The sequence below is a fragment of the Citrobacter koseri ATCC BAA-895 genome, assembly GCF_000018045.1.
GTDB lineage: Bacteria > Pseudomonadota > Gammaproteobacteria > Enterobacterales > Enterobacteriaceae > Citrobacter_B > Citrobacter_B koseri.
In genome coordinates this window covers 1,268,771-1,326,441 of record NC_009792.1, presented here as the reverse complement: position 1 = coordinate 1,326,441, position 57,671 = coordinate 1,268,771, and the positions used below count along the sequence as shown (strand labels likewise).

Here is a 57,671-nt window from a genome sequence, read left to right as displayed (position 1 = left end):
AGAAACACGGGCGCTGTTTTTGTCTGCGGCGGCACCTTTTTTCAGCAACGTCATGGCGCGATCCATATCATCGCAGCCCATCTGTTGCAGCGCCAGTTCACAATAGAAATGTGCGATCTCAATGCGCTGCTTATCTTTGCCGAGCTTCACCAGCCGCTCAGCCACATCAATCGCTTTCTGCCAGTCGCTGGTCGCCTGATAAATTTGCAACAGCTGTTGCAACGCCCCTACGCGGAAATCCGTTTCATCCGTGAGCTGGTTGAACATATCTTCCGCCCGGTCATACAACCCGGCCGCCATGTAATCACGCCCCAGTTGCTGCACAGCCAGCAGACGCTGCTCATAAGTCAGCGACGCGCTTTCCATTAAGGTCTGGTGGATGCGGATGGCGCGGTCTACTTCACCGCGAGAGCGAAACAGGTTTCCAAGAGTGAGATGAGCCTCAACGGTGCCGGTATCCTCTTTCAGCATATCGAGGAACAGATCCACCGCTTTATCCTGTTGGTTACTCAGGAGGAAGTTAACCCCCGCCACATAGTCGCGAGAAAGACGGTTAGCTTCGTCCTGTTTTGTTTGTTGCGCACTTCTGCGACCCATATACCAGCCATAGGCTGCCGCTACAGGTAAAAGCAGAAACAACAACTCCAGCATAAATGATTATTCCTTCACAACCGACGAATCGGCAGATACCGCAACGTCGGTCGCAGGCGGAAGCTGGTTTTCCAGTCGTTTGATTTTACGTTCGGCACGCACCAGGGAGACGCGAACACGCAGCCAGAACAGGCCGCAAATTAGCCAACCAATAGCAAAGCCTGCGGCAAATAAAACGGCAAGCAACGTAGAAATACGGTACTCCCCTTGAGCCAGCAGGTAATTAAACGTTACCTGTTGATCGTTCTGCGCACCCAATGTCACCGAAATAACAAAAATCGCCAACACCAGTAAGAAAATGAGTAAATATTTCACATTACTTCCCGTTATGTGGTTTGAGCGAATAAATCGTGTTCAACTTACCGCATTCAGCCCTTTAAATTACCATTTTCGCGACGCGCGCGAAACGGAAAAGCGTTCTGTCCACTCATGATTTAAGGGCAAATTACGGAAAATCAACCACCGTCAACGTTCTTGCTCCCGCTGCGCTATCTCGCGAGCCTCTTCAACGGGTGGAGTAAGCGGCCCGCAAATGCGCTGAGCAAGCCAGGTCGCCAGCGTCACCAGAAGCCAGGATATCAACGTCGCGACAACTAAATCACGCGGCCAATGCATACCCAACAACAGGCGACTACCCATAACACTTGTCGCCCAGACTAACAAAATCGCAATCGTAAGGGTACGCCTGCGCGGCCATAATAGTCCTACCGCCAACAACGCCCAACTTGCGGCAAACAAGGTATGCCCGGAAGGAAACGCGAATCCGGTTTCTTTTTGCCAGTGTTGACGCAGAAAAGCCGGAATATCCTGCTGCCCTGACAGCTGTTCTTTGACTAAGTGCCCGCGTTCTTTACGTTTTAAAGTGTAGAACTCATCAACGGGAATATGGTGCGTTTTTTCCAGCCAAATAACAAAGGGTCGGGGTTCCTGCACCCGCTCCTTCACCAGCGATTTTACCCCCTGCCCCAGCAGGATCGCACCGGCCAGAATAGCAAAAAGCATCATTGCGGCTTTCAGGCGAAATCTCAGGCACCAAAGAAACCAGGCGCACAGAAGCACATGCGTAATAATTCCCCACGGCTGCGTCACCGTTTCTGTCACCCAGTATAAGGATTTTAACCACCAGACCGAGTGTCCGGGTTGCCAGTTCCAGCCTGAAATCCATACGCTAACCGGCATCACAAGCAACAGAGCAGCGCCTACGGTTGTGCGCTTCGCAATCGAAAGCATGACCTCTCCTTTCGTCGATAAGTGCCACAATCATAACTGAAAACCTGGCGTGCCGGAAAATTGACAAATTTGTGCCATTCCAAAAGCGATCGCACGGCAGCGATTAGGTGAAGTCCGCCGCCTTATGGCAAAATAGAAACATACAGAAGCCAATTGGCGATGACACCAGCATTATCTGGAGAAATACATGCAGCTTAAACGAGTGGCAGAAGCCAAACTGCCAACCCCATGGGGCGATTTCCTGATGGTGGGATTTGAAGAACTGGCAACCGGACACGACCACGTCGCGCTGGTTTATGGCGATATCTCTGGTCAAACCCCTGTCCTGGCTCGCGTCCATTCAGAATGTCTGACCGGCGACGCATTGTTTAGTCTGCGCTGCGATTGTGGTTTTCAGTTAGAGGCGGCGCTGACGCATATCGCGGAAGAAGGTCGCGGTATTCTGCTCTACCACCGTCAGGAAGGACGTAATATTGGCCTGCTCAATAAGATTCGCGCCTACGCGTTGCAGGATCAGGGTTACGATACCGTGGAAGCCAACCATCAGCTGGGGTTTGCCGCCGATGAGCGTGATTTCACCCTGTGCGCCGATATGTTTAAACTGCTGGGCGTCGATGAAGTCCGTCTGCTGACCAATAACCCGAAGAAAGTCGAAATTCTGACGGAAGCAGGTATCAATATTGTTGAGCGCGTACCGCTGATTGTTGGCCGTAACCCAAATAACGAACACTATCTGGATACCAAAGCCGCTAAGATGGGGCATTTATTGGGTAAATAAATTTTTGCTATTAAAGGCCTGATGAGCACCGCGCTATCAGGCCTTTTTTATGTCTTAATGCAACATATTACGAATCACATAATGCAGAATGCCGTCATTCTGGTAGTAGGTTAATTCAGTTGCGGTATCGATACGGCACCGGCACGAAATCACCTCTGTGCTGCCATCCACTTTGGTTAACGTCACCGGAATGGCGGCGCCAGGCTTCAGGTTTTGCAAACTGGCAATATCAATTGTCTCCTCACCGGTTAACCCGAGCGTTTTACGCGTAACGCCCTGCGGGAACTCCAGCGGTAGAATCCCCATACCAATCAGGTTTGAACGGTGAATACGTTCAAACGACTCGGCAATCACGACGCGAATACCCAGCAAACGCGGGCCTTTGGCCGCCCAGTCACGGCTGGAACCGGAACCGTACTCTTTACCCGCAATCACCGCCAGCGGCGTTTTCTCCTGCTGATACAGCATCGCTGCATCATAGATGGAGATCACCTCCGTCCCCGGCAAATGTCGGGTCATTCCCCCTTCAACGCCGGGAACCATTTCGTTGCGGATACGAATATTCGCGAACGTACCGCGCATCATCACTTCGTGGTTTCCACGGCGCGAACCGTAGGAGTTGAAGTCCCGACGCTCAACGCCATGATTCTGCAAATAGCGCCCTGCCGGGCTGTCCGCCTTTATGCTGCCCGCCGGGGAGATATGGTCAGTGGTGACGGAATCCCCCAGCATGGCCAGAATACGGGCGCCATGAATATCCTCCACCGGATCGGGTTGAACCTGCATTTCGTCAAAGAACGGCGACAAGCGGATATAGGTGGAGTCATCCTGCCAGCCATAGGTGTCTGAGCGATCAACATTGATCGCTTTCCATTCCGGCGTCCCTTCAAAAACCTCGGCATACTCTTTGTGGAACATTTCTGACGACACCAGCTCAACGGCGCGGGCGATCTCCCGCGCGGAAGGCCAGATATCCTTCAGATAAACCGGGTCGCCTTTACGATCGTGGCCCAGCGGCTCTTTCGCCAGGTTAATATTCATATTGCCCGCCAGCGCATAGGCGACAACCAGCGGCGGCGACGCCAGCCAGTTGGTTTTCACCAGCGGATGGATTCGGCCTTCAAAGTTACGGTTGCCGGAAAGTACCGCGCCCACCGTCAAGTCGCCCTTTTTGATTGCCGTTTCGATAGGCTCCGGCAGTGGGCCGGAGTTACCAATACAGGTGGTGCACCCATACCCCACCAGATTAAAGCCAAGCTCATCAAGATAAGGCGTGAGTTTCGCCTGCGCCAGGTAATCCGAGACCACTTTCGATCCCGGCGCCAGCGAGGCTTTCACCCACGGCTGCCGTTTCAGTCCCAACGTTACCGCTTTTTTCGCCAGCAAACCGGCGGCCATCAGCACGCTGGGGTTTGAAGTATTGGTACAGGAGGTGATAGCCGCAATCACGACAGCGCCGTCCGGGAGCTGGTATTGATGGCCGTTCATAACATAATCGATTGGCTGCCGGTCTTTTTGCGCGGTGTTCAGTTCCAGCTCCGTGCTTGCGGCGAAGGCTTTCGGCACATCCGCCAGCGCAACCCGATCCTGCGGGCGCTTCGGCCCGGCAAGGCTCGCCTCGACATCCCCCATATCCAGTTCCAGCGAACTGGTGAAAACAGGTTCATCGCCAGGGTTTCGCCACACCCCCTGCGCTTTGGCATAGGTTTCGACCAGCTCAACCTGCTCCTCGCTACGGCCGCTTAAACGCATATATTCGAGGGTGATGCCGTCAATCGGGAAGAAGCCGCAGGTCGCGCCATATTCCGGCGACATGTTTGCTATCGTCGCGCGATCGGCCAGTGGCAAGGAGTCCAGACCGTCGCCGTAGAATTCAACGAATTTACCAACGACGCCGTGTTTACGCAGCATCTGGGTCACGGTCAGCACCAGGTCGGTCGCGGTGATACCTTCACGCAGCTTACCGGTCAACTTGAAGCCAACAACATCGGGAATGAGCATTGAAACCGGCTGGCCCAGCATCGCGGCTTCCGCTTCAATCCCCCCGACGCCCCATCCCAGCACGCCAAGGCCGTTGATCATCGTGGTGTGGGAGTCGGTACCGACCAGCGTGTCCGGGTATGCGACCCACTCTCCCGCCTGCAATTCGCTCCAGACGGCCTTACCAAGGTATTCCAGGTTCACCTGGTGGCAGATCCCGGTTCCTGGCGGCACCACGCTGAAGCGACTAAAAGCCTGTTGCCCCCATTTCAGGAACACATAGCGCTCGTGGTTGCGTTCCATTTCCAGACGCACGTTCTCTTCGAAAGCGTCATCATCGCCAAAGCGATCGACCGTTACCGAGTGGTCAATAACAAGGTCTACCGGGGATAGCGGATTCACTTTCGCAGTATCCCCGCCGAGGCGTTTGACCGCTTCGCGCATGGCGGCCAGATCCACCACCGCCGGGACACCGGTAAAATCCTGCATTAATACACGGGCGGGTCGATAGGCAATTTCGCGGTCGGCATGGGCTTTTTTCAGCCACCCGGCTAACGCCTGAATATCTTCTTCGGTAACAGAGTCACCGTCCTGCCAGCGCAGCAGGTTTTCAAGCAGAACTTTTAGCGACTTGGGCAAGCGGGTAATATCGCCCAGTTTTTTGGCAGCCAGGGGCAGACTGTAGTAATGATAGGTTTTGTCTTTGGCCTGCAACGTGTCCTTACTGGCTTCTCGTAGGGTTGACGACATAGCTCCTCCTTAATAACAGGGTTGGATACCCTGACTCTCCTCAGGGTTAGTATTAAAGATAACACAAACAGAATGTAACGTTTTGATAACAACCCGAATTGATAAAAGAGGAGAAACCTTACGGACGGGAATCGGCATGCGCAGGCCCGATGACGTTGCGCCATCGGGCATTTACCGGCATACGATCAGAAAGAGACAATCCAGATAAGTTGAGCCCAGAACAAGAGCGATACTGAGAACGCCCCAATCCATGACCAATATTTAAGATTCACAGTTTGCATAGGCTACACCGACATTTGTTTAATACTTTATGCTGAGATGTACTCAGCGCTTATTGCTGTGGTGTATAAGGAAATACAGTACGGGATGTTAATGACCTGTACTGGAAATGATGATTAAAAAAATCGCCAATTATTGTTTCTGTTGCTCATCTTCAGCGAATGAATCAATAAATGCCTGTTGCTGTTGTGTGAGTTTCCAGGATTCTGGAATATTCGTCACACATTCGCTCCGCGCTTCCTTCACGCTATCACGAGGCTGACGTGCTGGCGTTGAGGGTTGCTGATGTTCCTGCGAAACCATGACTTACCCCCACACTTGCCAGATAACCAGCGCAATCACAACCCAGAACAGCGCAGAGCCGAGGAATACCGCCAGCCATGCTTTGCGTTTAAGCTCGGGGTCCCTGCGGGGTTCCTGGTTTCCAGAAGGCATTGCTAACCTCATACAATCGGCATCACTTATCATTTCAGCACCAAACAATCGGTACAATTAATCATCAGATGAGACAAATCCTAAAGAAACTTTAGTCAAAAATCCAGTGAATTTACGAATCGTTTCCCATGAATAAATCAATCTTTTGACCGGAAATAAATATTTGAAAGGCGGAATTTGCGAGGCGGGTAATTCGAAACTACTTTACTGGCGCTTTTCCATGAATACCATGCAGGTAATATGATCGCAGAAAAAGCGAAAACCATAATCCATAAATTTAGTGGTTATTCAGGTATCTCCTCATGTCTGGAGATACCTGAAAACTCACGCGCGTGATTACTTTTCCGGTAATTTAATATCGTTAAACATGGCTTCAATTTCTTCGTTAGAACGCAAGGCCACGGCGGTATCCACAACATCGCGCGTCAGATGCGGCGCAAAGCGTTGAATAAAGTCGTACATATAGCTTCGTAAAAACGTGCTGCGGCGAAAACCAATTTTCGTGGTGCTATGGCTGAAAATATCATGCGCATCGACACGCACCAGGTCCGGGTCGGAAATTGGATCGACGGCCATGCTGGCAATCACCCCTACCCCCAGGCCAAGCCGGACGTATGTTTTTATCACGTCCGCATCGGTTGCCGTAAAGACAATACGCGGCGTCAGCCCGGCGCGATTAAACGCGGTATCCAGCTCCGAGCGCCCGGTAAAGCCAAAGGTGTAGGTCACCAGCGGATACTGTGCCAGTTCCTCAATCGTCACCGATGATTTAGCGGCCAGCGGGTGCTCTGGCGTGACGACGATAGAGCGATTCCAGTGGTAGCATGGCAGCATCACCAGATCGTCATACAGGTGCAGCGCTTCAGTGGCGATAGCGAAGTCGGCATTCCCTTTCGAAACCGCTTCCGCGATTTGCGTGGGCGACCCCTGATGCATATGCAATGAAACGCGAGGATAGCGCTCAATAAAGCCCTTGATCACATTTGGCAGCGCATAGCGCGCCTGAGTGTGCGTGGTGGCAATATACAGAGAACCTTTATCCGGCCAGGTGTGTTCGCCCGCCACGGACTTGATGGCATCGACTTTGGACAACACTTCGCGCGCAATGCGAATAATTTCCTGCCCGGCTGGCGTCACTTGCGTCAGGTGTTTACCGCTACGCGCAAAAATCTGGATGCCAAGCTCATCTTCCAGCATACGAACTTGCTTACTGATGCCCGGCTGGGAGGTGTAAAGCCCTTCGGCGGTGGAAGAGACATTAAGGTTGTGATTAACCACCTCAACAATGTAGCGAAGCTGCTGTAATTTCATGTTAAACCATCCAGATTAGCGCCGTCATGTCATCGTTTGATAAGCAGCACGTCACGCGCTGCTAATACGATTTAATAATAAAAAAGCCGTTAACTATAACCACTATATCATTTATATCAGAGCTGTATAGATGCGAAGAAAAAATAATAAGCCCGGAATAAAAAAGGGCCGCTTGCGCGACCCTCTTAAGTGAAATTCAGCCAGGTGACTGTTATTTCTTACCTTCTACCCACTTGCCATCAACGAAGAATGCGGACCATCCCGTCGCTTTCCCGTCTTTTTCAGCGGCAACATACTGCTGTTTCGTCTTACGGCTAAAACGCACCAGCGTCTTATTGCCTTCCGGGTCCTGCTGCGGCGCATCGGCCAGATAACGCAGTTTTTCCGGCAGACGGTCGCGGAAGCGGTACAACTCTTCCACTAACGGCGCACGCGTTTCACGCGATTTCGGGAAGGTATTCGCCGCGAGGAAGATCCCTGCGGCGCCGTCACGCAGCACGAAATACGCGTCCGATTTCTCGCACGGCAGTTCCGGCAACGGCACCGGATCTTCTTTCGGCGGCGCGACTTCACCGTTACGCAGAATCTTACGGGTATTTTTACATTCGTCGTTAGTACAGGCCATGTACTTACCAAAACGCCCCATTTTCAGGTGCATTTCAGAGCCACATTTTTCGCACTCAACGATCGGGCCGTCATAACCTTTAATGCGGAACTCGCCCTCTTCGATTTCGTAACCGTCGCAGGTCGGGTTATTACCGCAGACATGCAGCTTGCGTTTCGGATCGATCAGGTAGCTGTCCATTGCGGTGCCGCACTTCTGGCAACGACGTTTTGCACGCAAGGCGTTGGTTTCCGCATCATCGCCTTCCAGTACGTTCAGCACTTCATTTTCCGGCACCAGGTTGATGGTGGTTTTGCAGCGCTCTTTCGGCGGTAGCGCATAGCCGGAACATCCCAGGAACACGCCGGTGCTGGCGGTGCGAATCCCCATTTTGCGCCCGCATGTCGGGCAGTCAATGCTGGTCAGCACCATCTGGTTAGGACGCATGCCGCCCTCTTCAGGATCTTTCTCCGCTTTATCAAGCTGCTGAGTAAAATCGCTGAAGAAGTTATCAAGCACGTTTTTCCACTCGGCTTCGTGGCTGGCCACCTTGTCGAGGCTGTCTTCCATCTGGGCGGTGAAATCGTAGTTCATCAGCTCGCGGAAGTTTTCTTCCAGTCGATCGGTGACAATCTCACCCATTTTTTCAGCATAGAAGCGACGGTTTTCCACGCGGACATAACCGCGATCCTGAATGGTCGAGATGATCGACGCATAGGTGGATGGACGACCAATACCGCGTTTTTCCAGCTCTTTAACCAGCGATGCTTCACTGAAGCGCGCCGGTGGTTTGGTGAAGTGCTGCGCCGGAGTCAGTTCAACCAGCGTCAACACATCGCCTTTATTCACCGCAGGCAACGTCCGGTCCTCATCGCCTTTACGCAGCGCAGGCATGACTTTCGTCCAGCCGTCGAAACGCAGAATGCGGCCACGCGCTTTCAGGCGGAAATCACCCGCACCGACCGTCAGCGTGGTGGAATCGTACTGGGCTGGCGTCATCTGACAGGCGACAAACTGACGCCAGATCAGCTGATACAGTTTCTGCGCGTCCGCTTCCATATCCTTCAGCGCTTCGGCCATCACCGCGACATCAGAAGGACGGATCGCTTCGTGCGCTTCCTGTGAATTTTCTTTGCTGGCGTACTGGTTCGGGTTCTCCGGCAGGTATTTCTTGCCGAAGCTATCGCTGATATAACCGCGAACCATGTTTACCGCATCCTGGCTCAGGTTGGTGGAGTCAGTACGCATGTAGGTGATGTAGCCTGCTTCGTACAAGCGCTGCGCCATCATCATGGTTTTTTTCACGCCAAAGCCCAGACGCGTGCTCGCCGCCTGTTGCAGCGTCGACGTGATAAACGGCGCGCCAGGCTTGCTGCTGGTCGGTTTATCTTCACGCTCCAGTACGCTGTAACGCGCTTTTTCCAGCAGGCTGACCGCCGCCAGCGTTTGCTCGCGGTTAACCGGACGGAACGGTTTATCATTCTGGTGCGTAACGTCGAGCGGCAAGGCATCGCCAGAAGGCGTTGTCGTGCTGGCGCTCACTTCCCAGAACTCTTCCGGTACGAACGCTTTGATGTCACGTTCGCGCTCAACAACCAGACGCACGGCAACGGACTGTACGCGGCCTGCCGACAGGCCTCGCGCAATTTTTTTCCACAGCAATGGCGACACCATATAGCCCACAACGCGGTCCATAAAGCGGCGCGCCTGCTGCGCGTTAACACGGTCGATATTCAGTTCGCCTGGCTTATCAAACGCCTGGCGAATCGCGTTTTTGGTTATTTCGTTAAACACCACGCGGCTATAGCGCGTGTCATCACCCCCGATCACTTCCCGCAGGTGCCAGGCAATGGCTTCCCCTTCGCGGTCAAGGTCGGTTGCGAGATAGATGTGGTCGGCTTTTTCAGCCAATTGTTTCAGTTCAGAGACGACCTTCTCTTTACCGGGCAGCACTTCATACTGCGCATCCCAGTTATGCCAAGGGTCAACCCCCATTCGGTTGACGAGAGCGCCACGTTCATCCTTTTTGGGCTTTTTAGCCGTTTTGGTGGAGGTAGAGTCGGCGCTCTTTTTAGCTGCTGAGCCACTGGTCGGCAAATCACGGATATGACCGACGCTGGACTTAACCACGTAATCATTACCCAGATACTTGTTGATCGTTTTGGCTTTTGCCGGGGACTCAACGATGACAAGAGCTTTACCCATATTCACCTTTACCTAAATTGATTCTTCCTGGAATGCGTCGCACGTTGATTCACCTTCCACTGGCGACGAGACACCGATATGGTCTCTGTGTCGGCGGATATCAACCCCTTGTACTGACTCAGTGCGCGAAACGTGATCCTCAGGTGACTGAGTTAACAGGCTTTTTAGCACACAAGCGCTATAGCACGACGGAATTTTGGTCGAATGTCAAGCAAATCTGTTGCCAGATTGACGAAAGCGTCACACTGTACCTGATAAAATTCGTTACGCAACTTTATTAGCATGCAAAAACAAATCTCGCCAGTAACAGCACCTTTACAAGACCTTCGTGTTTATCAGGGAATATTTGCCCATAAGCAGCGCCCGGCGTAGACTAATGTCCTTGTTTAAGGAGTAAATAATGCATAAAGACACCCAACCTATCGATCGTGAAACACTGCTGATTGAAGCTAACAAAATCATTCGTGAGCATGAGGACACGCTGGCGGGGATTGTCGCCACCGGTGTGACGCAGCGAAACGGCGTGCTGGTCTTCAGCGGCGATTACTTTTTAGACGAGCAAGGTTTACCGACGCCAAAAAGCACCGCCGTGTTTAATATGTTTAAACATCTGGCACATGTGCTTTCTGAGAAGTATCACCTGATCGATTAACGCAGGAAAGGTTTTGCCGGATGGCGGCTACGCCTTATCCGGCCTACAAAACAGTCCGCAGGCCCGGTAAGCATTAGCGCCACCGGGCTCCTTATCCGGCCTACAAAACAGTCCGTAGGCCCGGTAAGCGTTAGCGCCACCGGGCAATGACAATTTTACATCAGCGGTTTTTGTCCGCGCTGCCACCAGCGTAGCAACAAACGATCGGCGCTTTCTGCGGCGCTACCCGTAAACCGATCCATCAATTTCTTGCGCTGCATAAAGCGAACGTTGAACACCTCATAACCGTCCATCAAGCGAAGAATGACGTCATCACTGGTGTTGATTTCGTCCACCAGACCTTTCTCCAGCGCCTGTTGGCCATACCAGTGCTCGCCTGTGGCCACCTGTTCGATATCCAGCACAGGACGCATCTGCTGCACAAAATGCTTAAACAGGTGATGGGTTTCATTCAGATCTTCACGGAATTTCTGGCGCCCTTCCTCCGTGTTCTCACCAAGCAGCGTCAGCGTGCGCTTATACTGGCCCGCCGTGTGCAGCTCAATATCGATATCCTTCCCTTTCAAAAAGCGATTAAAGTTAGGGATTTGCGCCACAACGCCAATAGAGCCGACAATCGCAAACGGCGCCGAAACAATTTTGTCGGCCACACAGGCCATCATGTAACCGCCGCTGGCGGCGACTTTGTCCACCGTTACCGTCAACGGGATCTGCTTATCGCGCAGACGCTGCAATTGCGAAGCCGCCAGGCCATAGCCATGCACAACGCCGCCGGGACTTTCCAGACGCACGACCACCTGATCCTGCGGTTTAAACGCCGCTAACACCGCCGTCACCTCCTCACGCAGCGCGCTGACTTCGTGGGCATCCATACTGCCTTTAAAATCCAGCACCCAGGCACGAGGTTTCCCCGTCGCGGCATTTTCCCCCTGCTTTGCTTTCGCTTTCGCCGCTTTTGCCTCCAGCTTCAGCTTCTTTTTCTGCGCTTTATGCCAGAGTTTTTGTTGATGACCGTCCATCAGCGCCGTCGCCAGATCGTCCTTCATCTCTTTATATTGCTCGCTGAGATTCGTTACCCGCAGCTCCCCACGCTGGCGTTTACGCTGGGCAGCATTCACGATCAGCATCACAATGACGGCGATTGCCACCACGACAGTGACGATTTTTGCCAAAAACAACCCATATTCAGACAACAATTCCACGAGTCCCACCTTGGTTACACAACGCTATTTTGGCTCAGTGTACAACAGGCGTGTTAACCCGTCTCGTTTGATCCTGCGTTGCGGTTACTGGGTGAAAAGTATGACAAAGTGTTCATTTTTCGGCGTTATCGCCGTTGACTGATTGAAATGACGCGGGCTTTCAGGCATAAAGCCGAAAAGTTAAAGAGAAGATAAGACAACTGGCAGGGTGACCCAACGCGTCGCCGAGGAGTAGCCGTGCATTACCAACCTAAACAAGATCTACTGCAAAATCGCATTATTCTGGTCACTGGCGCCAGTGATGGCATTGGCCGCGAAGCCGCGCTCACCTACGCGCGCTACGGCGCAAACGTTATTTTGCTGGGTCGAAATGAAGAAAAACTGCGTCAGGTCGCACAGACTGTCGCCGAAGATACAGGCGCATTGCCACAGTGGTTTACGCTGGATCTACTGACCTGCACCGCTGAAGAGTGCCACCAGTTAGGCCAGAGGATTGCGGCGCACTATCCACGACTGGATGGCGTTCTGCATAACGCCGGGTTACTGGGCGATATCTGCCTAATGAGCGAACAAAATCCGCACGTCTGGCAGGATGTTATGCAGGTTAACGTCAATGCGACATTCATGCTGACTCAGGCACTGCTTCCTTTATTACTTAAATCCGACGCCGGTTCGCTGGTCTTTACCTCATCAAGCGTCGGTCGTCAGGGACGCGCCAACTGGGGCGCTTACGCCACCTCTAAATTCGCCACCGAAGGCATGATGCAGGTACTGGCGGACGAATACCAGAACCACCCCTTACGTGTAAATTGCATCAACCCAGGCGGCACGCGCACGAGTATGCGCGCCAGCGCCTTCCCTACGGAAGATCCGCAGAAGTTAAAAACGCCCGCCGATATCATGCCCCTCTATTTGTGGCTGATGGGCGACGACAGCCGCCGTAAAACCGGTATGACTTTTGATGCCCAGCCGGGCCGTAGACCAGGAATCGCCCAATGACTGAAGAACGCTATCAACAACGCCAGCAGCGTGTGAAAGACCGGGTCGACGCCCGCGTTGCGGCGGCGCAGGACGAACGCGGCATCATCATCGTGTTTACCGGCAACGGTAAAGGCAAAACCACGGCGGCATTCGGCACCGCAACGCGCGCCGTCGGCCACGGTAAAAAAGTGGGCGTGGTGCAGTTCATTAAAGGCACATGGCCTAACGGCGAGCGCAATCTGCTGGAGCCCCACGGCGTGGAATTTCAGGTGATGGCGACCGGGTTCACCTGGGAAACGCAAAATCGCGAAACCGACACCGCAGCCTGTATGGCTGTCTGGGAACATGGCAAACGTATGCTGGCGGACCCAACGTTGGATATGGTCGTGCTGGATGAACTGACCTACATGGTGGCGTATGACTATCTGCCGCTTGAAGAGGTCATCAATGCCTTAAATGCCCGTCCGCAGAATCAGACGGTGATTATTACCGGTCGCGGTTGTCATCGCGATATTCTGGAACTGGCCGACACGGTCAGCGAGCTGCGTCCGGTCAAACATGCTTTTGAAGCGGGCGTGAAGGCCCAGATGGGAATTGATTATTAGGAAACGGTGCCGGATGACGGCGTAAACGCTTTATCCGGCCTACAGGCAAAACGTAGGCCCGGTAAGCGTAAGCGCCACCGGGCATTCAGCATCAACCGTTGTTGTTACGACCGCCTGAACGACGACCGCCGCCAACCTGGCTGTGACGCTTCACTGCACGGCGAATCTGGTTCGCCTTCATACGACGTCGGTCTTTCTCCACGGCCACTTTGGAGGTGGTTTCCGGCGCCAGCTGCACCAGTTCACGCAGATAGTTGGTCTGCGCCAGATCCAGTTCAGTCCAGCCACCGCGCGGCAGCCCTTTCGGCAATGGAATATCACCATAGCGCACGCGGATCAGTCGGCTAACCTGCACGCCAACCGCTTCCCACAGACGACGTACCTCACGGTTACGCCCTTCGGTCAGCGTGACGTTGTACCACTGGTTAATACCTTCACCACCGCTGAATTTGATGGTTTTAAACGCCGCCGGGCCATCTTCCAGTTGAACGCCACGACTCAGGTCACGCAGCTTGGCGTCATCAACCTGACCAAATACGCGCACGGCGTATTCACGCTCAACTTCACGACTCGGGTGCATCAGACGGTTCGCCAGTTCGCCATCCGTCGTGAACAACAGCAAACCGCAGGTATTCACATCCAGACGACCTACGGCAATCCAGCGAGCGCCGCGCAGTTTCGGTAAGCGATCAAAAACGGTAGGACGACCTTCCGGGTCGTTACGGGTACACAGCTCACCTTCTGGTTTGTAATAGGCCAGAACGCGACAAATTTGTTCCGCAGACTCTTTCACCGAGATCAGATGACCGTCGATACGGATTTTCAGACCCGGCGTGATTTCAACGCGATCGCCAAGCGTGGCGATTTTGCCGTCAACGCTTACGCGGCCTGCTTCAATAATGGATTCAATTTCACGGCGAGAACCGTGGCCAGCGCGAGCCAGCACTTTTTGTAACTTTTCGCTCATAGAGCTTCCTTCAGGTGTCGCCTTCACAGGCGTCGAACAGGAGAATCAACGGCGCTTTACAGCGCCATTTTAAGGCCGCGTAGTATACAGAGTTGCGCCCTTATAAGAAAGGTTTAACGTCACCAACGCCTTCGCGCAAGACAACCGGAGAATCATCGGTTAAATCAATCACCGTGGTCGGTTGCTGGCCGAGGTAACCGCCATGAATGATCAAATCGACCTGTTTTTCCAGGCGGTCTTTGATCTCTTCCGGGTCGGACTCGGTAAATTCGCTGCCGGGCAGCATCAGCGAGGTGGAGAGCATCGGTTCGCCCAGCGCTTCCAGCAGTGCCAGCGCGATCGGGTTCGACGGCACGCGCAGACCGATTGTTTTCCGTTTTTCCTGTAACAGGCGGCGCGGCACGTCTTTCGTTCCCTTCAGGATAAAAGTGTAGTTGCCCGGCGTATTGTTTTTGATTAAGCGAAAGGCGACGTTATCGACAAACGAATAGGTCGATAACTCAGACAGATCCCGACACATCAGCGTGAAGTTATGCCCGTCCGGCAGGTGGCGAATGCGGCAGATGCGCTCCATCGCCCCTTTATCTTCGATTTTACAACCCAGCGCATAGCCGGAATCGGTTGGATAAACAATCACCCCGCCTTTACGCACAATTTCAACCGCCTGATTGATCAGCCGTTGTTGCGGGTTTTCAGGATGAATATAAAAAAACTGGCTCATACTTCCCTCACTGTGGTGTTTGTGGCTCTTCCCACAGCTGCCATACGCCTTCGACGCCTGCTGGCAGCCAGAGCTTGCGACCCAGTTCAATCCACGGGCACGGCTGATGAAAATCAGAGCCTTGTGATGCCCATAAATGGTGCTGGCGCGCATAGGTCGCCAGTTGGGTTCGCTCATTGGGCGACTGCTGGCATTGCGCCACTTCCATCGCATCACCGCGATGCAGCGCAAAATACGCAATCAACCTTTTCAGCCACTTAGCGCTAAGGTCGTAGCGGCCTGGATGGGCCAATACTGCCTTACCGCCAGAATGATGAATCACATCAATAGCTTGTTCTATTGTACACCACTGTGGCGGAACGTATCCGGTTTTCCCACGCGCAAGGTATTTTTTAAAAACATCGGCAATGCTCCCGGCTTTGCCGCACTCCACCAGAAAACGGGCGAAATGCCCGCGCGTCACGGCCCCACCGTCGGCAAGCCGCAAAGCGCCTTCCCACGCCCCAGGAATATGCGCTTTCTCCAGACGCTCGGCAATCAGACGCGCACGCTGCTGACGACGTTCGGTTTGTTCCGCCAGGAACGCACACATCGCCGGATGCGCAATGTCGATATTCAGACCCACAATATGGATCTCATGATTTTCCCAGACAGTTGAAATTTCCACGCCAGGAATCAGGTTCAGGGCAAGCCCGGAACGTGAAATTTCTTCTCTTGCCGCCGGAATAGCGGCTGTGGTGTCATGATCGGTGATCGCCAGTGTGCCGACTCGCATCTCTACCGCACGATGTACTAACGCTTCTGGCGTTAACCGACCATCGGACGCCGTTGTATGACTGTGCAGGTCGTAAATCACTGCGTAATTCGTGTCGCTCAAGGCGGCTCCCGTCTTAATAAATGTTCTTTCACAAACATCATAACGGTTCCGGCAAATATACTGAAATCAGGTGTTGACTTTATTTCATCGAACTAGTTAACTAGTACGCAAGTTCACATGAAGAAGGTATCTGAGATGAAAGCAACATTCGTACTGCACGGTTGGTGGCGCACTTCCTGATTTCGGGCAGTGTATGACGTCTGCAATAAGCAACCAGATACCCGGCCCGCCAGATGAGCGGGCTTTTTTTTGAACAGAATGAATGAGAATAACGATGCAAATACAAAAACCAACACTCGAATTGCTTTCCTGCAATGCCGCCTACCGTGAGAACCCGACGGCGTTGTTCCATCAGGTTTGTGGCGACCGCCCGGCAACGCTGCTGCTGGAATCCGCTGATATCGACAGTAAAAATGATCTGAAAAGCCTGCTGTTGGTCGATAGCGCGCTGCGCATTACCGCTTTGGGTGACACTGTCACTATCGAAGCGTTAACGGATAACGGCGCATCCCTGCTCCCGCTGCTGGATGCCGCGCTGCCCGCTGGCGTTGAAAATACAGCGCTGCCCGGCAGCCGGAAGCTGCGCTTTCCCGCAGTAAGCCCGCTGTTAGATGAGGATGCGCGTCTGTGTTCGCTGTCGGTATTTGACGCATTCCGTCTGTTGCAGAACCTGGTGAATGTGCCTGCTGAAGAGCGCGAAGCCATGTTTTTCGGCGGTTTGTTTGCCTATGACCTGGTGGCGGGATTTGAAGTGTTACCGCAACTGGAAGCCGGTAATCGCTGCCCGGATTACTGCTTCTATCTGGCGGAAACGCTGATGGTGATTGACCATCAGAAGAAAAGCACCCGTATTCAGGCAAGCCTCTTTACCGATAATGAAGCGGAAAAACAGCGTCTGACGGCGCACCTCGCGCAGCTGACGCAGCAATTAACCGAACCCGCGCCGCCGTTGCCCGTTACGCCAGTGCCGCAAATGCGCTGCGAATGCAGCCAGAGCGACGAAGAGTTTGGCGCCGTTGTGCGTACCATGCAGAAAGCGATTCGCGCAGGAGAGATTTTCCAGGTGGTGCCTTCCCGCCGCTTCTCATTACCCTGCCCGTCGCCGCTGGCGGCCTATTACGTACTGAAAAAGAGCAACCCAAGTCCATACATGTTCTTTATGCAGGATAACGATTTCACCCTGTTTGGCGCCTCCCCGGAAAGCTCGCTGAAGTACGACGCGACCAGTCGCCAGATTGAGATTTACCCCATCGCCGGCACGCGCCCGCGCGGTCGCCGTGCCGACGGCTCGCTGGATCGCGATCTCGACAGCCGCATTGAGCTGGAGATGCGCACCGACCATAAAGAGCTGTCTGAACACCTGATGCTGGTCGATCTGGCGCGTAATGATCTGGCGCGCATTTGTACTCCCGGCAGCCGCTACGTTGCCGACCTGACGAAAGTCGATCGTTATTCGTTCGTTATGCACCTGGTGTCCCGCGTGGTGGGTGAATTACGCAGCGATCTGGATGTGCTGCATGCTTACCGCGCCTGTATGAATATGGGCACGCTGAGTGGCGCACCAAAAGTTCGCGCCATGCAGCTTATCGCCGGTGCCGAAGGGCGTCGTCGCGGCAGTTATGGCGGTGCGGTGGGCTACTTCACCGCGCATGGCGATCTTGATACCTGCATTGTGATTCGCTCTGCTCTGGTGGAAGACGGCATCGCCACCGTGCAGGCCGGTGCCGGAATCGTGCTGGATTCTGTTCCGCAGTCTGAAGCCGACGAAACCCGTAATAAAGCGCGCGCGGTTCTGCGTGCTATTGCCACCGCGCACCATGCACAGGAGATTTTCTAATGGCTGACATTCTGCTGCTTGATAACATCGACTCTTTTACTTACAACCTGGCAGATCAGCTACGGGCCAACGGCCACAATGTGGTGATTTACCGTAACCATATCCCGGCGCAGACCTTAATCGACCGTCTTGCGACGATGAAAAACCCGGTGCTGATGCTTTCCCCTGGGCCGGGCGTCCCCAGCGAAGCCGGTTGTATGCCGGAGTTGTTGACCCGTCTGCGCGGCAAGTTGCCCATTATCGGCATCTGCCTCGGACACCAGGCGATTGTTGAAGCCTACGGTGGTTACGTCGGTCAGGCGGGCGAGATTCTCCACGGCAAAGCGTCGAGCATTGAACATGACGGACAGGCGATGTTTGCCGGTCTGGTGAACCCGCTGCCAGTTGCTCGTTATCACTCTCTGGTGGGCAGCAACGTGCCTGCGGGGCTGACGATTAACGCCCATTTTAACGGCATGGTGATGGCGGTGCGTCACGACACGGATCGCGTCTGCGGTTTTCAGTTCCACCCGGAGTCCATTCTTACTACGCAAGGTGCGCTGTTGCTGGAACAAACGCTGGCCTGGGCGCAACAAAAACTGGAGCCGACCAATACGCTGCAACCGATTCTGGAAAAATTGTACCAGGCGCAAACCATGACCCAGCAGGAAAGCCACCAGCTTTTCTCTGCCGTGGTCCGTGGCGAACTGAAGCCAGAACAACTGGCGGCGGCGCTGGTCAGTATGAAAGTGCGTGGCGAACATCCGAATGAAATCGCTGGCGCCGCTACCGCGCTGCTGGAAAATGCCGCGCCGTTCCCGCGCCCGGACTATCTGTTTGCCGATATTGTCGGCACCGGCGGTGATGGCAGCAACAGCATCAATATTTCCACCGCCAGCGCCTTTGTGGCGGCGGCCTGCGGACTGAAGGTGGCCAAACATGGCAACCGCAGCGTCTCCAGTAAATCCGGTTCGTCCGATCTGCTAGCGGCATTCGGTATCAATCTGGATATGAACGCCGATAAATCGCGCCAGGCGCTGGACGACCTGGGCGTCTGCTTCCTGTTCGCACCGAAATACCATACGGGTTTCCGTCATGCGATGCCGGTTCGCCAGCAGCTTAAAACCCGCACCTTGTTCAATGTGCTGGGGCCGCTGATCAACCCGGCTCACCCGCCGCTGGCGCTGATTGGCGTCTACAGCCCGGAGCTGGTGCTGCCCATTGCCGAAACCCTGCGGGTACTGGGTTATCAGCGTGCGGCGGTGGTTCACAGCGGCGGTATGGATGAAGTGTCGCTGCATGCGCCAACCATTGTGGCTGAACTGCACGACGGCGAAATCAAGAGCTACCAGCTCACGGCGGAAGACTTCGGCCTCACCCCGTATCACCAGGAACAGCTGGCAGGCGGCACACCGGAAGAAAACCGTGACATTCTCACCCGCTTGTTACAAGGTAAAGGTGAAGCCGCTCACGAGGCCGCTGTCGCTGCGAATGTCGCCATGTTAATGCGCCTGCATGGTAAGGAAGATTTAAAGGCCAATGCGCAAACTGTGATTGATGTACTGCGCAGTGGCGCAGCTTATGACCGGGTTACCGCACTGGCGGCAAGAGGGTAAATGATGCAAACCGTTTTAGCGAAAATCGTCGCGGATAAGGCGATCTGGGTAGAAGCCCGTAAACAACAACAACCGTTAGCCAGTTTCCAGAATGAGGTTCAACCAAGTGCCCGCCATTTCTATGATGCGCTGCAAGGCACGCGTACCGCATTTATTCTGGAGTGTAAAAAAGCGTCCCCCTCCAAAGGGGTGATTCGTGATGACTTCGACCCCGCGCAGATTGCCGGTGTTTATAAACATTACGCGTCGGCGATTTCCGTTCTTACCGATGAGAAATATTTCCAGGGGAGTTTTGACTTTCTCACTGTTGTCAGCCGTATCGCGCCGCAGCCAATTCTGTGTAAGGACTTCATCATCGATCCTTACCAAATCTATCTGGCGCGTTACTACCAGGCCGATGCCTGTCTGCTGATGCTCTCCGTACTGGATAACGAGCAATATCGCCAGCTTTCCGCCGTCGCCCACAGTCTGAAAATGGGCGTGCTGACGGAAGTCAGTAACGAAGAAGAACTGGAGCGCGCCATCGCACTGGGTGCGAAAGTCGTCGGCATTAATAACCGCGACCTGCGCGATCTGTCGATTGACCTTAACCGTACCCGTCAGCTTGCGCCAAAACTGGGGCACGGCGTGACCGTGATCAGCGAGTCCGGGATTAACACCTATGCACAGGTGCGCGAGCTAAGCCACTTCGCTAACGGTTTTCTGATCGGTTCTGCGTTGATGTCCCATGCCGATCTGCACGCCGCCGTGCGTCGCGTGCTGCTTGGCGAGAACAAAGTCTGCGGCCTGACGCGCGGGCAGGATGCAAAAGCCGCTTACGACGCAGGCGCCATTTATGGCGGGCTGATTTTTGTTCCCTCGTCGCCTCGCGTCGTAAATCTCGACCAGGCGCGCGAGGTGATAGCCGCCGCCCCCCTGCAATATGTCGGCGTATTCCGCAATACCGCTATCACCGAGGTATGTGAAAAAGCGACCACCTTGTCGCTCAAGGTCGTGCAACTGCATGGCAGCGAAGACCAGGCTTATGTCGATGCTCTGCGCGCCGCATTACCGGAACAGGTACAAATCTGGAAAGCGCTTAGCGTGGGCGACACACTGCCTGCTCGTGATTACCAGCACGTTGATAAGTACGTTCTTGATAACGGCCAGGGCGGCAGCGGCCAACGTTTTGACTGGTCGTTATTAAACGGTGAAACGCTGGACAACGTATTGCTGGCGGGCGGATTAGGCGCAGACAACTGCGTGGAAGCGGCAAAAACCGGCTGTGCCGGTCTCGATTTTAATTCTGGTGTAGAGTCACAGCCGGGCATCAAAGATGCACACCTTCTGGCCTCGGTCTTTCAGACACTGCGCGCATATTAAGGAAGAAAACATGACAACATTACTCAATCCCTACTTTGGTGAATTTGGCGGCATGTATGTCCCGCAGATTCTGATGCCTGCCCTGCGCCAGCTGGAAGAAGCGTTCGTCAGTGCGCAGAAAGATCCGCAGTTTCAGGCCCAGTTTGCCGATCTGCTGAAGAACTATGCAGGCCGTCCAACCGCGCTGACCAAATGCCAGAATATCACCGCCGGCACCAAAACCACGCTGTATCTGAAGCGTGAAGATTTACTGCACGGCGGCGCGCACAAAACAAACCAGGTACTGGGGCAGGCGCTGCTGGCGAAACGCATGGGTAAAACAGAGATTATCGCCGAAACGGGCGCAGGTCAGCATGGCGTGGCTTCCGCGCTCGCCAGCGCCCTGCTCGGTCTGAAATGCCGTATCTATATGGGTGCAAAAGACGTCGAGCGTCAGTCGCCAAACGTCTTTCGTATGCGACTGATGGGCGCGGAAGTGATCCCTGTACACAGCGGCTCCGCCACCCTGAAAGACGCCTGCAACGAAGCGCTTCGCGACTGGTCCGGCAGCTATGAATCCGCGCACTATATGCTCGGTACTGCGGCAGGCCCGCACCCGTTCCCGACCATCGTCCGTGAATTTCAGCGCATGATCGGGGAAGAGACGAAAGCGCAAATCCTCGAAAAAGAAGGTCGTCTGCCGGATGCCGTGATTGCCTGCGTGGGCGGCGGCTCCAACGCAATCGGCATGTTTGCGGACTTCATCAACGAAACCAGCGTGGGTTTGATTGGCGTCGAACCTGGCGGCCACGGGATTGAAACAGGCGAGCACGGCGCACCGCTGAAGCATGGCCGCGTAGGCATCTATTTCGGTATGAAAGCGCCGATGATGCAAACCGAAGAAGGGCAAATTGAAGAGTCCTACTCCATTTCCGCCGGGCTGGATTTCCCGTCCGTTGGGCCGCAGCATGCGTATCTGAACAGCATTGGTCGCGCCGATTACGTGTCGATCACCGATGACGAAGCGCTGGAAGCCTTTAAAACGCTCTGTCTGCATGAAGGGATTATTCCGGCGCTGGAGTCGTCCCATGCCCTGGCTCACGCCCTGAAAATGATGCGTGAAAATCCAGAAAAAGAACAATTGCTGGTCGTTAACCTTTCCGGTCGCGGCGACAAAGACATTTTCACCGTACACGATATTCTGAAAGCGCGAGGGGAAATCTGATGGAACGCTATGAAAACCTGTTTGCACAGCTGAAGGATCGCAAGGAAGGCGCATTTGTCCCCTTCGTGACCCTGGGCGATCCTTCCGTTGAACAGTCACTGAACATTATTGATACGCTGATTGAAGCCGGCGCCGACGCCCTTGAACTCGGCATTCCGTTCTCCGATCCGCTGGCAGACGGGCCGACCATCCAGGAAGCCACGCTGCGCGCGTTTGCCGCAGGCGTAACGCCTACGCAATGCTTTGAGATGCTGGCGCTGATTCGTCAGAAACACCCGACGATTCCGATTGGTCTGCTGATGTACGCCAACCTGGTATTCAGCAAAGGGATCGACGAATTCTACGCGCAGTGCGAGAAAGTCGGCGTGGATTCCGTACTGGTGGCGGATGTGCCTGTTGAGGAGTCTGCGCCCTTCCGTCAGGCGGCATTACGCTACAACGTGGCGCCGATTTTCATCTGCCCGCCCAATGCCGATGACGATCTGTTGCGCCAGATAGCCTCTTATGGCCGCGGCTATACCTATCTGCTTTCGCGGGCAGGCGTGACGGGCGCAGAAAACCGCGCCGCATTACCGCTGCATCATCTGGTAGAAAAACTGCAAGAGTATAACGCCGCGCCCCCGTTGCAGGGCTTTGGCATCTCTTCCCCGGAACAGGTTACAGGTGCCATTGAAGCCGGCGCCGCCGGGGCGATTTCCGGGTCAGCAATCGTTAAGCTCATTGAGAAAAACGTCGCAAACCCCGGCCAGATGCTGACCGAGCTGAAAGCGTTTGTCACGGCAATGAAAGCCGCGACCCGCGCATAATATTGCGCAGGCAACAGGCCCGATGATGCCATGCTTATCGGGCCAATCCTGTCATTCCCTCATCTGCTTCATTTTGTACATTTCGTTATCCGCATGCTGAATAGCCGTATCCAGATCGCGGGTTACTTCTGCGACGCCCCATGACACCGACAGCGGTACAACATGACCATCAACCATAAATGCATAATCATTTATCTGGCCGGTTATCCGCTCCGCGATGGCTATCGCGTCACCGATCTGCGCACGGTAAAGCAAAATAACGAACTCATCGCCGCCGGTACGAATCACCAGGTCATGACTGGTGCGGGTGTTAGAGAGCATTCTGTTGGCGATGATTTGCAACGCCCGGTCTCCCGCCACATGCCCCCAGGTGTCGTTGATGGCTTTAAACTTATTACAATCCAGCAGCACCACGCAGCTGCGCGTTAAGTCCCTGCGCTTCACAATATCAAGGATCTTGCGGTTAAAGCAGCCCGTCAGCGAGTCGATATACACCTTCAGGTCGCTCGCGTTCAGCCAGAATTTTAAGCCGAGGAAGATCAGGATAAAGAAGAATGGCGCCAGCAGAATCGCAATCCCGGCCTGCGTGTCGTATCTGACGAACCGATGCAGAGAGAGCGAGGAATGGAACGCATATTTTGCAGACATTGCGCGGATGGACTCCCCGGCGACAGGCTGGCAATCACCGCTCAGGCAGAGATTTTCCTGCGTGGGCGTATGCACCAGAGCCACATTAAGGCCGGGTGGAATATGATGTTCAAAGGCCTCCGTCAGCGCCTCCTGTAGCTCAGGTTTAGAATGGTCATACACCAGATACGCAACGATATGATCGGAGATCTCTTTTCCAGAAAGATCGTAAATATAACTGACTACGCTGTACGCTTTTTCATTCGTGATTTTGTCCGTATAAAAGTCCGTTGAACTGAGCGACTTGGATTTGACATTCTTTTGCAGCAGACGCGTATAAAAGCCCACGGGCGGTAAGAAAAAGTCGGTGATATCGCCCGCCATTTTAGAGTCGCTAAAATAGAAGGGTTTTGCATCTGCTGGCGTGAACCAATAAAAATAGCTGGCATCTTTGGCGATAATGTAGCGATGCGCGGCATAATCCCCCGGATTAAGGGTGTTCATCCGATCCCGAATAAACTCCGCCGCCGCAAACATACATAAAGCGTTAATATCGGGCTGACGGGAAACAATAGTGCCCGTTGCGGAATGGATCCGCGCCCGGTCGGCATTGATTCCCCATGAATCCGCATCTCTGGGGGAAAACCTTGAGAGGTTGCCGCACTGCCTGGCATTTTTGATCTGGTGATAGCGAACCCCTGTCGCATCGGCGATGAGTTCGTTATCGTTGAAAATATCCATCATCCGCGTTTGCAGACGACTCATCCCTTCATTCACAACGGCCTGTCGTTGTTCATAAATAATAAAGAGATACAGTGAAGTAAAAAGTAAAGTGATAAGCGCTGACATCAACAACGCCTGGCTATTTCTTAGGCTGTCCTGAACAATCTTCACTGAGGCACCTTAAGCCTGAATCGCGGGGCCGAATACGTTAGTAGATTTTGCTGATACAGTACAGTTTTCAGTGATTAATCATCTCCTTCAATCGGGTATCCCGCCCTGCGAATAGCCTCACGGCAGTCACTAACGCCAGCGGCGTACCCGGCTTCAATCTCACAAACCGGACTCGAACTGCAATAAGGTAAACGGACGGGCGTAGTAATATTCTCTTCCAGCGCATCAATCTTATGCATTGCATCCAGCAGCATACGCAGCGCCTGTAAAGTGAACTCAGCCTCTTCATCTCTGACTATCGATTCCAGGGTCGCGATTTTTTGTTGCAGAAGGGTTTGAGTTACTATCATCGTCAATGCTCTCAAAACAGGCTTGTTTCAAAGATAGCATCTCAGGGAGAGGTATGATGTTGAAATCAGCAGAATATAAAAAGCGGGCTGTATGACAGCCCGCTTTTTAGATGGGTCACATAAACTCAGAAACGATAACCGGCAGAGAACATAAATACCCACGGGTCGAGGCGGACGCTGTCATGCTGCTGGGCACCACCGAGTTTATAGCTTGCGGTAGTATCGATATCCATATACCAGACCGACATGTTAATTAACCAGTCCCGGTTAATCAGGTAATCCATACCCACCTGCCCGGCCATTCCCCAGGAATCCTTCAGACTCAGATCGGACAATCCTGTCTCTTTACCATTGTTGTTGAAACCTTCGTCAAAGAAGGTGGTGTAGTTTACACCTGCGCCAATATAAGGACGCAGTTTGCTACTGGCGTCGCCAAAGTACCACTGCGCCATTAATGTCGGCGGCAGGTGACGCACGGTAGCGATATCACCGGTATCCCCTGTCCCAATTTTATGGCGGAACGGCGTCGCCGCCAGCAGTTCAATACCAATGTTGTCGGTTGCCATATAAGTAAAAGTCAAACCGAGTTGCGTATTGTTACTGACATCAAAACCGTTCAGACTCCCCAGCGTTCCGCCTGCCCCTTCCGTCGGTCTCACGGTCGCCGAGCCCGCACGGATAAAAAACTCACCGCTCTCATGCGCAAGCGCACTACCAGAGAGAAGAGTACTTACTGCCAGGGCTGCCACTGTTAACTTTTTCATATCCGCTCCATCGTTATGGTTATAAATGCGTCACGAATATACCTACAATGGAGTAATAAGTGATCCAATACAGATCACATTAGGTCCTGTAATTTAACCTTTATTGATCCAGATTAATTTAGAACTTGCATCTAAAATCCTGGTTAAAGCCGTTTGAATCAAATTTTCCGAATTTTAGTGATAAATAGCCTTTTTCAACCAGGCGGATGGATTGTAAAAAAGAGGACGACTGGCGGTTTCGCAGCCAAAATTACCCGCGCTTTACAAAGATATGCTTTTCCATACACCCCGTGATGCTGCCACTGTAGAGTTATCCAGGGTACAATTGCCCGCAAATTAACACCTGCAAAACTCAAGGAGAGTGCATGTCTATCACGGCGAAGTCCGTTTACCGTGACACGGGGAACTTTTTCCGTAATCAATTTGTAACCATCTTGCTGGTTTCGTTGCTGTGCGCATTTATTACGGTGGTTTTAGGTCATGCCTTTTCCCCCAGCGATGCCCAAATCGCGCAACTCAGTGAAGGGGATCATCTGACCGGTAGCGTCGGCCTGTTCGATCTGGTGCAGAACATGACGCCGGAACAGCAGCAAATATTATTACGGGCTTCAGCGGCATCAACATTTTCAGGACTCATTGGCAATGCGATCCTGGCAGGGGGCGTTTTGCTGATGATCCAGCTGATTTCCGCCGGTCATCGGGTCAGCGCATTACGTGCTATCGGTGCCAGCGCGCCGGTTTTACCTAAATTGTTTGTCCTGATTTTTCTGACTACCCTGTTAGTGCAAATCGGTATTATGCTGATTGTCGTACCGGGGATTTTGATGGCGATTCTGCTGGCGCTTGCGCCGGTGATGCTGGTTCAGGACAAGATGGGCGTATTTGCCGCCATGCGCAACAGTATGCGTCTGGCGTGGTCTAATATGCGACTGGTCGCTCCGGCGGTGATCGGCTGGTTACTGGCGAAAACGCTCTTGCTGCTGTTTGCCCCCAGTTTTGCAGCGCTGACGCCGAATGTTGGCGCAGTGTTGGCGAATACGCTGAGCAATTTGATTTCCGCCATATTGCTCATCTATTTGTTCCGTCTGTATATGTTGATTCGCCAATAACCCTGAACGTGTTAAGGGCCAGTTTGCCCAAAACTTTTGATTACGGAATCGAAGAATGAAGCAGTTTCTTGATTTTTTACCGCTGGTTGTCTTTTTTGCTTTTTATAAGCTGTACGACATCTATGCGGCGACCTCCGCCCTGATTGTCGCAACAGCCATTGTGTTGATCTACAGTTGGGTTCGCTATCGCAAGGTCGAAAAGATGGCGTTGATCACTTTCGTTCTGGTTGCCGTGTTCGGCGGCCTGACCATTTTCTTCCACAACGATGAGTTTATTAAGTGGAAGGTGACGGTGATTTACGGCCTGTTTGCCGGTGCGCTGCTGATAAGCCAGTGGGTCATGAAAAAGCCGCTGATTCAACGCATGTTAGGGAAAGAACTGACGTTGCCGCAGCCGGTCTGGTCTAAGCTGAACCTGGCATGGGCCGTATTTTTCATCCTCTGCGGGCTCGCCAATATCTACATCGCGTTTTGGCTGCCGCAAAACATCTGGGTCAACTTCAAAGTGTTCGGTTTAACTGCGCTGACGCTGATTTTTACCCTTCTGAGCGGAGTCTACATTTACCGCCATCTGCCGCAGGAAGATAAATCCTGAGTTCTGTTTGCCAGACCGTCTGGTCTGGCATCCCCTTCACGCCAGCCTGGCGCGCGTTTCCCCTCTGTTCTCCCTGCGCAAATCATAGTAGCATTCGCGCCTGAAATCTTTCTTCACAGTCGGTTCTACAATGACAACAACAAATAACGCTCCTCAGGGCGAACTGGTTTTACGCACGCTGGCCATGCCCGCCGATACCAATGCTAACGGCGATATTTTTGGCGGCTGGCTCATGTCTCAAATGGATATTGGCGGCGCGATTCAGGCTAAAGAAATTGCTCATGGTCGCGTAGTGACCGTGCGCGTTGAGGGAATGAGTTTTCTGCGCCCTGTCGCCGTAGGCGACGTCGTATGCTGTTATGCCCGCTGCGTTAAACGCGGCACAACGTCTGTCAGCATTAATATTGAAGTGTGGGTGAAAAAGGTGGCGTCAGAGCCAATCGGTCAGCGTTATAAAGCAACCGAGGCGCTGTTCATCTATGTGGCGGTAGACAGTGACGGTAAACCTCGCCCGCTGCCGGTTCAGGCATGAATTACCGGATAAGGCGGTGCGCCGCCTTATCCGCTCTACGATTTAAGGGGATCGCGATTACTCGATCTGCGTGGTGCCGTTCAGACGGAAGATGATATTAACCACTAAGCCCGACCCCGGTTTCCCTGCTTCATAGCGCCATCTGCGCATCGCGTTTTTCACTTCACGCTCAAACATGTTCGCTGGCTGAGCGGAAAGCACCTGAACATTCTCCACTCGCCCGTCTGAGGTGACGTCGAATTTCACTTTCACGCGGCCTTCGATACGCAACGCTTGCGCTCGTGCCGGATACTGCGGCTGGTTGCGGCTCAACGCGCGAGGCCCCGCAGGAACACTGACGGCCGGTTTGCTGGTTGCCGCTGCGGTATTCGTTGCCGGACGCGACGGCGCCGTATTTTCAAACGGTGCGGCCGGGCGCGGTTCAGCAGGCTTAACATCACGTTTAGGCTGCTCCTGAACCTTTTTCACCGGTTTAGGTTTTGGCTTCGGCTTAGGTTTCGGCTTCTCAATCACCACCGGCGCCTCTTTTGGCGGCTCAGGAATAGGTTCCGGTTCCGGCTCAGGTTCGACGACGGGTTCCGGCGGCGGCTGAACCGCCTGTGGTGGCTCAAGATCGGCAGGCGCGACCATTGTGATTGAGATCGGCTGCGCGGGCGCAGGCAGTTCAATAACCTGATGTACCGAGGTATACAGCAGACCCGCCACTACAGCACCATGAATGCCAACGGAAAGTAACGTCGGCCAGGGAAAGCGACGAGGTAAATCAAGGGTCATTGAAGTCATAATCGTTTCAGTTAAAAAACCAGGCCTCGATTTTAAATGCAAATAGCAATCATATTCAATAAGACATCACGGTAAGCCGCATTTAAAACGCAATATTACCGCAAAAAGTCCCTGTGTTATGCACGGTCTTAACAAAGTCGTTATCTTTGCGTTGCAGTTGAAAGACCTTTCCAATAACGTAATTAACGACTTTTACCGATTAAGGAGCTCTACCCGTGCTGTATGTCATTTACGCTCAGGATATCGCCGATTCTCTTGAAAAACGTCTTTCCGTCCGCCCTGCCCATCTGGCACGCCTGCAACTGCTCCATGATGAGGGCCGACTGTTGACCGCAGGCCCTATGCCAGCCGTTGACAGCAACGATCCCGGTGCCGCCGGGTTTACCGGCTCAACCGTGATTGCACAATTCGAATCGCTGGAAGAAGCGCAGTCCTGGGCAGACGCAGACCCGTATGTGGCTGCGGGCGTGTATGCGCAAGTCTCTGTAAAACCGTATAAAAAAGTCTTTTAAATCAGGCGGGGTTTGCATTCATGGGCACCGAATACGGTGCCCTGGTTGTATCAGATGCTGTGAATCGCAAACAATAACGTGTTACGTTGATGATTGAGAATGCATTTTCTGATTGAGTGGATACGCATATTACGACGCGATTGTCCTTCAAGCCAACGCGCTTTACGGCGGCTAGCCTGACGTTGCATGCGCCAGCGTCCCACTTCCGTTCTACTACGCTTCATGTTAACTACTCTTACAGTGCCAGAGCAGGCATTATACCCTCTCGTCAGGAGCAGACCAGCGCTTTTCCGGTGTTTTTATTTGCCAGATGAAGCCTGATGCGTAAACTCTTAACAATACGCTTTCAAAAGGATTTTTAAATTTATGACAACCTTCTACACAGTGGTGAGTTGGCTGGTCATTCTGGGGTACTGGATACTTATTGCCGGTGTGACGTTACGTATTTTAATGAAACGACGCGCCGTTCCCTCCGCGATGGCCTGGCTCTTAATCATCTATATTCTGCCGCTGGTAGGGATTATTGCTTATTTATCATTCGGCGAGTTGCATTTAGGGAAACGCCGCGCCGAACGCGCCAGAGCAATGTGGCCGTCCACCGCGAAGTGGCTGAACGATCTCAAAGCCTGTAAACACATTTTCGCCGAAGAAAACAGCAGCGTCGCTTCGTCGCTGTTTAAGCTGTGCGAGCGACGCCAGGGAATCGCTGGCGTTAAAGGCAATCAGCTGCAACTGCTGACCGACTCTGATGATGTGATGCAGGCGCTTATCCGCGACATTCAACTGGCGCGCCATAACATTGAGATGGTGTTTTACATCTGGCAGCCCGGCGGCATGGCGGATCAGGTTGCAGAGTCGCTGATGGCGGCGGCGCGACGCGGCATTCATTGCCGTCTGATGCTGGACTCCGCCGGGAGCGTGGCCTTTTTCCGCAGCCCGTGGGCGGCCATGATGCGTAACGCCGGAATTGAAGTGGTTGAGGCGCTGAAAGTCAATCTGATGCGTGTCTTTCTGCGCCGTATGGATTTGCGTCAGCACCGCAAGATGGTGATGATTGATAACTACATCGCCTATACCGGCAGCATGAATATGGTCGATCCGCGTTTCTTCAAACAGGACGCCGGCGTGGGACAATGGGTTGATCTGATGGCAAGAATGGAAGGCCCGGTAGCGACCGCGATGGGGATTGTCTACTCCTGCGACTGGGAAATCGAAACGGGTAAACGCATCCTGCCGCCGCCTCCAGACGTCAATATCATGCCGTTTGAACAGGCCAGCGGACACACCATTCATACTATCGCCTCAGGACCCGGCTTCCCGGAAGATCTGATTCACCAGGCGCTGCTGACGGCAGCCTATTCCGCTCGTGAATATCTGATCATGACAACACCCTATTTCGTCCCCAGCGACGATTTACTGCACGCGATCTGCACGGCGGCGCAGCGCGGCGTGGATGTCAGCATCATCCTGCCGCGTAAAAATGACTCCATGCTGGTCGGCTGGGCCAGCCGCGCCTTTTTCACTGAACTGCTGGCCGCCGGAGTCAAAATCTATCAGTTTGAAGGTGGATTGTTGCACACCAAGAGCGTGCTGGTGGATGGCGAGCTGAGTCTGGTTGGCACCGTGAACCTGGATATGCGCAGCCTGTGGTTAAATTTTGAAATCACGCTGGTGATTGACGACGCCGGATTCGGCGGCGATCTGGCTGCGGTTCAGGATGATTATATTTCGCGTTCTCGCCTGCTTGATGCCCGCCTGTGGGTAAAACGGCCATTATGGCAGCGGATTACTGAGCGACTGTTTTACTTCTTCAGTCCGTTGCTGTAAAACGTGCCCAAGAGACGGTAAACGGGTAGTCATTATGGAAATGGATCTGAACAATCGCCTGACTGAAGATGAAACGCTTGAGCAGGCTTATGATATTTTTCTCGAACTGGCGGCAGATAATCTCGATCCGGCAGATATTATTCTGTTCAATTTACAGTTCGAAGAGCGCGGCGGCGCGGAGTTATTCGATCCGTCAGAAGACTGGCAGGAACACGTTGATTTTGACCTCAACCCTGACTTTTTTGCCGAAGTCGTGATTGGCCTGGCGGATAGCGAAGACGGTGAAATTAACGATATTTTTGCCCGCGTGCTGTTATGCCGCGAAAAAGATCACAAACTTTGCCATATCCTTTGGCGTGAATAAGAAAGACGTCGAGCAATCAGGCTGATGCCAAAAAAAAGGGCTGACATCATGTCAGCCCTTAAATTTATAGCGGGTCCACCTTCAGGCAGGAAACCGCATGCCTGAAACTGCCCTCCAGCACCGGTCGGGTTTTCGCACACTCCGGCCCGGCAATCGGGCAACGCGTGCGGAAAACACACCCCGACGGCGGATTGATGGGTGACGGTAATTCCCCTTCCAGCAACTGAATCGTCTTGTTCTTTTCCAGATCGGGGTCGGGAATCGGCACGGCGGACATCAGCGCTTTGGTATAAGGGTGCAGCGGATTGTGATACACCTCATCGTAGGTTCCCAATTCCACCGCATGACCCAGGTACATCACCAGCACACGATCGGAAATATGCTTCACCACCGCCAGATCGTGAGCGATGAAGATCAGCGATAACCCCATTTCACGCTGTAGCTGTTGCAGCAGATTCACCACCTGCGCCTGAATCGACACGTCCAGCGCCGAAACCGGCTCATCGCAAATAATCAGCTTCGGCTCCAGGATCAGAGCACGCGCGATACCAATACGCTGGCACTGACCGCCGGAAAACTCATGCGGGTAACGGTTAATCAGATTCGGCAGCAGCCCCACCTTCATCATCATCGCTTTCACCCGATCGCGCACTTCCTGGCGCGGCAATTTTGGATGATAGGTGCGTAATGGTTCAGCGATGATTTCTCCAATGGTCATGCGTGGGTTCAATGACGCCAGCGGGTCCTGGAAAATCATCTGAATATCGCTGCGTACGTCCCGCCATTCATCAGGTTTCATCCCCAGCAGATCTTTCCCTAACCACGCCACGCGGCCATCAGTCGCTTTCACCAGACCAATAATCGCCCGCGCAAAGGTCGATTTACCGCAGCCGGATTCCCCAACCACCCCCAGCGTTTCACCTTCATACAATCGCAGCGTAACGCCATCGACCGCTTTCAGGGTTTTCGCCGGCTGCCAGAACCACTGTTTGCCATCTTTAATATCGAAATGCACTTTGAGATCGGCAATTTCGAGGAGCACTTTTCTCTCCTGGGTCACAGCATTCATACCAGCTCCTCCACCGGTTTAAAGCAGGCGCGCAAACGCCCCGGACTGAACTCCTCCAGGGGTGGAGTTGAACTGCAAATCTCCATCGCATACGGGCAACGCGGCTGGAATGGACACCCTTTAGGCAAGCGCAGCAAGTTCGGCGGGTTGCCCGGAATGGTCAGCATCGTTTCCCCTTCGGCATCCAGACGCGGAACCGCATTAAGCAAACCGATAGAATACGGATGAACAGGCTGGTAAAAGACGTCGCGCGCCTTGCCGTATTCCATCGTACGCCCGGCGTACATCACCAGCACCTTATCGCAAATACCGGCCACGACGCCAAGGTCGTGCGTAATCATGATAATCGCCGTGTTAAATTCGCGTTTCAGTTCATTAAGCAGCGTCATGATCTGCGCCTGAACGGTCACGTCCAGCGCGGTTGTCGGTTCATCCGCAATCAGTAATTTCGGCCGACACAGCAGCGCCATCGCAATCATCACACGCTGGCGCATCCCGCCGGAAAACTCATGCGGATACATCTTCATCCGTTTCCGCGCTTCCGGCATTTTCACCGCGTCCAGCATTCTGACAGACTCTTCAAACGCTTCGGCCTTGCTCATGCCTTTATGCAGCATCAGCACTTCCATTAACTGCTCGCCAACCCGCATATACGGGTTAAGAGAGGTCATTGGGTCCTGAAAAATCATTGAGATTTGTTCAGCGCGTAGCCTGTTGAGTTCACGCTCCGGCAGGTTGAGAATTTCGCGGCCGTTAAACGTCGCAGAACCACCAATGCGGCCATTCGCCGCCAGCAGCCCCATCAACGCAAACGCCGTTTGCGATTTGCCTGAACCTGACTCGCCGACAATGCCTAAGGTCTCCCCGGCACGCAGCGTAAAGTTCAGGTCGTTTACGGCCGTCACATCGCCGTCGGGTGTACTAAACGTCACGCGAAGATCTTTCACGTCCAGCAGTGCGTTAGCCCGTTGTTGCGCGAGTGGCGCGGTTGAGGTTTCAATTACGCTCATGGCTGCACTCCTTAACGATCTTTCGGGTCGAGGGCGTCACGCAGGCCATCGCCGATAAAGTTAAAACAGAATAAGGTCACAACGAGAAAACACGCCGGGAACAGCAGCAACCAGGGAGAGACCTCCATAGAGTTCGCACCATCGCTCAACAATGCGCCCCAACTGCTCAGCGGCTCCTGCGTACCTAAACCCAGAAAGCTGAGGAAGGATTCAAACAGGATCATGCTCGGTACCAGCAGCGATGCATAAACCACCACCACGCCCAGCACGTTCGGCACAATATGACGCACAACAATGCTGACCGTTGAGACCCCGCCAACCTGCGCCGCTTCGATAAACTCTTTGCGCTTCAGGCTTAACGTCTGCCCGCGAACGATACGCGCCATATCCAGCCAGGAGACCATCCCGATCGCCACAAAAATCAGCAGGATGTTTTGGCCGAAGAAGGTCACCAGCAAAATGACGAAGAACATAAACGGAAAGGAGTTGAGGATTTCCAGCAGACGCATCATTACGGAGTCAATTTTGCCGCCAAGATAGCCGGACAGCGACCCGTACAGCGTACCGACAACCACCGCCACCAGCGCGGCAGCAATGCCGACCATCAGCGAGATTCGCCCGCCTATCGCCACGCGAACCAGCAGATCGCGACCGGAGGAGTCCGTACCAAAATAGTGGCCCGACTCCATATCCGGCGCGCTGGACATCATGCCCCAGTCGGTATCGAAATAGGTGAACTGCGACAGCATCGGCGCCAGTGTGACAAACAGCGCGATAATGACCAGAACGACAAGGCTGGCCACCGCCGCGCGGTTATGCATAAAACGACGGCGAGCATCCTGCCACAGGCTGCGCCCTTCAACCTCCAGCTTCTCACTGAAATTCTCCAGCGTCTCGCTGTTTTTCTTACTTAACATCATAGCGAGCTCCAGTATCAGTAACGAATTTTCGGGTCGATAACGGCGTACAGCACATCGACAATCGCATTAAACAGAATGGTGAGCGTACCGACGAGAATGGTCAGACTCAGCACCAGCGAATAGTCGCGGTTCAGCGCCCCGTTCACGAAAAGTTGCCCGATACCCGGCAAACCATAAATCGTCTCAATAACCATTGAACCCGTAATGATACCGACAAAGGCCGGGCCCATATAAGACAGTACGGGTAACAACGCCGGTTTTAAGGCATGACGGAAGATAATCCGGCGCATCGGCAAACCTTTTGCGCGCGCGGTACGGATAAAGTTGGAGTGCAACACTTCAATCATGGAGCCACGGGTAATACGGGCGATACTGGCGATATAGGCGAGCGACAGCGCGACCATCGGCAGAATCATAAATTTCAGCGCCCCGCCATTCCAGCCGCCGCCGGGCAGCCATTTTAAGGTGATGGCAAATATCATGACTAATAAGGGGGCGACCACGAAACTGGGAATCACGACCCCGGTCATTGCCACCCCCATCACCGTATAATCCCAGCGCGTATTTTGTTTCAGCGCCGCAATCACGCCCGCGCTCACGCCAATAATAACGGCAAGGAAAAAGGCGGCTGCGCCCAGCTTCGCCGAAACCGGGAAACTCGACGCCACCAGATCGTTGACCGTATAGTCCTTATATTTAAACGAAGGCCCAAAATCGCCATGCGCCAGTTGTTTCAGATAGCTGAAGTACTGCGTCATGATGGGATCATTAAGATGGTATTTCGCTTCAATATTCGCCAGCACTTCCGGCGGTAATGCGCGCTCTCCGGTGAAAGGACTTCCCGGTGCGAGACGCATCATAAAGAACGAAATCGTAATAAGTATAAAAAGCGTCGGAATCGCTTCCAGACAGCGACGTAAAATAAATTTTAACATTGCCCGTACCTTCTGGCGTGTGCCTTTACATCTCGTCATTCAGACGCACTGAAAGAGAGATGTTTATAGTGCGATGAAAATAAGACACTGTGGGGCAAAACACGTTTGCCCCACGCTTTGCCATTAATGCTTGATAATATACAAGTTCTTAACGTAGATATTATCCATCGGGTCTTTACCGGTATAGCCGCCTACCCACGGTTTCACCAGACGCGCGTTCACATAGTAATAGAGCGGCACAATCGCAGAATCTTTATCAAGCTGCTGTTCCGCTTTGGCATACAACTCGGTGCGTTGCGCTTCGTCGGTCACTTTCAGCGTGTCGGCAATCAGCTTGTCAAACTCCGGGCTCTTATAGTGAGCGGTGTTGTTTGAGCTGTCGGACAGCATGGTGTTCAGGAAGGACGTCGGTTCATTGTAGTCTGCGCACCAGCCCGCACGCGCGACATCAAACGTCCCCTGATGACGGGTATCAAGGAAGGTTTTCCACTCCTGGTTTTCCAGCTTCACGTTGGCGCCCAGGTTTTTCTTCCAGATTGATGCGACCGCGATCGCCAGTTTTTTATGCAGATCGGAGGTGTTGTACAGCAGGTCAAACGTTAACGGCTTATCAGCGGTATAACCGGCTTCCGCCAGCAGTTTTTTCGCTTCTTCGTTACGTTTTTCCTGTGACCATGTGAACCACTCAGGCTCGACCAGTTTCGCGCCATCGGTATACGGAGGGGTGTAGCTGTAGGCTGGCAAATCGCCCTGGTTCTTCACTTTATTAACGATAATGTCGCGATCCATCGCCAGTTTCAGCGCGGTGCGAACGCGCACGTCGTTAAACGGCGCTTTCTGGTTATTAATTTCGTAATAGTAAGTGCACAGATACGGGTCAACGCGCACTTCATTTGGGATCTCTTTTTTCAGCTTCTGGAATAACTCAATCGGCATGTTGTTATAGGTCATGTCGATTTCACCGCTGCGGTAGCGGTTCACATCAGTTACTTCAGAAGAGATTGGCAGATAAGTCACCTGGTTGATAACCGTTTTATCGTTATCCCAGTACTGGGTATTACGTTCCAGAACAATCCGCTCGTTGACGACCCAGTTTTTGAGTTTATACGCGCCGTTGGTCACGATATTCGCAGGTTGGGTCCATTTCTCGCCAAATTTTTCCACAGCCGCTTTAGGAACCGGAGAAACGGACGGGTGAACCAACAGTTTGTAGAAATAAGGCACCGGTTCGCTCAGCGTCACTTCGAACGTATTATCGTCGATGGCTTTTACGCCGAGATCGGTCGCCGGTTTTTTGCCCGCAATAATGTCATCGATATTCGCGATGTGCCCGTATTGCAAATAGCTGGCATACGGTGATGCGGTATTCGGATTCGCCAGGCGCTGCCAGCTATATACAAAATCGTGCGCGGTAACAGGCGTGCCGTCTGACCATTTTGCGTTTTTACGCAGATGGAATGTCCAGACTTTAAAATCTTTATTTTCCCACTTTTCAGCGACGCCCGGTGACGGGTGGCCTTCAACGTCGCTGATCAGTAAACCTTCAAACAGGTCGCGGCTGACGTTTGACTCCGGGACACCCTCAATTTTATGTGGGTCGAGAGACTGAACTTCAGAACCATTATTGCGAACCAGCGTCTGCTTGTCAGACAGCTGAACACCCGCCGGGACATCTGCGGCCATTGCGACATTCCCGCCGATTAGCGCAGTTAAAATCCCCGCCGCCAGCAAACTTTTTTTTGTGATGTTGGACATTGTGTTTGTACTCCACTCATTATAATTACTGGTTTTCTTAACCAGCCTGTTTAATCCCGTTAGGGTCCTGTACAGCACTGGAGATTTTGCTGCTGCCAGGTCGTTTACTGCTTTGCTATCACCGACTTTATTTATTCTGACGATTCGTACGATCGCCTTACGTCGATTCCGTATCCGCCTCCCCTGTCAGAGACGGACATTTATTCTGTCTGGTGCAAGAAGCTTATTGAAAATAATTCTCATCACCGCAAAATCTTCTGCAAAATATCTGGCCGGAAAGTACCAAATGCGTTTCTTAACCGCCAATACATTTTACAGATTTGTTAACTAATTCTCTTTTACGGAAAAATTTTTGACCAGAAAGACATCTCCAAAAGAGACGTTTAAGAAAAATTATTTGCCCGGTCAATACGTTAACTACTCACCCACAGTCTGACCTCGTTCTGTTGCTGCCGTCAGGCAAAAATGCACATAAATTTAACAATTGGTTATTATTTAGCACATTCATCTGAGAGAGCGTTGAAATAACTAATAACATTTCGATAATCCTTCATCAAGCCCCAGAGTATGATGTTAAGAAAATAACAGGCGACATAACGGCAGGCGTGAGTGTTATTAGAATAATTTATAATAGAATCAATAACAAAGAGGCATAAACATTATCAGTATCTTTTATTATTTCAACGCTGAATTTCAACTTTAGTGAGAAGATTTACTGATAATGGAAAAGAAACGGAGCCTGAAGCGGCTCCGTTTTATCGGTCAGGATCGTTAATTCAGTAAACCGGGGAAAATCGCTTTAATCCCCGTAACAATGAATTCAATGCCCAATGCCATCAGCAACAAGCCCATAATACGCGTAATGACGTTGATGCCCGTTTGCCCCAATAACCGCACCAGCCAGGGCGCCATGCGGAACACTCCCCAACAACAGAACGCAAACAGAGCGATAGCCACAGAGAAGCCGATTAAATGCATAATGGTGTGGTAACGCGTTCCCCACACAATCGTCGAACTAATGGCCCCCGGCCCTGCCATTAATGGTAAGGCCAGCGGAACCACGCCAATACTTTCGCGAATGGCGGTCTCTGATTTTTCCTGTTTGTTTTGCTTATCTTCACCCAGCTTCCCGCTGATCATCGACATCGCGATCGTCACCACCAGAATCCCACCGGCAATTCTGAACGAATCGATCGAAATGCCGAAGAGTTGCAAAATGCCATCTCCGAGAAAGAGCGAAATCCACAAAATGATGGCTACCGACAGGTTTGCCGTGAGATTTGTTTTGTTGCGCGCCGCAGCCGTCTGGTAGCTGGTCATACTAATAAAGACGGGGATAATCCCCACCGGGTTTACCAGCGCAAATAACCCTATGAAAAACTTGGAATAAACAGGAAAATCAAAAAGCGTTTGGGTCACGGTTAGCTCCGAAACGTTAGCCGGATAAATGATGTCGATAAAAATGGTGAAAAACGCGCTGAAGATACGCCTTTTGTCAGCATATTTCACCTCCTGACTGCTTGAAATTACGACTATTTCTCGGTGTTATAAATATGTGTAGATTATGCTAACTTCACCTCTATTCATCACCACTATTTATTAACACTTGGCGGAAATGGCTCAAATGGGCTGCTGAAAGGTGTCAGCTTTGCTTAAATTTGATCTGGATCACGCAATTACTACTCAGAAGTGAGTAACCTTGCTTACGCCACCTGGAGGTAACGCGTTAGAGTTAGATAACGCTATCGCTTAAGCTCTTTTAGTAAATCAGAGCGAAATGGACGTTAAGTAACCGTTTGATTTTCAGACTGTTATACAAACTTTCGTCAATCTGTCTATACTCTCGTATCGAGCAGATGATTTACTAAAAAAGTTTAACATTATCAGGAGAGCATTATGGCTGTTACTAATGTCGCTGAACTTAACGCACTCGTAGAGCGTGTGAAAAAAGCCCAGCGTGAATATGCCAGTTTCACTCAAGAACAGGTTGACAAAATCTTCCGCGCCGCCGCTCTGGCTGCCGCAGATGCTCGAATTCCCCTCGCTAAGATGGCCGTTGCCGAATCCGGCATGGGTATCATCGAAGATAAAGTGATTAAAAACCACTTCGCCTCCGAATACATCTATAACGCCTATAAAGATGAAAAAACCTGTGGTGTGCTGTCTGAAGACGACACCTTCGGGACTATCACCATTGCTGAACCGATTGGTATCATCTGCGGTATCGTACCGACCACTAACCCGACGTCTACTGCGATCTTTAAGTCTCTGATTAGCCTGAAGACGCGTAACGCAATCATCTTCTCTCCTCATCCGCGTGCCAAAGATGCAACGAACAAAGCGGCTGACATCGTTTTGCAGGCGGCTATCGCTGCGGGCGCGCCGAAAGACCTGATTGGCTGGATCGATCAACCTTCCGTTGAACTGTCTAACGCGCTGATGCACCACCCTGATATCAACCTGATCCTGGCGACAGGCGGTCCGGGCATGGTTAAAGCTGCATACAGCTCTGGTAAACCGGCTATCGGCGTTGGTGCAGGTAACACGCCGGTTGTTATCGACGAAACAGCAGATATCAAACGTGCGGTGGCTTCCGTACTGATGTCCAAAACTTTCGATAACGGCGTAATCTGTGCATCTGAACAGTCCGTTGTTGTTGTTGACTCCGTTTATGACGCAGTTCGCGAACGTTTCGCCAGCCACGGCGGCTACCTGCTGCAAGGCAAAGAGCTGAAAGCCGTTCAGGACGTTATCCTGAAAAATGGCGCGCTGAACGCGGCTATCGTTGGTCAACCGGCATATGAAATTGCTGAACTGGCAGGCTTCACCGTACCAGAAACCACTAAGATTCTGATCGGCGAAGTAACGGCTGTTGATGACAGCGAACCGTTCGCTCACGAAAAGCTGTCTCCGACGCTGGCAATGTATCGCGCTAAAGACTTCGAAGACGCTGTTGATAAAGCAGAAAAACTGGTTGCAATGGGCGGTATCGGTCATACCTCCTGTCTGTACACCGACCAGGACAACCAGCCAGAACGCGTTGCTTACTTCGGTCAGATGATGAAAACCGCGCGTATCCTGATTAACACCCCGGCTTCTCAGGGTGGTATCGGCGACCTGTATAACTTCAAACTCGCACCTTCCCTGACTCTGGGTTGTGGTTCCTGGGGTGGTAACTCCATCTCTGAAAACGTTGGTCCGAAACACCTGATCAACAAGAAAACCGTTGCTAAGCGAGCTGAAAACATGTTGTGGCACAAACTTCCGAAATCTATCTACTTCCGCCGTGGCTCTCTGCCAATCGCGCTGGATGAAGTGATTACTGATGGCCACAAACGTGCGCTCATCGTGACCGACCGTTTCCTGTTCAACAATGGCTATGCTGACCAGATCACCTCCGTGCTGAAAGCGGCTGGCGTTGAAACTGAAGTCTTCTTTGAAGTTGAAGCTGACCCGACGCTGACTATCGTTCGTAAAGGCGCAGAGCTGGCGAACTCCTTCAAACCAGACGTGATCATCGCGCTGGGCGGCGGCTCCCCGATGGATGCGGCGAAAATCATGTGGGTCATGTACGAACATCCTGAAACCCACTTCGAAGAACTGGCGCTGCGCTTTATGGACATCCGTAAACGTATCTACAAGTTCCCGAAAATGGGCGTGAAAGCGAAAATGGTCGCAATCACTACCACTTCCGGTACCGGTTCTGAAGTAACGCCGTTTGCTGTTGTGACCGACGATGCGACCGGTCAGAAATATCCGCTGGCAGACTATGCGCTGACGCCGGATATGGCGATTGTCGATGCGAACCTGGTTATGGACATGCCGAAGTCTCTGTGTGCGTTCGGTGGTCTGGATGCGGTCACTCACGCTCTGGAAGCCTACGTTTCCGTACTGGCATCTGAGTTCTCTGACGGTCAGGCTTTGCAGGCACTGAAACTGCTGAAAGAAAACCTGCCAGCGTCCTACCACGAAGGGTCTAAAAACCCGGTAGCGCGTGAACGCGTTCACAGTGCAGCGACTATCGCCGGTATCGCGTTTGCGAACGCCTTCCTGGGTGTGTGCCACTCTATGGCGCATAAACTGGGTTCTCAGTTCCACATTCCGCACGGTCTGGCAAACGCCCTGCTGATTTGTAACGTTATCCGTTACAACGCGAACGACAACCCGACCAAGCAGACTGCGTTCAGCCAGTATGACCGTCCGCAGGCTCGCCGTCGCTATGCAGAAATCGCCGACCATCTGGGTCTGAGCGCACCGGGCGACCGTACTGCCGCTAAGATCGAGAAACTGCTGGCATGGCTGGAAAGCGTGAAAGCGGAGCTGGGTATTCCTAAGTCTATCCGTGAAGCTGGCGTGCAGGAAGCTGACTTCCTGGCTCATGTAGACAAGCTGTCTGAAGATGCATTCGATGACCAGTGCACCGGCGCTAACCCGCGTTACCCGCTGATCTCCGAGCTGAAACAGATTCTGCTGGATACCTACTACGGCCGTGAATTCACTGAAGGTGAAGTTGCTGCGAAGAAAGAAGCTGCCGCACCGAAAGCTGACAAGAAAGCGAAGAAATCTGCTTAATTCGTTAGCCCAGGCGACATTCTGAAAAAGCCCCCGTTTTCGGGGGCTTTTTTTTGCCTGATGGCGGCGCAAGCGCCTTATCAGGCCTACAGGTTCTGCGTAATGTTGTAGGGGTCGCCGGATGGCGACACAAGCGCCTTATCCGGCCTACAGAACGCGTGCAATCACGCGTGGCGGTGTTTCTCCTGAATCGACGTCAGGGAGCCTTCGGCAAGGGCTTCTTTGTAATGCTTGCGGCATACAGAGACATAACGCTCGTTCCCACCAATCACAACCTGCTCCCCTTCATTATAAGGCCTGCCAGCCTGATCAAGACGCAATACCATGCTTGCCTTACGGCCACAAAAACAGATTGTCTTTAATTCGACGAGTTTATCTGACCACGCGAGTAAGTATTGGCTGCCGCCAAATAACTCGCCACGAAAATCAGTACGCAGTCCGTAACACAACACCGGAATATCCAGTTGGTCAACAACCTCAGATAATTCGTACACCTGCTGGCGAGTCAAAAACTGACACTCATCAACCAGAACGCAATGTATTGTTTGTTGCGCATTCTCGGTACGAATCTCTTCAAACAACGATGAATTTTGGTTAAACAATTTTGCTGGCGAGGAGAGACCGATACGCGAACTGACTTTACCGGCGCCGAAGCGGTCATCAATTTCCGCTGTATATACAACGGTACGCATCCCGCGTTCCTGATAATTGTATGAAGATTGCAGCAATGCAGTCGACTTACCCGCATTCATTGCCGAATAGTAGAAATATAGCTGTGCCATTGGCAGCAGGCCCTCACCTGGCTGAAATAAAGATTGGGCGGGATTGTATCATAATTTACCGGCATGTCGGGGGCGCCTCGTCACGCCTCCGGTATAAAGAATTGAGCAAACATCGTTCGGTTATACACATTCCTTCACAAATTGTGCCTAAGATATTCATCAATGCTGCTTATCATCTCATCGCATAACCGGGCGCTCATACTTATTGTTACGCTTCCTCATAAATGTGGCAACGTATTAGGACTTTCCCGTAAGGGAAACTAATACAAAAGGTTGAAATTACTGCAATGACAGCCTATTCCACCCTGATAAAATGTGACTAAAATCCTGGAATTTTAACGTTATGCCAGGAGTAACCTCGTTGCCAATAAGCTCTTTTTTGTGCGGTTCTTCAAGAAAAATTTAAGATGGGATAATTAATATCTGTACTTAATAAAGAGCAATTTTGAATTCCTTACATTCCAGGCTATTGCACATCTGAATTTATCGCTCTATTATTAGCTCAACAAACCACCCCCAATATAAGTTTGAGATTACTACAATGAGCGAAGCACTTAAAATTCTGAACAACATCCGTACTCTTCGTGCACAGGCAAGAGAATGTACCCTGGAAACGCTTGAAGAAATGCTGGAAAAATTAGAAGTTGTTGTTAACGAGCGTCGCGAAGAAGAAAGCGCCGCAGCAGCTGAAGTTGAAGAGCGTACCCGTAAACTGCAACAATATCGTGAAATGCTGATTGCCGACGGTATTGATCCGAACGAACTGCTGAATAGCATGGCTGCCGTTAAATCTGGCACTAAAGCTAAACGCGCTGCTCGTCCGGCTAAATATAGCTACGTTGATGAAAACGGTGAAACGAAAACCTGGACTGGCCAGGGTCGTACACCGGCAGTGATCAAAAAAGCGATGGAAGAACAAGGTAAACAACTGGACGATTTCCTGATCAAGGGATAATTCGGAATGTGTTTGCTTAAAATCCCGCCAGTGGCGGGATTTTTTTTGCCCTTCCCTCATACCTCGTCTGTTCAGGGCAAAAAAAACGGCGCTGTTAAACAGCGCCGCGCCTTTCAGATTATACCGCTTACTTCTTAATACCCAACTCGTCTTCAAGCCATGCTTTAAATTCAGCGCCCAGAGAATTATGACGGATGCCATATTCAACGAACGCCTGCATGTAACCTAATTTATTACCGCAGTCGTGGCTTTTGCCCTTCATATGGTAGGCTTCGACCGTTTCTTTTTCGATCAGCATATCAATCGCGTCGGTCAGCTGAATTTCGTCGCCCGCTCCCGGAGGGGTTTTCGCCAGCAGAGGCCAGATGTCCGCGCTCAGGACATAACGGCCAACTACCGCGAGATTAGACGGCGCGACATCCGCTTTCGGCTTCTCTACAACGCCAACCATCGGCACGCTTTCGCCCGGTGCCAGCGCCGCGCCTTTGCAATCAACAACGCCGTACGCGGTAACATCTTCAACAGGCTCAACCATAATCTGGCTACAGCCGGTTTCGTCAAAACGACGAATCATTTCAGCAAGGTTATCCTGAGACAGATCGGATTCGTATTCATCCAGAATAACGTCCGGCAGAATCACCGCGACGGGCTCATTACCAACAACAGGATGCGCGCACAATACGGCATGACCCAGGCCTTTCGCCAGCCCCTGACGCACCTGCATAATCGTTACGTGCGGAGGGCAAATAGATTGCACCTCTTCCAGCAGCTGACGCTTAACACGTTTTTCCAGCATAGCTTCCAGCTCGAAGCTGGTATCGAAATGGTTTTCGATCGAGTTTTTGGAAGAGTGCGTCACCAGCACAATTTCAGTGATGCCCGCAGCAATACATTCATTCACGACATACTGAATTAATGGCTTATCAACCAGCGGCAGCATCTCTTTCGGGATCGCTTTCGTCGCCGGTAACATCCTGGTTCCTAATCCCGCGACCGGGATAACGGCTTTTTTGACTTTCGAATTTAGGGCAGCCATTTAAAAATCTCCTGGACTGTTCATGTATTGAACGTGTTCATCAATCTGTATCGCATCCGAGTATATCAGCACTGGTACAAGCCTCAGTTCCGAAAAGGACGCGTGTTAGTATAATTAAGACAAATACGTATAATCTGGCGCTGATAGTAGCACCCACAGAGAAAGGCGGGTAAATCAATTTCACTTTGCCTTTTCATTTGCTCATTCCGCAGACAACATAAGACGCAAACGCCCGCCCGCGCCCCAAATTTGGCACTGCCATGACTCGCAGCGTTGGCTTAATTGGTTCAGGTAGGTATTGCCCAATGTGCCCAGCGGAACGCCATTACTGATCTGTACCTGGTGAGAACCTGTATTTAACGTCGCATTCAGGCCTGCTGAAACCAGTATCAAATTTTTAAGACCGCTGTGGTAATAACCCACTAATAGCGGAAACTGTCCCGGCAAATTCGCTTGCCGAAGCAGATGATTGACCTGTTTCAATAACGCCCCCAGTTCCGGCAAACGCTGATTCTGATGAGCGAGCTGTTCCTGCAATAAGCCATTAAATAGCGCCCGCAGTAATAACGCGGCCAGTACGCCATTATCCCCTGCCCGCGTCACGTCGAGGCAATAAAAAGCGAGATCGTTATCAGACAGCGGCGCAATATCCAGCACCAGACCGGGTTTGTCTGCCGCAACAAGTTGGCGGTAATTGATTCGGCAATGCGAGATAACCTGCTGAACCGGAGGTTGCAACTCCTGCAACAGCTTTGCTGCCGCCACCGGGTTATCAACCATCGCATCCCAGTCCCGAAACAGGCGTTCTTCTTCTTCAACCCGAGAATTAAACATATTGGGATAGAGGCAGGCGAAGACGGTTTCCCGCAGACGATTGAGATCTTTCACTGGCTTTAGCAGGACGTCCTCAACGCCCAGTCGCAGCGCTTTGGCGATATCTGCCATATTTTCTGTCGCCGAGATAACCAGAATGGGGGTCTGATCGCCCCGATTACGTAAATGCTCTACCAGTTTGAGACCGTTCATCCTTGGCATCGCAAGATCGCAGATCATCAGATCAGGCGTAAAACTTCCCAGTAACTCCAGGGCGTCAAGACCATCGCCCGCCAGTGCCGTTGTCGCTCCCAAAGAGGAAAACCACGAATCCAGAAGCGAGCGAAATACAGGCTCGTCCTCCACAATAAGAATCTGTTTTCCGACCAATGGCTGCGTCATGTTTTCTCCCCTGACTGGCTTTAGTAAATAGTGGCATGCTATTGCCGCTCGCGCCTGTCAGAATTTGCTTAAGTGTGTATAAAAGGTGCGTTAAACGTCGGTACGCACCAAAGGCAAAAGTTCGTCCATCTTTTTCTCTACCGCCAGTTGTCCCGCAGCAATAGCGGCACTGGCACGGTGGAAGTCCAACGTGGATATTTGCGGACAGAACGGTTGAATCAGAATATCCGGCGGGTCGCCTGCCATTCGGTTGCGTTTAAGGCGGTTTTCCAGCACCTGAATGGACGTTGTCATAATCTCCATCGCCGTTGGCGCGGTGACCGCACGGCGTGAAGTCATGCTGCTGAGGCGCTCTTTCAAACGCGCATGCCAGGAGAGCGAATCATCACTCTCGTCGTTATCATTGCTGACATTCAAAGACAGAAGATCTTGCTGCATGAGGTGCGCATCGTGCTGAAGATCGACCGCAATAACAATATCGGCGCCCATCGCACGCGTCAGAGAGACAGGAACAGGGTTAACGACGGCGCCATCCACCAGCCAGTAGCCGTTATGCGCCACCGGAGACATCAGGCCAGGCATACTGCAAGACGCGCGAACCGCAAGGTGCAGGTCGCCTTCGGTAAACCACAATTCTCGCCCTGTACTCAGGTTGGTCGCCACCGTACCAAAACGTCGGGTGCATTGTTCAAAATCCAGTACCGGCATAACGTTCCGGTACTGATTGAAGACGCGCTCGCCGCGCAGCAACCCTCCTCTGCGCCAGGAGAGATCCATCAGGCGCAGGACATCCCAGTAACTGAATGAGCACACCCACTGTTCAAGCGCGGGCAGTTTATTGCAGGCGTATGCGGCGCCAACCAGCGAACCAATTGAACATCCCGCCACGATATCGATATCAATGCCCATGTGTTTCAGGGCTTTGATGACACCAATATGCGACCATCCTCTTGCGGCGCCGGAACCTAGCGCCAGCCCTATTTTAATTTTTCTCATCGTACGTAAAAACTTCCCCTGGCTTCCAGACGTAGCAACATCGTCACCACTCGGTTAACATAGCGCTACCCTGGCGTTTGTACGCCGTTTTTTTTATCCAGGGAGATGATTGTGTCTCAGCTTTGTCCCTGCGGTAGCGCTGTCGAGTATAGCCTATGTTGCGGCCCTATTGTGTCCGGTGAGCGAGTTGCACCCGATCCGTCACATCTCATGCGTTCTCGCTACTGCGCTTTTGTGATGAAAGACGCAAATTACCTGATTAGAACCTGGCACCCCGCCTGTGGTGCAACCGCCTTTCGGGACGATATTGTCGCGGGGTTCGCCCATACTGAGTGGCTTGGGTTGACCATTTTTGAAGAGAGCGGGTCAGACGCGGAAAACACAGGGTATGTCAGTTTTGTGGCCCGTTTTATCGAACAGGGAATACCCGGCGCGATTATTGAACGTTCGCGTTTCTTAAAAGAAAACGGTCAGTGGTACTATATTGACGGTACGCGCCCCCAGTTTGGTCGAAACGATCCCTGCCCCTGCGGGTCCGGCAAAAAATTTAAAAAGTGCTGCGGCTAAAACGCCTGACAGTGCTGATACAGCAAACACATTAAACAGGATTTACCCGGTAATGCATTCACTACAACGAAAAGTTCTGCGCACTATCTGCCCCGATCAGAAGGGCCTCATCGCGCGTATTACAAATATCTGCTACAAGCACGAACTCAATATCGTGCAAAACAACGAATTTGTTGACCACCGGACCGGGCGCTTCTTTATGCGCACAGAGCTGGAAGGCATTTTTAATGATGTCACGCTGCTTGCCGATCTCGACAGCGCATTACCGGAAGGTTCGGTACGCGAGTTAAATCCTGCCGGGCGTCGCCGCATCGTCATTCTGGTCACCAAAGAAGCGCATTGTCTGGGCGACCTGTTAATGAAAGCCAACTATGGCGGGCTCGACGTTGAGATTGCCGCCGTAATCGGCAACCACGAAACCCTGCGACCTCTGGTTGAACGTTTTGATATTCCTTTCGAGCTGGTCAGCCACGAAGGGTTAACGCGCGACGAGCACGATAAACAGATGGCGGACGCCATTGATGCGCACCAGCCTGATTATGTCGTGCTGGCTAAGTATATGCGCGTCCTGACGCCGGAATTCGTTTCCCGCTTCCCGAATAAGATTATCAATATTCACCATTCGTTCCTGCCGGCTTTTATTGGCGCACGTCCTTACCATCAGGCTTATGAGCGTGGCGTGAAAATTATCGGCGCTACCGCGCACTACGTTAACGATAATCTGGACGAAGGCCCGATCATTATGCAAGACGTAATTCATGTCGATCACACCTATACGGCTGAGGATATGATGCGTGCAGGGCGTGATGTTGAAAAGAATGTGTTAAGCCGCGCATTGTATAAGGTGCTGGCCCAGCGTGTGTTTGTTTACGGGAATCGCACCATCATTCTGTAATCGTCAACGATATGAATTGATTAGCTTTACTCCGTTACGGATGAAAAGTACGCAAACAGTTCATTTTAAGCAAAGGAATGCTTTACAGCGGCGTGTCATTTGATATGATGCGCCCCGCTTCCCAACAGGAAGCAGGCCAGTACAAAGCATTACCCCTGGTGGGGTTCCCGAGTGGCCAAAGGGAGCAGACTGTAAATCTGCCGTCATCGACTTCGAAGGTTCGAATCCTTCCCCCACCACCATCTCTTCGCAAGACCTCTACAATTTGAATTACCCCTGGTGGGGTTCCCGAGTGGCCAAAGGGAGCAGACTGTAAATCTGCCGTCATCGACTTCGAAGGTTCGAATCCTTCCCCCACCACCATTATTTCCTGAAAGCACACAAACTACTTTTAATAATCTTGCCTCATATTCTGCCCTCACGGGGAAGGATGAGAAGCTTCGACTAAGGTTCGATTCGAGCGGAAGCGAGAAAGCGTTGCCGAAGGCAACGACCCGAAGGGCGAGGCGCAACGCGCCGAGTCATCCTTCCCCCACCACCATTATTTCCTGAAAGCACACAAACTACTTTTAATAACCTTGCCCCATATTTTGCCCGGTGGCACTCCGTTTACCGGGCCTACATGATCACATAACCACATGTTATGTCCGATCGTAGGCCGGATAAGGCGCAGCCGCCATCCGGCAGACAGGCATAAAAAAACCTGCCGAAGCAGGGTTTAGCTACGCGCCGAGTCATCCTTCCCCCACCACCATTACTTATCTGTTGCACCCCAGCCAAATTAAATTCCTGTGCTCCATGTTTTGCCCGGTGGCACTCCGTTTACCGGGCCTACATGATCACATAACCACATGATGATGTCCGATCGTAGGCCGGATAAGGCGCAGCCGCCATCCGGCAGACAGGCATAAAAAAACCCTGCCGAAGCAGGGTTTAGCCGCACACAAAGCCGTATCAGCGACGGGCGCGCACGACCTGGTATTTACGCGTCAGGTACTCGACCGGCGCGCTCCAGATGTGAACCAGGCGCGAGAACGGGAACAGCAGGAACAACGTCATCCCCAGCACCAGGTGCAGGCGGAAAATGAACGCTACGCCCTCTAAATGCTCAGACGCGCCGCCGTGGAACGTCACCACAGATTGCGCCCACCCCACCAGTTTCATCATTTCGCTACCGTCCATATGTTGCGCAGAGAACGGAATAGTCAGCAGTCCCAGCGCGCACTGAATCACCAGCAGAGAAAGGATCAAAATATCCGCTCCCGTGGTCGTTGCACGCACGCGTGGGCTGAACAGACGGCGTTTGAGCAGCAGTACGCCACCAACCAGCGTCATCACGCCACAGGCGCCGCCTGCAATCATCGCCATTTTCTGCTTCACTTCAATCGGCAGGAACGCTTCGTACATCCAGTGCGGCGTCAGCATCCCCAGGAAGTGACCCGCGAAGATCCCCAGAATACCGAAGTGGAACAGGTTCGAAGCCAGGTTCATCCCTTTGCGATCCAGCATCTGGCTGGAAGCCGCACGCCAGGTGTACTGACCGTAGTCATAGCGCAGCCAGCTGCCAATCAGGAACACTGACCCGGCAATGTACGGGTAGATATCAAAGAAGAACATATTCAGGAAGTGCATTATTGCTGTCCTCCGGTGGTGATATTCAAATATTGCGGAGCGACAGCCCCGGCAAAACGACGCTGGTGAGCGGAAATCTCCGACTCGCCGCAACCCTGCTCAGCAAAGAATTTCACCTGTTCTTCTTCCCAGACGGCATCCAGTGCTTGCGGGGTATCGTCACGGACTTCATCCGCAATTTTCTCTGCCACTTTGTCGCTGTCGATAACGGTATTAGCCAGCTTCAGCAGCAGATCGAACAGCACCGCATAGCGACTTTCCCGCTGTTGCAGACGTGCGCCCAGCAACGCCAGAATCGGCGCGATGTCCTGCAAGCCGCCAAGCGCGTCGTTTTTCGGCAACTGCGCCAGATACTCCAGATACAGCGGCAGATGGTCAGGCAACTCACGACTGTCGAGTTGCAGGCCGTGCTGCTCGTACTGCGCCATCAAATCGACCATTGCCTGGCCGCGATCGCGGGATTCACCATGAACATGCTCAAACAGCAACAGCGACGTGGCGCGACCGCGATCAAACAGTTCGCTGTAGCTTGCCTGTACATCCAGCATCTCCTGCGCAGTGAGATCGCGCAGGAAAACCGCCAGACTCTGAGCATCTTCTTTATCCAGGTTTTCGGATGACGCGAGTGCATCGAAAAGTTCCTGTTGATGCTGCCATAAGGCAGCATCCGGGTACTCGAGCAGACGCGAAACAATGACGAGTTCAATCATTGGTGCGGCTCCGTTTTGCTGCTCACATCGATGGCATCAATGCGGCGGCTGTTGAACAGGTTGAATTTGGTATCTGAACCGTGGCAACCATCGCCGAACGTAAAGCCGCAACCGCTTTTCTCCGGGAACGCCTCACGCGCCAGCTCACGATGGCTGCTCGGGATAACGAAACGGTCTTCATAGTTCGCAATTGCCAGGTAACGGTACATTTCCTGCGCCTGCGCTTCGCTCAGCCCCACTTCTTCCAGCGCGCGGGTATCCAGTTTACCGTCAACGGTTTCCGCACGTTTGTAGTGACGCATCGCCAGCATACGTTTCAGCGCCAGCAGTACCGGCTGGGTATCGCCTGCGGTCAGCAGGTTCGCCAGGTACTGAACCGGGATACGCAGGCTTTCCACGTCCGGCAGGATGCCGTTGCTGCCCAGTTCACCTGCGTCCGCCGCAGACTGAATCGGTGACAGCGGCGGCACGTACCAGACCATCGGCAGCGTACGGTATTCCGGGTGCAGCGGCAGCGCCAGCTTCCAGTCCATCGCCATTTTGTAAACCGGGGACTGCTGCGCCGCATCGATAACGCTCTGCGGAACGCCGTCTTTCAGCGCTTGTTCAATGACCGCCGGATCGTTCGGATCGAGGAACACATCCAGTTGGCGCTGATACAGATCTTTCTCGTTCTCCGTGCTGGCTGCGCTTTCAATCGCATCGGCGTCATACAGCAGCACGCCAAGGTAACGGATACGACCCACGCAGGTTTCGGAACATACGGTCGGTTGACCCGCTTCAATACGCGGATAGCAGAAAATACACTTCTCGGACTTCCCGCTCTTCCAGTTGAAGTAGATCTTCTTGTACGGACAACCGGTGATGCACATACGCCAGCCGCGGCATTTGTCCTGATCAATCAGGACGATGCCGTCCTCTTCACGCTTGTAGATGGCGCCGCTCGGGCAGGTCGCCACGCACGCCGGGTTGAGGCAGTGCTCGCACAGACGCGGCAGATACATCATGAAGGTGTTTTCGAACTGGCCGTACATCGCCTTCTGCATGTTTTCGAAGTTCTGGTCTTTGGCGCGTTTTTCAAATTCGCCGCCCAGAATTTCTTCCCAGTTCGGACCGCTGGTGATTTTGTTCATCCGCTGACCGGTGATCAGCGAGCGCGGGCGCGCAATCGGCTGATGCTTGCTTTCCGGCGCGGTATGCAGGTTCTGGTAGTCGTAATCAAACGGCTCGTAGTAATCATCAATGCCCGGCAGATGCGGGTTAGCAAAGATTTTACCCAGCAGCATCGCGCGGTTGCCCATGCGAGGTTGCAGTTTGCCGTTAATTTTACGGACCCAGCCGCCTTTCCATTTTTCCTGATTTTCCCAGTCGTTCGGGAAACCGACGCCTGGCTTACTTTCCACGTTATTGAACCAGGCGTATTCCATACCTTCACGGCTGGTCCAGACGTTTTTACAGGTCACTGAACAGGTGTGGCAGCCGATGCATTTATCGAGATTCAGCACCATGCCGACTTGTGAACGAATTTTCATTTTACGCTCTCCTGTACCTGGTCATTGCCTTCGCCATCCAACCAGTTAATGTTCTTCATCTTACGCACCACAACAAACTCATCGCGGTTTGAACCGACCGTACCGTAGTAGTTAAAGCCGTAGGCCAGCTGCGCATAGCCGCCGATCATGTGGGTCGGCTTCGGCGTGATACGGGTTACAGAGTTGTGAATACCGCCACGCTGCTGGGTAATTTCTGAACCCGGCAGGTTAACGATACGTTCCTGCGCGTGGTACATCATGGTCATCCCGGCCGGAACACGCTGGCTTACCACCGCGCGTGCCGTCAGCGCACCGTTGCTATTAAAGACCTCGATCCAGTCGTTATCTTCAATACCCAGATCTTTGGCATCGGTTTCGCTCATCCAGACAATCGGCCCACCGCGCGACAGCGTCAGCATCAGCAGGTTGTCGCTGTAGGTGGAGTGGATACCCCACTTCTGGTGCGGCGTCAGGAAGTTGAGCGCTTTTTCCGGGTTGCCGTTAGATTTTTCACCCATCACCGCTTTCACTGAACGCGTGTCGATTGGCGGACGGTAAACCAGCAGGCTTTCACCAAAGTCACGCATCCACTGATGATCCTGATACAGGGACTGGCGGCCAGACAGCGTACGCCACGGAATCAGCTCGTGAACGTTGGTATAACCGGCGTTGTAAGAGACGTGTTCATCTTCCAGGCCAGACCAGGTCGGGCTGGAGATAATTTTGCGCGGCTGCGCCTGAATATCGCGGAAGCGGATTTTCTCTTCTTCTTTATTGGTTGCCAGATGCGTATGGTCGCGACCGGTGAACTCACTCAGCGCCGCCCACGCTTTCACCGCTACGTGGCCGTTAGTTTCCGGCGCCAGCGTGAGGATCATCTCGGCGGCATCAATCGCGGTATTCAGCATCGGCTGGCCTTTTGCCGGGCCTTCAGCTTTGGTGTAATTGAGCTTGCGCAGCAAATCCATTTCGCTCTGAGTGTTCCAGGCGATACCCTTGCCACCGTTGCCGATTTTCTCCATCAGCGGGCCGATAGAGGTAAAGCGCTCATACGTCGCCGGGTAGTCGCGTTCCACCGGAATGATGTGCGGCGCGGTTTTACCTGGGATCAGGTCGCATTCGCCTTTTTTCCAGTCTTTCACGTCCAGCGGCTGCGCCAGTTCGGCAGCGGAGTCGTGCTGAATAGGCAACGTCACCACATCGGTTTCTTTGCCAAGGTGTCCCACGCAGACTTCAGAGAATTTCTTCGCGATGCCTTTATAGATTTCCCAGTCGCTTTTCGATTCCCAGGCCGGGTCAACGGCGGCAGACAACGGGTGAATAAACGGATGCATATCCGAGGTATTCATGTCGTCTTTTTCATACCAGGTGGCGGTCGGCAGCACGATGTCGGAGTACAGGCAGGTGCTCGACAGACGGAAGTCCAGCGTCACCACCAGGTCCAGTTTGCCGTCAAGACCGTTATCCTGCCATTCCACTTCTTCCGGCTTCACGCCGCCCTGCATACCCAGATCTTTGCCCTGAATACCGTTTTCCGTACCCAGCAGGTACTTCAGCATGTACTCATGCCCTTTACCGGATGAACCCAGCAGGTTCGAGCGCCAGATAAACAGGTTACGCGGGTGGTTTTTCCCGTTTTCCGGCTGCTCCGCCGCAAAACGAATCGAGCCTTCTTTCAGCGATTTAACGGTGTAATCCACCGCCGTCATCCCGGCTTTTTCCGCTTCACGCGCGATGTACAGCGGGTTGGTGCCCAACTGCGGCGCAGACGGCAGCCAGCCCATGCGTTCAGCACGCACGTTGAAGTCGATCAGATGACCGCTGTAGCGGGATTTATCCGCCATCGGCGACAGCAGTTCCTGCGCGGTAACCGTCTCGTAGCGCCACTGGCTGGAGTGGTTATAGAAATAGGAGGTGCTGTTCATGTGACGCGCCGGACGCTGCCAGTCAAGAGCAAACGCCAGCGGCTGCCAGCCGGTCTGCGGACGCAGTTTTTCCTGGCCGACATAGTGCGCCCAGCCGCCGCCGCTCTGACCGATACAGCCGCAGAACACCAGCATGTTGATAAGCCCACGATAGTTCATATCGAGGTGATACCAGTGGTTCAGACCGGCGCCGACGATGATCATTGAACGACCATGCGTCTTATCGGCGTTATCCGCAAATTCACGAGCGATACGAGTGATTTGCGCACGCGGTACGCCGGTTATCTGCTCTGCCCACGCCGGAGTATAGGCTTTAATGTCGTCGTAGCTGGTTGCGCAGTTTTCGTCGTTCAGACCGCGTTCCAGGCCATAGTTCGCCATCGTCAGATCGTAAACGGTAGTCACCAGCGCGGTGGTTCCGTCCGCCAGTTGCAGGCGTTTCACCGGCAGCTTGTGCAGCAGAACGTTTTGCAGCTCGACTTTGTTGAAGTGTTCAGTGCCTTCACCGCCAAAGTACGGGAAGCCCACTTCTGCGATATCGTCCTGGCTACCCAGCAGGCTGAGTTGCAGTTCGGTTTCCTCGCCTGACGTACCGTCACGCTGTTCGAGGTTCCATTTGCCTTTCTCGCCCCAGCGGAAGCCAATAGAACCGTTCGGCGCAACCATATCGCCGCGGGTGTTGATGGCAACGGTTTTCCATTCCGGGTTGTTTTCCTGACCCAGCGCGTCAATAAGATCGGCGGCGCGCAGCATACGGCCAGCGGCATAGTAACCGTCGCGTTCTTCAAGCATCACCAGCATCGGCATGTCGGTATAGCGACGGACGTAATCGGTAAAATACTGGCTCGGGTTATCAAGGTGGAATTCACGCAGCATGACGTGGCCCATCGCCAGCGCCATCGCGGCGTCAGTCCCCTGCTTCGGTGCCAGCCACAGGTCGCACAGCTTGGCGATTTCAGCGTAGTCAGGCGTAACGGCAACCGTTTTGGTGCCTTTGTAACGCACTTCAGTAAAGAAGTGGGCATCCGGGGTACGGGTCTGCGGAACGTTAGAGCCCCAGGCGATGATGTAGCTGGAGTTGTACCAGTCAGCGGATTCCGGTACGTCCGTCTGCTCGCCCCAGGTCTGCGGAGACGCAGGCGGCAGGTCGCAGTACCAGTCGTAGAAGCTCAGGCAAGTCCCGCCGATCAGAGACAGGTAACGAGCGCCGGATGCGTAAGAGACCATCGACATTGCCGGAATCGGCGAGAAGCCCGCCACGCGATCGGGACCGTAATTTTTAATGGTATAAACGTTGGATGCCGCAATCAGTTCGTTCACTTCCTGCCAGGAAGAACGAACGAAGCCACCACGACCACGCGCTTGTTTGAAGCTTTTTGCTTTATCGGCGTCTTCGATGATGGAAGCCCAGGCTTCTACCGGATCGCTGTGCAGTTTTTTCGCATCACGCCACATTTTCATCAGGCGCTTACGCATCAGCGGATATTTCAGGCGGTTTGCGCTGTAGAGATACCAGGAGTAGCTCGCGCCGCGTGGGCAGCCGCGAGGTTCATGGTTCGGCATATCCGGGCGGGTGCGCGGGTAGTCTGTCTGCTGGGTTTCCCAGGTGACCAGACCGTTTTTCACATAAATTTTCCAGCTGCAAGAGCCGGTACAGTTTACCCCGTGGGTTGAACGCACGACTTTGTCATGCTGCCAACGTTGGCGGTATCCATCCTCCCAGTCCCGGTTTGTTTCGAGAAGCTGGCCGTGCCCATCGGCAAAGGTTTCGCCCTTCTGTTTGAAGTAGCGAAACCGGTCCAGGAATTTACTCATCGGGTTTCTCCTGTTTGGAGCCTGACGGCTCTCTGATAAATCGACATTGCTGGATTGGCTGTGAAGGTAACGCTCTGAAAGGGCGTCAGAATTGATAACGATCAAGGCAGACGGGGATGAAAATCGGGGGTGTTTTTTGACATACCCCTTAAGGAGGATGATTTTTATTCATTCAACATACTGATTAATATGAATATTTTCAAATTCATCCATTATGTAAATGTTAAATTCTTTATAAGTGGGTATTAAGGGGTATGCCCCCTGCAAGGCATAAATGAACGCTGTTCTGACAAACCGGCGCTGTTTATTTATAAATAAGTATGTTGTAACTAAAAACAGACAAAAAAAAGCGCGGTCTAACGCCGCGCAATGGATAATCAAACAATTACTTTTTTATTTTTTAGAATGACGTCCGTATACCGCCCAGGTGATGACTACGCAGGCGATATAGAAAATCAGGAACACTTTCATCGCATCGACCGGTGAGCCGGTTAATGCCAGAGATGTCCCGAATGCTTTCGGAATAAAGAAACCGCCGATTGCGCCAATCGCAGAGATAAAGCCCAATGCGGCTGCGGTATCGGTCGCGGCTTCACGCAGCGCTTTCTCTTCAGAACCCCCTTCCGCTTTAACCCTGTCCATCGTCAGCTTGCGGAAAATAACGGAGATCATCTGGAAAGTAGACCCACTGCCCAGCCCGGCAGTCAGGAACAGCGCCAGGAAGACAACGAAGAAGGCGATAAAGCTGCCGCCCTGGCCGTTAGAAGGCAAGGTCAGGAACAGTAAGGCGCTGAAAATCGCCATCAGCACAAAGTTAACCAGCGTCACCCGCGTTCCGCCCAGACGGTCGGAAATTGCCCCGCCCGCAGAACGGGCCAGCGCGCCGATTAACGGGCCGAAGAAGGCATAATGCAGGATCTGTACTTCCGGGAACTGTGTTTTAGACAGCATCGCAAACCCGGCGGAGAAGCCGATGAATGAACCGAACGTCGCCAGATACAGCAGGCTCATCATCCACAGGTGCCCACGTTTAAGTACCGGCAACTGATCTTTCAGCGAAGCCTTCGAGGTCGCCAGCTCATTCATACCGAACCAGGCGGCCAGGGTGAAAATGGCCAGGAACGGCACCCAAATCCAGGCGGCGTTCGCCAGATACAGCTGCGAACCGTCCGGCTGTTCCACACCGTGACTGCCAAATACGGCAAAGACAGACAACGAGACCACCAGCGGCGCGACCAGTTGCATAACGCTCACGCCCATGTTGCCTAAACCGCCGTTCAGACCCAGCGCGCCGCCCTGTTTCTGTTTTGGAAAGAAGAAGCTGATGTTAGCCATGCTGGAGGCAAAGTTCGCGCCGGCAAAACCGCACAGCAGAGAAATCAGAATAAAGGTGCTAAACGGCGTGGAGGTATCCTGCACGGCAAAACCTAACCATACGCAAGGAATGACCAGAATCCCGGTGCTGAACGCCGTCCAGCGGCGGCCGCCAAACAGAGGAACCATAAAGGAGTATGGCACACGCAGTAATGCGCCAGAAACAGACGGCAAGGCGGTCAGCATGAACAGCTGATCGGTGGTGAAGTTAAAACCGACCTTCGGTAAATTCACCGCGACAGCGCTGAATAACATCCATACACAAAACGCCAGCAGCAAACAGGGGACGGAAATCCACAGGTTGCGGCTGGCAACACGATGACCACGCTGTTCCCAGAAAGCGGGATCTTCCGGCCGCCATTCTGTGATTACAGCTCCAGATGCCCTTTCGGGGGCAGATGAGTGACTCATAGACACCTCTGTTACTCGATTCGATGTCTGCCACATTAGGGTTTACAGCCGGGGGTAAGTTGATATAAATCAAAGGAAAAGCCGTCATTATTCGCGGCTAAAAATTATCATGCCCCTTAGTGAGTAGGCTTTGTCGACAAAAAAGATGTGGTTTTTCACGGTGCTGTATAACCCTA

The 57,671-nt window shown here is 52.8% G+C and carries 52 protein-coding genes, 2 tRNA genes, 1 other RNA gene, 2 pseudogenes and 1 other annotated feature (1 of these 58 cut by a window edge); of the genes and pseudogenes, 24 read left to right on the top strand and 33 right to left on the bottom strand.

Annotated features, from left to right (window positions below; all coding sequences use genetic code 11):
* The 3 genes from lapB to pgpB all read right to left on the bottom strand — a co-directional run.
* On the bottom strand, positions 1-651 hold the 5' portion of the coding sequence (lapB, locus tag CKO_RS05850; protein WP_012132243.1) for a lipopolysaccharide assembly protein LapB. Its footprint begins 519 nt before the window's first position; the window shows 651 of its 1,170 coding nt (coding positions 1-651); its start codon is at positions 649-651; its stop codon lies off the left edge, out of view.
* A 6-nt stretch (positions 652-657) separates the two neighbouring features.
* Positions 658-966 carry a LapA family protein gene (locus CKO_RS05845; protein WP_012132242.1) on the bottom strand — a complete coding sequence of 103 codons (309 nt, stop codon included), beginning with the start codon at positions 964-966 and terminating at the stop codon, positions 658-660.
* Positions 967-1,116: 150 nt separating this feature from the next.
* Entirely contained in the window at positions 1,117-1,881 is a 765-nt protein-coding gene (gene pgpB / locus CKO_RS05840) for a phosphatidylglycerophosphatase B (protein ID WP_012132240.1), read from the bottom strand.
* A 187-nt stretch (positions 1,882-2,068) separates the two neighbouring features.
* Here pgpB and ribA point away from each other — a divergent pair, with 187 nt between their 5' ends.
* Complete coding sequence (gene ribA, locus CKO_RS05835) at positions 2,069-2,659, top strand: GTP cyclohydrolase II (RefSeq protein ID WP_012132238.1); 591 nt, start codon at positions 2,069-2,071, stop codon at positions 2,657-2,659.
* Positions 2,660-2,713: 54 nt separating this feature from the next.
* Here ribA and acnA read toward each other — a convergent pair whose 3' ends face one another.
* The 6 genes from acnA to topA all read right to left on the bottom strand — a co-directional run bounded on the left by acnA (position 2,714) and on the right by topA (position 10,223).
* Entirely contained in the window at positions 2,714-5,389 is a 2,676-nt protein-coding gene (acnA, locus tag CKO_RS05830; protein WP_012132237.1) for an aconitate hydratase AcnA, read from the bottom strand.
* Positions 5,390-5,574: 185 nt separating this feature from the next.
* Positions 5,575-5,670 (bottom strand): small membrane protein YmiC, encoded by a 96-nt coding sequence (gene ymiC, locus CKO_RS23585; protein ID WP_223849120.1) that lies wholly within the window; start codon positions 5,668-5,670, stop codon positions 5,575-5,577.
* 130 nt (positions 5,671-5,800) lie between these two features.
* Positions 5,801-5,971, bottom strand: coding sequence for a hypothetical protein (locus CKO_RS23445; RefSeq protein WP_096753854.1), 171 nt, complete (start codon positions 5,969-5,971; stop codon positions 5,801-5,803).
* A gap of 3 nt (positions 5,972-5,974) precedes the next feature.
* Complete coding sequence (locus tag CKO_RS05825; RefSeq protein ID WP_213164932.1) at positions 5,975-6,115, bottom strand: YmiA family putative membrane protein; 141 nt, start codon at positions 6,113-6,115, stop codon at positions 5,975-5,977.
* 324 nt (positions 6,116-6,439) lie between these two features.
* Positions 6,440-7,414, bottom strand: a complete 975-nt coding sequence (gene cysB / locus CKO_RS05820) for an HTH-type transcriptional regulator CysB (protein ID WP_012132231.1) — start codon at positions 7,412-7,414, stop codon at positions 6,440-6,442.
* A gap of 211 nt (positions 7,415-7,625) precedes the next feature.
* Positions 7,626-10,223 carry a type I DNA topoisomerase gene (gene topA, locus CKO_RS05815; RefSeq protein WP_012132230.1) on the bottom strand — a complete coding sequence of 866 codons (2,598 nt, stop codon included), beginning with the start codon at positions 10,221-10,223 and terminating at the stop codon, positions 7,626-7,628.
* 400 nt (positions 10,224-10,623) lie between these two features.
* Between topA and CKO_RS05810 the strand changes: the two genes are divergently transcribed.
* On the top strand, positions 10,624-10,875 hold the full coding sequence (locus CKO_RS05810; RefSeq protein ID WP_003020616.1) for a YciN family protein: 252 nt from the start codon (positions 10,624-10,626) through the stop codon (positions 10,873-10,875).
* A gap of 155 nt (positions 10,876-11,030) precedes the next feature.
* Here the strand turns inward: CKO_RS05810 and sohB are convergent, their stop codons facing one another.
* Positions 11,031-12,077: a protease SohB gene (gene sohB / locus CKO_RS05805; RefSeq protein ID WP_024130302.1), complete on the bottom strand. Its 1,047-nt coding sequence runs from the start codon at positions 12,075-12,077 to the stop codon at positions 11,031-11,033.
* 237 nt (positions 12,078-12,314) lie between these two features.
* On the opposite strand from sohB, the gene CKO_RS05800 reads away from it, so the two are divergent.
* Both CKO_RS05800 and cobO read left to right on the top strand, forming a co-directional pair.
* Positions 12,315-13,076, top strand: coding sequence for a YciK family oxidoreductase (locus CKO_RS05800; RefSeq protein ID WP_012132225.1), 762 nt, complete (start codon positions 12,315-12,317; stop codon positions 13,074-13,076).
* Positions 13,073-13,663 carry a cob(I)yrinic acid a,c-diamide adenosyltransferase gene (gene cobO / locus CKO_RS05795; protein WP_012132224.1) on the top strand — a complete coding sequence of 197 codons (591 nt, stop codon included), beginning with the start codon at positions 13,073-13,075 and terminating at the stop codon, positions 13,661-13,663. The genes CKO_RS05800 and cobO overlap by 4 nt, the downstream gene beginning before the upstream one ends.
* 91 nt (positions 13,664-13,754) lie before the next feature.
* Here the strand turns inward: cobO and rluB are convergent, their stop codons facing one another.
* From rluB to rnm, 3 genes and pseudogenes are all read right to left on the bottom strand, one after another.
* Positions 13,755-14,630, bottom strand: a complete 876-nt coding sequence (gene rluB / locus CKO_RS05790) for a 23S rRNA pseudouridine(2605) synthase RluB (RefSeq protein ID WP_012132223.1) — start codon at positions 14,628-14,630, stop codon at positions 13,755-13,757.
* A gap of 100 nt (positions 14,631-14,730) precedes the next feature.
* The gene (locus tag CKO_RS05785; RefSeq protein WP_012132222.1) at positions 14,731-15,351 is read right to left on the bottom strand and encodes an L-threonylcarbamoyladenylate synthase; all 621 of its coding nucleotides are present in this window, start codon (positions 15,349-15,351) and stop codon (positions 14,731-14,733) included.
* Positions 15,348-16,228: pseudogene (gene rnm / locus CKO_RS05780) on the bottom strand (RNase RNM). Before rnm ends, CKO_RS05785 begins: the two are co-directional and overlap by 4 nt.
* A gap of 135 nt (positions 16,229-16,363) precedes the next feature.
* Between rnm and trpL the strand changes: the two are divergent.
* The 6 genes from trpL (at position 16,364) to trpA (ending at position 23,032) form a co-directional block, all read left to right on the top strand.
* Positions 16,364-16,408, top strand: coding sequence for a trp operon leader peptide (trpL, locus tag CKO_RS22290; RefSeq protein ID WP_012905981.1), 45 nt, complete (start codon positions 16,364-16,366; stop codon positions 16,406-16,408).
* Positions 16,385-16,479 (top strand) — a sequence feature (Trp leader region). It overlaps the preceding gene by 24 nt.
* Positions 16,480-16,502: 23 nt before the next feature.
* A complete protein-coding gene (locus tag CKO_RS05775) occupies positions 16,503-18,065 on the top strand; it encodes an anthranilate synthase component 1 (RefSeq protein ID WP_024130300.1) in 1,563 nt (520 codons plus the stop codon).
* On the top strand, positions 18,065-19,660 hold the full coding sequence (gene trpD, locus CKO_RS05770) for a bifunctional anthranilate synthase glutamate amidotransferase component TrpG/anthranilate phosphoribosyltransferase TrpD (RefSeq protein ID WP_012132219.1): 1,596 nt from the start codon (positions 18,065-18,067) through the stop codon (positions 19,658-19,660). The genes CKO_RS05775 and trpD overlap by 1 nt, the downstream gene beginning before the upstream one ends.
* 3 nt (positions 19,661-19,663) lie before the next feature.
* On the top strand, positions 19,664-21,022 hold the full coding sequence (gene trpCF, locus CKO_RS05765; RefSeq protein ID WP_024130299.1) for a bifunctional indole-3-glycerol-phosphate synthase TrpC/phosphoribosylanthranilate isomerase TrpF: 1,359 nt from the start codon (positions 19,664-19,666) through the stop codon (positions 21,020-21,022).
* 10 nt (positions 21,023-21,032) lie between these two features.
* Entirely contained in the window at positions 21,033-22,226 is a 1,194-nt protein-coding gene (trpB, locus tag CKO_RS05760) for a tryptophan synthase subunit beta (protein ID WP_012132217.1), read from the top strand.
* A complete protein-coding gene (gene trpA, locus CKO_RS05755) occupies positions 22,226-23,032 on the top strand; it encodes a tryptophan synthase subunit alpha (protein WP_012132216.1) in 807 nt (268 codons plus the stop codon). The genes trpB and trpA overlap by 1 nt, the downstream gene beginning before the upstream one ends.
* A gap of 51 nt (positions 23,033-23,083) precedes the next feature.
* Here trpA and CKO_RS05750 read toward each other — a convergent pair whose 3' ends face one another.
* The 3 genes from CKO_RS05750 to ompW all read right to left on the bottom strand — a co-directional run bounded on the left by CKO_RS05750 (position 23,084) and on the right by ompW (position 25,667).
* Positions 23,084-24,553, bottom strand: coding sequence for a GGDEF domain-containing protein (locus CKO_RS05750; protein WP_012132215.1), 1,470 nt, complete (start codon positions 24,551-24,553; stop codon positions 23,084-23,086).
* 74 nt (positions 24,554-24,627) lie between these two features.
* Complete coding sequence (locus CKO_RS05745; RefSeq protein ID WP_012132214.1) at positions 24,628-24,903, bottom strand: hypothetical protein; 276 nt, start codon at positions 24,901-24,903, stop codon at positions 24,628-24,630.
* A gap of 125 nt (positions 24,904-25,028) precedes the next feature.
* Complete coding sequence (ompW, locus tag CKO_RS05740) at positions 25,029-25,667, bottom strand: outer membrane protein OmpW (RefSeq protein WP_012132213.1); 639 nt, start codon at positions 25,665-25,667, stop codon at positions 25,029-25,031.
* 250 nt (positions 25,668-25,917) lie between these two features.
* Between ompW and CKO_RS23580 the strand changes: the two are divergent.
* The 4 genes and pseudogenes from CKO_RS23580 to yciA form a co-directional block, all read left to right on the top strand.
* A pseudogene (locus CKO_RS23580) lies at positions 25,918-26,007 on the top strand (YkgJ family cysteine cluster protein); the annotation flags it as partial.
* Positions 26,008-26,032: 25 nt separating this feature from the next.
* The gene (locus CKO_RS05735; RefSeq protein ID WP_012132212.1) at positions 26,033-26,776 is read left to right on the top strand and encodes a YciC family protein; all 744 of its coding nucleotides are present in this window, start codon (positions 26,033-26,035) and stop codon (positions 26,774-26,776) included.
* Between the two features lie 55 nt (positions 26,777-26,831).
* Positions 26,832-27,371 (top strand): septation protein A, encoded by a 540-nt coding sequence (locus tag CKO_RS05730; protein ID WP_012132211.1) that lies wholly within the window; start codon positions 26,832-26,834, stop codon positions 27,369-27,371.
* A gap of 130 nt (positions 27,372-27,501) precedes the next feature.
* A complete protein-coding gene (yciA, locus tag CKO_RS05725) occupies positions 27,502-27,903 on the top strand; it encodes an acyl-CoA thioester hydrolase YciA (protein WP_012132210.1) in 402 nt (133 codons plus the stop codon).
* A gap of 57 nt (positions 27,904-27,960) precedes the next feature.
* Here yciA and tonB read toward each other — a convergent pair whose 3' ends face one another.
* Complete coding sequence (tonB, locus tag CKO_RS05720) at positions 27,961-28,677, bottom strand: TonB system transport protein TonB (protein ID WP_012132209.1); 717 nt, start codon at positions 28,675-28,677, stop codon at positions 27,961-27,963.
* Positions 28,678-28,901: 224 nt separating this feature from the next.
* On the opposite strand from tonB, the gene CKO_RS05715 reads away from it, so the two are divergent.
* Complete coding sequence (locus CKO_RS05715) at positions 28,902-29,198, top strand: YciI family protein (protein WP_012132208.1); 297 nt, start codon at positions 28,902-28,904, stop codon at positions 29,196-29,198.
* A gap of 50 nt (positions 29,199-29,248) precedes the next feature.
* On the opposite strand, the gene CKO_RS23255 is transcribed toward CKO_RS05715, so the two are convergent.
* Positions 29,249-29,422 carry a YciY family protein gene (locus CKO_RS23255; protein ID WP_012132207.1) on the bottom strand — a complete coding sequence of 58 codons (174 nt, stop codon included), beginning with the start codon at positions 29,420-29,422 and terminating at the stop codon, positions 29,249-29,251.
* 142 nt (positions 29,423-29,564) lie between these two features.
* Between CKO_RS23255 and cls the strand changes: the two genes are divergently transcribed.
* A complete protein-coding gene (gene cls / locus CKO_RS05710; RefSeq protein ID WP_012132206.1) occupies positions 29,565-31,025 on the top strand; it encodes a cardiolipin synthase in 1,461 nt (486 codons plus the stop codon).
* A gap of 34 nt (positions 31,026-31,059) precedes the next feature.
* A complete protein-coding gene (locus CKO_RS05705) occupies positions 31,060-31,389 on the top strand; it encodes an HI1450 family dsDNA-mimic protein (RefSeq protein ID WP_012132205.1) in 330 nt (109 codons plus the stop codon).
* A 64-nt stretch (positions 31,390-31,453) separates the two neighbouring features.
* Here CKO_RS05705 and oppF read toward each other — a convergent pair whose 3' ends face one another.
* The 6 genes from oppF to CKO_RS05675 all read right to left on the bottom strand — a co-directional run bounded on the left by oppF (position 31,454) and on the right by CKO_RS05675 (position 38,497).
* The gene (oppF, locus tag CKO_RS05700) at positions 31,454-32,458 is read right to left on the bottom strand and encodes a murein tripeptide/oligopeptide ABC transporter ATP-binding protein OppF (RefSeq protein ID WP_012132204.1); all 1,005 of its coding nucleotides are present in this window, start codon (positions 32,456-32,458) and stop codon (positions 31,454-31,456) included.
* Positions 32,455-33,468: a murein tripeptide/oligopeptide ABC transporter ATP-binding protein OppD gene (gene oppD, locus CKO_RS05695; RefSeq protein ID WP_012132203.1), complete on the bottom strand. Its 1,014-nt coding sequence runs from the start codon at positions 33,466-33,468 to the stop codon at positions 32,455-32,457. The genes oppF and oppD overlap by 4 nt, the downstream gene beginning before the upstream one ends.
* Positions 33,469-33,479: 11 nt before the next feature.
* A complete protein-coding gene (gene oppC / locus CKO_RS05690) occupies positions 33,480-34,388 on the bottom strand; it encodes an oligopeptide ABC transporter permease OppC (protein WP_012132202.1) in 909 nt (302 codons plus the stop codon).
* A 14-nt stretch (positions 34,389-34,402) separates the two neighbouring features.
* Positions 34,403-35,323, bottom strand: a complete 921-nt coding sequence (gene oppB, locus CKO_RS05685) for an oligopeptide ABC transporter permease OppB (RefSeq protein WP_012132201.1) — start codon at positions 35,321-35,323, stop codon at positions 34,403-34,405.
* Between the two features lie 123 nt (positions 35,324-35,446).
* Positions 35,447-37,078, bottom strand: a complete 1,632-nt coding sequence (gene oppA, locus CKO_RS05680) for an oligopeptide ABC transporter substrate-binding protein OppA (protein ID WP_012132200.1) — start codon at positions 37,076-37,078, stop codon at positions 35,447-35,449.
* Positions 37,079-37,849: 771 nt separating this feature from the next.
* Positions 37,850-38,497 (bottom strand): YchE family NAAT transporter, encoded by a 648-nt coding sequence (locus CKO_RS05675; protein ID WP_024130298.1) that lies wholly within the window; start codon positions 38,495-38,497, stop codon positions 37,850-37,852.
* Between the two features lie 477 nt (positions 38,498-38,974).
* Between CKO_RS05675 and adhE the strand changes: the two genes are divergently transcribed.
* Positions 38,975-41,650 carry a bifunctional acetaldehyde-CoA/alcohol dehydrogenase gene (gene adhE / locus CKO_RS05670; protein WP_012132198.1) on the top strand — a complete coding sequence of 892 codons (2,676 nt, stop codon included), beginning with the start codon at positions 38,975-38,977 and terminating at the stop codon, positions 41,648-41,650.
* A 164-nt stretch (positions 41,651-41,814) separates the two neighbouring features.
* Here the strand turns inward: adhE and tdk are convergent, their stop codons facing one another.
* Entirely contained in the window at positions 41,815-42,432 is a 618-nt protein-coding gene (tdk, locus tag CKO_RS05665) for a thymidine kinase (RefSeq protein ID WP_012132197.1), read from the bottom strand.
* A gap of 541 nt (positions 42,433-42,973) precedes the next feature.
* Here tdk and hns point away from each other — a divergent pair.
* Positions 42,974-43,387 carry a histone-like nucleoid-structuring protein H-NS gene (gene hns / locus CKO_RS05660; RefSeq protein ID WP_012132196.1) on the top strand — a complete coding sequence of 138 codons (414 nt, stop codon included), beginning with the start codon at positions 42,974-42,976 and terminating at the stop codon, positions 43,385-43,387.
* Positions 43,388-43,514: 127 nt separating this feature from the next.
* Here hns and galU read toward each other — a convergent pair whose 3' ends face one another.
* The 3 genes from galU to rssA form a co-directional block, all read right to left on the bottom strand.
* Positions 43,515-44,423 carry a UTP--glucose-1-phosphate uridylyltransferase GalU gene (galU, locus tag CKO_RS05655; protein ID WP_012132194.1) on the bottom strand — a complete coding sequence of 303 codons (909 nt, stop codon included), beginning with the start codon at positions 44,421-44,423 and terminating at the stop codon, positions 43,515-43,517.
* A 201-nt stretch (positions 44,424-44,624) separates the two neighbouring features.
* Positions 44,625-45,638, bottom strand: coding sequence for a two-component system response regulator RssB (rssB, locus tag CKO_RS05650; RefSeq protein ID WP_012132193.1), 1,014 nt, complete (start codon positions 45,636-45,638; stop codon positions 44,625-44,627).
* Between the two features lie 90 nt (positions 45,639-45,728).
* Positions 45,729-46,634 (bottom strand): patatin-like phospholipase RssA, encoded by a 906-nt coding sequence (gene rssA, locus CKO_RS05645; protein ID WP_012132192.1) that lies wholly within the window; start codon positions 46,632-46,634, stop codon positions 45,729-45,731.
* A 111-nt stretch (positions 46,635-46,745) separates the two neighbouring features.
* On the opposite strand from rssA, the gene CKO_RS05640 reads away from it, so the two are divergent.
* From CKO_RS05640 to CKO_RS22280, 5 genes are all read left to right on the top strand, one after another.
* A complete protein-coding gene (locus tag CKO_RS05640; RefSeq protein ID WP_047464045.1) occupies positions 46,746-47,201 on the top strand; it encodes a YchJ family protein in 456 nt (151 codons plus the stop codon).
* Positions 47,202-47,253: 52 nt separating this feature from the next.
* Positions 47,254-48,096 carry a formyltetrahydrofolate deformylase gene (gene purU, locus CKO_RS05635; RefSeq protein WP_012132190.1) on the top strand — a complete coding sequence of 281 codons (843 nt, stop codon included), beginning with the start codon at positions 47,254-47,256 and terminating at the stop codon, positions 48,094-48,096.
* Between the two features lie 157 nt (positions 48,097-48,253).
* Positions 48,254-48,338 (top strand) — tRNA-Tyr (locus CKO_RS05630).
* A 36-nt stretch (positions 48,339-48,374) separates the two neighbouring features.
* Positions 48,375-48,459: transfer RNA gene (locus CKO_RS05625), tRNA-Tyr, on the top strand.
* Positions 48,460-48,505: 46 nt separating this feature from the next.
* Positions 48,506-48,637: non-coding RNA, RtT sRNA (locus CKO_RS22280), on the top strand.
* 413 nt (positions 48,638-49,050) lie between these two features.
* Here the strand turns inward: CKO_RS22280 and narI are convergent.
* The 5 genes from narI to CKO_RS05600 all read right to left on the bottom strand — a co-directional run bounded on the left by narI (position 49,051) and on the right by CKO_RS05600 (position 57,495).
* Entirely contained in the window at positions 49,051-49,728 is a 678-nt protein-coding gene (gene narI, locus CKO_RS05620) for a respiratory nitrate reductase subunit gamma (RefSeq protein WP_012132187.1), read from the bottom strand.
* Entirely contained in the window at positions 49,728-50,438 is a 711-nt protein-coding gene (narJ, locus tag CKO_RS05615) for a nitrate reductase molybdenum cofactor assembly chaperone (protein WP_012132186.1), read from the bottom strand. The genes narI and narJ overlap by 1 nt, the downstream gene beginning before the upstream one ends.
* The gene (gene narH, locus CKO_RS05610) at positions 50,435-51,970 is read right to left on the bottom strand and encodes a nitrate reductase subunit beta (protein ID WP_012132185.1); all 1,536 of its coding nucleotides are present in this window, start codon (positions 51,968-51,970) and stop codon (positions 50,435-50,437) included. Before narH ends, narJ begins: the two co-directional genes overlap by 4 nt.
* A complete protein-coding gene (locus CKO_RS05605; protein WP_012132184.1) occupies positions 51,967-55,710 on the bottom strand; it encodes a nitrate reductase subunit alpha in 3,744 nt (1,247 codons plus the stop codon). Before CKO_RS05605 ends, narH begins: the two co-directional genes overlap by 4 nt.
* 393 nt (positions 55,711-56,103) lie before the next feature.
* Positions 56,104-57,495 carry a NarK family nitrate/nitrite MFS transporter gene (locus CKO_RS05600; protein WP_024130296.1) on the bottom strand — a complete coding sequence of 464 codons (1,392 nt, stop codon included), beginning with the start codon at positions 57,493-57,495 and terminating at the stop codon, positions 56,104-56,106.
* Positions 57,496-57,671 lie beyond the last annotated feature (176 nt).

Excerpts from the sequence above, each read along its gene's own strand:
- CKO_RS05705 (WP_012132205.1), top strand. The coding sequence starts at position 31,060 with ATGGAAATGGATCTGAACAATCGCCTGACTGAAGATGAAACGCTTGAG.
- narH (WP_012132185.1), bottom strand. The coding sequence starts at position 51,970 with ATGAAAATTCGTTCACAAGTCGGCATGGTGCTGAATCTCGATAAATGC.
- trpCF (WP_024130299.1), top strand. The coding sequence starts at position 19,664 with ATGCAAACCGTTTTAGCGAAAATCGTCGCGGATAAGGCGATCTGGGTA.
- yciA (WP_012132210.1), top strand. The coding sequence starts at position 27,502 with ATGACAACAACAAATAACGCTCCTCAGGGCGAACTGGTTTTACGCACG.
- hns (WP_012132196.1), top strand. The coding sequence starts at position 42,974 with ATGAGCGAAGCACTTAAAATTCTGAACAACATCCGTACTCTTCGTGCA.
- narI (WP_012132187.1), bottom strand. The coding sequence starts at position 49,728 with ATGCACTTCCTGAATATGTTCTTCTTTGATATCTACCCGTACATTGCC.
- ymiC (WP_223849120.1), bottom strand. The coding sequence starts at position 5,670 with ATGCAAACTGTGAATCTTAAATATTGGTCATGGATTGGGGCGTTCTCA.
- tdk (WP_012132197.1), bottom strand. The coding sequence starts at position 42,432 with ATGGCACAGCTATATTTCTACTATTCGGCAATGAATGCGGGTAAGTCG.
- acnA (WP_012132237.1), bottom strand. The coding sequence starts at position 5,389 with ATGTCGTCAACCCTACGAGAAGCCAGTAAGGACACGTTGCAGGCCAAA.
- rssB (WP_012132193.1), bottom strand. The coding sequence starts at position 45,638 with ATGACGCAGCCATTGGTCGGAAAACAGATTCTTATTGTGGAGGACGAG.
- oppF (WP_012132204.1), bottom strand. The coding sequence starts at position 32,458 with ATGAATGCTGTGACCCAGGAGAGAAAAGTGCTCCTCGAAATTGCCGAT.
- cysB (WP_012132231.1), bottom strand. The coding sequence starts at position 7,414 with ATGAAATTACAGCAGCTTCGCTACATTGTTGAGGTGGTTAATCACAAC.
- trpB (WP_012132217.1), top strand. The coding sequence starts at position 21,033 with ATGACAACATTACTCAATCCCTACTTTGGTGAATTTGGCGGCATGTAT.
- CKO_RS05605 (WP_012132184.1), bottom strand. The coding sequence starts at position 55,710 with ATGAGTAAATTCCTGGACCGGTTTCGCTACTTCAAACAGAAGGGCGAA.
- topA (WP_012132230.1), bottom strand. The coding sequence starts at position 10,223 with ATGGGTAAAGCTCTTGTCATCGTTGAGTCCCCGGCAAAAGCCAAAACG.
- ompW (WP_012132213.1), bottom strand. The coding sequence starts at position 25,667 with ATGAAAAAGTTAACAGTGGCAGCCCTGGCAGTAAGTACTCTTCTCTCT.
- CKO_RS05785 (WP_012132222.1), bottom strand. The coding sequence starts at position 15,351 with ATGAGCCAGTTTTTTTATATTCATCCTGAAAACCCGCAACAACGGCTG.
- CKO_RS05825 (WP_213164932.1), bottom strand. The coding sequence starts at position 6,115 with ATGAGGTTAGCAATGCCTTCTGGAAACCAGGAACCCCGCAGGGACCCC.
- cobO (WP_012132224.1), top strand. The coding sequence starts at position 13,073 with ATGACTGAAGAACGCTATCAACAACGCCAGCAGCGTGTGAAAGACCGG.
- CKO_RS05745 (WP_012132214.1), bottom strand. The coding sequence starts at position 24,903 with ATGATAGTAACTCAAACCCTTCTGCAACAAAAAATCGCGACCCTGGAA.
- oppD (WP_012132203.1), bottom strand. The coding sequence starts at position 33,468 with ATGAGCGTAATTGAAACCTCAACCGCGCCACTCGCGCAACAACGGGCT.
- CKO_RS05810 (WP_003020616.1), top strand. The coding sequence starts at position 10,624 with ATGCATAAAGACACCCAACCTATCGATCGTGAAACACTGCTGATTGAA.
- CKO_RS05735 (WP_012132212.1), top strand. The coding sequence starts at position 26,033 with ATGTCTATCACGGCGAAGTCCGTTTACCGTGACACGGGGAACTTTTTC.
- trpA (WP_012132216.1), top strand. The coding sequence starts at position 22,226 with ATGGAACGCTATGAAAACCTGTTTGCACAGCTGAAGGATCGCAAGGAA.
- narJ (WP_012132186.1), bottom strand. The coding sequence starts at position 50,438 with ATGATTGAACTCGTCATTGTTTCGCGTCTGCTCGAGTACCCGGATGCT.
- rssA (WP_012132192.1), bottom strand. The coding sequence starts at position 46,634 with ATGAGAAAAATTAAAATAGGGCTGGCGCTAGGTTCCGGCGCCGCAAGA.
- CKO_RS23445 (WP_096753854.1), bottom strand. The coding sequence starts at position 5,971 with ATGGTTTCGCAGGAACATCAGCAACCCTCAACGCCAGCACGTCAGCCT.
- rluB (WP_012132223.1), bottom strand. The coding sequence starts at position 14,630 with ATGAGCGAAAAGTTACAAAAAGTGCTGGCTCGCGCTGGCCACGGTTCT.
- oppA (WP_012132200.1), bottom strand. The coding sequence starts at position 37,078 with ATGTCCAACATCACAAAAAAAAGTTTGCTGGCGGCGGGGATTTTAACT.
- galU (WP_012132194.1), bottom strand. The coding sequence starts at position 44,423 with ATGGCTGCCCTAAATTCGAAAGTCAAAAAAGCCGTTATCCCGGTCGCG.
- CKO_RS05775 (WP_024130300.1), top strand. The coding sequence starts at position 16,503 with ATGCAAATACAAAAACCAACACTCGAATTGCTTTCCTGCAATGCCGCC.
- pgpB (WP_012132240.1), bottom strand. The coding sequence starts at position 1,881 with ATGCTTTCGATTGCGAAGCGCACAACCGTAGGCGCTGCTCTGTTGCTT.
- ribA (WP_012132238.1), top strand. The coding sequence starts at position 2,069 with ATGCAGCTTAAACGAGTGGCAGAAGCCAAACTGCCAACCCCATGGGGC.
- oppC (WP_012132202.1), bottom strand. The coding sequence starts at position 34,388 with ATGATGTTAAGTAAGAAAAACAGCGAGACGCTGGAGAATTTCAGTGAG.
- adhE (WP_012132198.1), top strand. The coding sequence starts at position 38,975 with ATGGCTGTTACTAATGTCGCTGAACTTAACGCACTCGTAGAGCGTGTG.
- CKO_RS05730 (WP_012132211.1), top strand. The coding sequence starts at position 26,832 with ATGAAGCAGTTTCTTGATTTTTTACCGCTGGTTGTCTTTTTTGCTTTT.
- purU (WP_012132190.1), top strand. The coding sequence starts at position 47,254 with ATGCATTCACTACAACGAAAAGTTCTGCGCACTATCTGCCCCGATCAG.
- CKO_RS05600 (WP_024130296.1), bottom strand. The coding sequence starts at position 57,495 with ATGAGTCACTCATCTGCCCCCGAAAGGGCATCTGGAGCTGTAATCACA.
- tonB (WP_012132209.1), bottom strand. The coding sequence starts at position 28,677 with ATGACCCTTGATTTACCTCGTCGCTTTCCCTGGCCGACGTTACTTTCC.
- oppB (WP_012132201.1), bottom strand. The coding sequence starts at position 35,323 with ATGTTAAAATTTATTTTACGTCGCTGTCTGGAAGCGATTCCGACGCTT.
- CKO_RS23255 (WP_012132207.1), bottom strand. The coding sequence starts at position 29,422 with ATGAAGCGTAGTAGAACGGAAGTGGGACGCTGGCGCATGCAACGTCAG.
- cls (WP_012132206.1), top strand. The coding sequence starts at position 29,565 with ATGACAACCTTCTACACAGTGGTGAGTTGGCTGGTCATTCTGGGGTAC.
- trpD (WP_012132219.1), top strand. The coding sequence starts at position 18,065 with ATGGCTGACATTCTGCTGCTTGATAACATCGACTCTTTTACTTACAAC.